51 protein-coding genes (2 of these 51 running past the window's edge) are annotated in these 57,671 nt (G+C 37.8%); 29 read left to right on the top strand and 22 right to left on the bottom strand.

All coding sequences use genetic code 11. The features are described from left to right. Positions 1-2,036, bottom strand: partial view of a methionine--tRNA ligase gene (metG, locus tag ACFE6N_RS02835; protein ID WP_378933643.1) — the 5' portion only. It extends 73 nt beyond the left edge of the window; only the first 2,036 of its 2,109 coding nucleotides appear in the window; its start codon is at positions 2,034-2,036; its stop codon lies off the left edge, out of view. Between the two features lie 40 nt (positions 2,037-2,076). On the opposite strand from metG, the gene ACFE6N_RS02830 reads away from it, so the two are divergent. Then, positions 2,077-2,976, top strand: a complete 900-nt coding sequence (locus ACFE6N_RS02830; RefSeq protein ID WP_378933640.1) for an LD-carboxypeptidase — start codon at positions 2,077-2,079, stop codon at positions 2,974-2,976. A gap of 1 nt (position 2,977) precedes the next feature. Next, positions 2,978-3,385, top strand: coding sequence for a DoxX family protein (locus ACFE6N_RS02825; protein ID WP_293745050.1), 408 nt, complete (start codon positions 2,978-2,980; stop codon positions 3,383-3,385). 163 nt (positions 3,386-3,548) lie between these two features. Here ACFE6N_RS02825 and ACFE6N_RS02820 read toward each other — a convergent pair whose 3' ends face one another. The 10 genes from ACFE6N_RS02820 to ACFE6N_RS02775 form a co-directional block, all read right to left on the bottom strand. Continuing rightward, the gene (locus tag ACFE6N_RS02820) at positions 3,549-4,208 is read right to left on the bottom strand and encodes a hypothetical protein (RefSeq protein WP_378933637.1); all 660 of its coding nucleotides are present in this window, start codon (positions 4,206-4,208) and stop codon (positions 3,549-3,551) included. Positions 4,209-4,258: 50 nt separating this feature from the next. After that, positions 4,259-5,857, bottom strand: coding sequence for a RagB/SusD family nutrient uptake outer membrane protein (locus ACFE6N_RS02815; RefSeq protein WP_378933634.1), 1,599 nt, complete (start codon positions 5,855-5,857; stop codon positions 4,259-4,261). Positions 5,858-5,881: 24 nt separating this feature from the next. Next, entirely contained in the window at positions 5,882-9,016 is a 3,135-nt protein-coding gene (locus tag ACFE6N_RS02810; RefSeq protein ID WP_378933632.1) for a SusC/RagA family TonB-linked outer membrane protein, read from the bottom strand. Between the two features lie 775 nt (positions 9,017-9,791). Then, complete coding sequence (locus tag ACFE6N_RS02805) at positions 9,792-10,451, bottom strand: hypothetical protein (protein WP_378933630.1); 660 nt, start codon at positions 10,449-10,451, stop codon at positions 9,792-9,794. Between the two features lie 83 nt (positions 10,452-10,534). Beyond that, a complete protein-coding gene (locus tag ACFE6N_RS02800; protein WP_378933627.1) occupies positions 10,535-11,569 on the bottom strand; it encodes a DUF1735 domain-containing protein in 1,035 nt (344 codons plus the stop codon). A gap of 23 nt (positions 11,570-11,592) precedes the next feature. Beyond that, positions 11,593-13,029 (bottom strand): SusD/RagB family nutrient-binding outer membrane lipoprotein, encoded by a 1,437-nt coding sequence (locus ACFE6N_RS02795; RefSeq protein WP_378933624.1) that lies wholly within the window; start codon positions 13,027-13,029, stop codon positions 11,593-11,595. A gap of 23 nt (positions 13,030-13,052) precedes the next feature. Next, complete coding sequence (locus tag ACFE6N_RS02790) at positions 13,053-16,322, bottom strand: SusC/RagA family TonB-linked outer membrane protein (RefSeq protein ID WP_378933621.1); 3,270 nt, start codon at positions 16,320-16,322, stop codon at positions 13,053-13,055. A gap of 806 nt (positions 16,323-17,128) precedes the next feature. Continuing rightward, entirely contained in the window at positions 17,129-18,601 is a 1,473-nt protein-coding gene (locus ACFE6N_RS02785) for a SusD/RagB family nutrient-binding outer membrane lipoprotein (protein ID WP_378933618.1), read from the bottom strand. A gap of 19 nt (positions 18,602-18,620) precedes the next feature. After that, positions 18,621-21,857 carry a SusC/RagA family TonB-linked outer membrane protein gene (locus ACFE6N_RS02780; RefSeq protein ID WP_378933616.1) on the bottom strand — a complete coding sequence of 1,079 codons (3,237 nt, stop codon included), beginning with the start codon at positions 21,855-21,857 and terminating at the stop codon, positions 18,621-18,623. Positions 21,858-22,334: 477 nt separating this feature from the next. After that, complete coding sequence (locus ACFE6N_RS02775) at positions 22,335-24,830, bottom strand: M14 family metallopeptidase (protein WP_378933614.1); 2,496 nt, start codon at positions 24,828-24,830, stop codon at positions 22,335-22,337. A gap of 83 nt (positions 24,831-24,913) precedes the next feature. Here ACFE6N_RS02775 and murF point away from each other — a divergent pair, with 83 nt between their 5' ends. Further along, positions 24,914-26,215 carry a UDP-N-acetylmuramoyl-tripeptide--D-alanyl-D-alanine ligase gene (gene murF, locus ACFE6N_RS02770; protein WP_378933612.1) on the top strand — a complete coding sequence of 434 codons (1,302 nt, stop codon included), beginning with the start codon at positions 24,914-24,916 and terminating at the stop codon, positions 26,213-26,215. A 1-nt stretch (position 26,216) separates the two neighbouring features. Here the strand turns inward: murF and ACFE6N_RS02765 are convergent, their stop codons facing one another. The 6 genes from ACFE6N_RS02765 to ACFE6N_RS02740 all read right to left on the bottom strand — a co-directional run bounded on the left by ACFE6N_RS02765 (position 26,217) and on the right by ACFE6N_RS02740 (position 31,614). Next, positions 26,217-26,690, bottom strand: coding sequence for a hypothetical protein (locus tag ACFE6N_RS02765; protein ID WP_378933609.1), 474 nt, complete (start codon positions 26,688-26,690; stop codon positions 26,217-26,219). Positions 26,691-26,702: 12 nt separating this feature from the next. Then, on the bottom strand, positions 26,703-27,200 hold the full coding sequence (locus ACFE6N_RS02760) for a gliding motility lipoprotein GldH (protein WP_378933607.1): 498 nt from the start codon (positions 27,198-27,200) through the stop codon (positions 26,703-26,705). Continuing rightward, complete coding sequence (locus tag ACFE6N_RS02755; protein ID WP_378933604.1) at positions 27,169-28,704, bottom strand: stage 0 sporulation family protein; 1,536 nt, start codon at positions 28,702-28,704, stop codon at positions 27,169-27,171. Before ACFE6N_RS02755 ends, ACFE6N_RS02760 begins: the two co-directional genes overlap by 32 nt. 1 nt (position 28,705) lies before the next feature. Then, positions 28,706-29,854: an ATP-binding protein gene (locus ACFE6N_RS02750; RefSeq protein WP_378933601.1), complete on the bottom strand. Its 1,149-nt coding sequence runs from the start codon at positions 29,852-29,854 to the stop codon at positions 28,706-28,708. An 856-nt stretch (positions 29,855-30,710) separates the two neighbouring features. Continuing rightward, positions 30,711-31,031, bottom strand: a complete 321-nt coding sequence (locus ACFE6N_RS02745; RefSeq protein WP_378933599.1) for a hypothetical protein — start codon at positions 31,029-31,031, stop codon at positions 30,711-30,713. A gap of 205 nt (positions 31,032-31,236) precedes the next feature. Next, positions 31,237-31,614, bottom strand: a complete 378-nt coding sequence (locus tag ACFE6N_RS02740) for a hypothetical protein (RefSeq protein ID WP_378933596.1) — start codon at positions 31,612-31,614, stop codon at positions 31,237-31,239. 84 nt (positions 31,615-31,698) lie between these two features. Between ACFE6N_RS02740 and ACFE6N_RS02735 the strand changes: the two genes are divergently transcribed. Next, the gene (locus ACFE6N_RS02735; protein ID WP_378933593.1) at positions 31,699-31,929 is read left to right on the top strand and encodes a helix-turn-helix domain-containing protein; all 231 of its coding nucleotides are present in this window, start codon (positions 31,699-31,701) and stop codon (positions 31,927-31,929) included. 4 nt (positions 31,930-31,933) lie between these two features. Continuing rightward, on the top strand, positions 31,934-32,209 hold the full coding sequence (locus ACFE6N_RS02730; protein WP_378933591.1) for a hypothetical protein: 276 nt from the start codon (positions 31,934-31,936) through the stop codon (positions 32,207-32,209). Here ACFE6N_RS02730 and ACFE6N_RS02725 read toward each other — a convergent pair. After that, on the bottom strand, positions 32,193-32,504 hold the full coding sequence (locus ACFE6N_RS02725) for a hypothetical protein (RefSeq protein ID WP_378933590.1): 312 nt from the start codon (positions 32,502-32,504) through the stop codon (positions 32,193-32,195). The genes ACFE6N_RS02730 and ACFE6N_RS02725 overlap by 17 nt on opposite strands. Positions 32,505-32,639: 135 nt before the next feature. Between ACFE6N_RS02725 and ACFE6N_RS02720 the strand changes: the two genes are divergently transcribed. The 11 genes from ACFE6N_RS02720 to ACFE6N_RS02670 all read left to right on the top strand — a co-directional run bounded on the left by ACFE6N_RS02720 (position 32,640) and on the right by ACFE6N_RS02670 (position 40,122). Continuing rightward, positions 32,640-33,575 (top strand): IS1595 family transposase, encoded by a 936-nt coding sequence (locus tag ACFE6N_RS02720; RefSeq protein WP_378933588.1) that lies wholly within the window; start codon positions 32,640-32,642, stop codon positions 33,573-33,575. Between the two features lie 449 nt (positions 33,576-34,024). After that, positions 34,025-34,177 (top strand): hypothetical protein, encoded by a 153-nt coding sequence (locus ACFE6N_RS02715; protein WP_378933586.1) that lies wholly within the window; start codon positions 34,025-34,027, stop codon positions 34,175-34,177. Positions 34,178-34,199: 22 nt separating this feature from the next. After that, the gene (locus ACFE6N_RS02710; protein WP_378933585.1) at positions 34,200-34,478 is read left to right on the top strand and encodes a hypothetical protein; all 279 of its coding nucleotides are present in this window, start codon (positions 34,200-34,202) and stop codon (positions 34,476-34,478) included. Between the two features lie 58 nt (positions 34,479-34,536). Beyond that, positions 34,537-35,019, top strand: coding sequence for a hypothetical protein (locus tag ACFE6N_RS02705; RefSeq protein WP_378933582.1), 483 nt, complete (start codon positions 34,537-34,539; stop codon positions 35,017-35,019). Positions 35,020-35,137: 118 nt separating this feature from the next. Further along, the gene (gene ruvX / locus ACFE6N_RS02700) at positions 35,138-35,554 is read left to right on the top strand and encodes a Holliday junction resolvase RuvX (RefSeq protein WP_090981257.1); all 417 of its coding nucleotides are present in this window, start codon (positions 35,138-35,140) and stop codon (positions 35,552-35,554) included. A gap of 6 nt (positions 35,555-35,560) precedes the next feature. Continuing rightward, the gene (locus ACFE6N_RS02695) at positions 35,561-36,199 is read left to right on the top strand and encodes an O-methyltransferase (protein WP_378933580.1); all 639 of its coding nucleotides are present in this window, start codon (positions 35,561-35,563) and stop codon (positions 36,197-36,199) included. 78 nt (positions 36,200-36,277) lie between these two features. Further along, positions 36,278-36,955, top strand: coding sequence for a glucosaminidase domain-containing protein (locus ACFE6N_RS02690; protein WP_378933578.1), 678 nt, complete (start codon positions 36,278-36,280; stop codon positions 36,953-36,955). Between the two features lie 83 nt (positions 36,956-37,038). Beyond that, on the top strand, positions 37,039-37,881 hold the full coding sequence (locus tag ACFE6N_RS02685; protein WP_378933576.1) for a glucosaminidase domain-containing protein: 843 nt from the start codon (positions 37,039-37,041) through the stop codon (positions 37,879-37,881). Between the two features lie 48 nt (positions 37,882-37,929). Then, the gene (locus tag ACFE6N_RS02680) at positions 37,930-38,682 is read left to right on the top strand and encodes a hypothetical protein (protein ID WP_378933574.1); all 753 of its coding nucleotides are present in this window, start codon (positions 37,930-37,932) and stop codon (positions 38,680-38,682) included. Then, on the top strand, positions 38,679-39,002 hold the full coding sequence (locus ACFE6N_RS02675; RefSeq protein ID WP_378933572.1) for a hypothetical protein: 324 nt from the start codon (positions 38,679-38,681) through the stop codon (positions 39,000-39,002). Before ACFE6N_RS02680 ends, ACFE6N_RS02675 begins: the two co-directional genes overlap by 4 nt. 94 nt (positions 39,003-39,096) lie before the next feature. Beyond that, positions 39,097-40,122, top strand: a complete 1,026-nt coding sequence (locus ACFE6N_RS02670; RefSeq protein WP_378933569.1) for a DUF3078 domain-containing protein — start codon at positions 39,097-39,099, stop codon at positions 40,120-40,122. Position 40,123: 1 nt separating this feature from the next. Here the strand turns inward: ACFE6N_RS02670 and ACFE6N_RS02665 are convergent, their stop codons facing one another. After that, complete coding sequence (locus ACFE6N_RS02665) at positions 40,124-40,855, bottom strand: hypothetical protein (protein ID WP_378933567.1); 732 nt, start codon at positions 40,853-40,855, stop codon at positions 40,124-40,126. 96 nt (positions 40,856-40,951) lie between these two features. Here ACFE6N_RS02665 and ACFE6N_RS02660 point away from each other — a divergent pair, with 96 nt between their 5' ends. The 9 genes from ACFE6N_RS02660 to ACFE6N_RS02620 all read left to right on the top strand — a co-directional run bounded on the left by ACFE6N_RS02660 (position 40,952) and on the right by ACFE6N_RS02620 (position 49,684). Further along, positions 40,952-41,941: a helix-turn-helix transcriptional regulator gene (locus ACFE6N_RS02660; protein ID WP_378933565.1), complete on the top strand. Its 990-nt coding sequence runs from the start codon at positions 40,952-40,954 to the stop codon at positions 41,939-41,941. Positions 41,942-42,167: 226 nt separating this feature from the next. Continuing rightward, positions 42,168-43,505: a signal recognition particle protein gene (gene ffh, locus ACFE6N_RS02655; protein ID WP_378933563.1), complete on the top strand. Its 1,338-nt coding sequence runs from the start codon at positions 42,168-42,170 to the stop codon at positions 43,503-43,505. 350 nt (positions 43,506-43,855) lie between these two features. Next, entirely contained in the window at positions 43,856-45,394 is a 1,539-nt protein-coding gene (locus tag ACFE6N_RS02650) for a YifB family Mg chelatase-like AAA ATPase (RefSeq protein ID WP_378933561.1), read from the top strand. 130 nt (positions 45,395-45,524) lie between these two features. Beyond that, positions 45,525-46,244, top strand: a complete 720-nt coding sequence (locus ACFE6N_RS02645; protein ID WP_378933559.1) for a hypothetical protein — start codon at positions 45,525-45,527, stop codon at positions 46,242-46,244. A 22-nt stretch (positions 46,245-46,266) separates the two neighbouring features. Then, positions 46,267-46,905, top strand: a complete 639-nt coding sequence (locus ACFE6N_RS02640; protein WP_378933556.1) for an XAC2610-related protein — start codon at positions 46,267-46,269, stop codon at positions 46,903-46,905. A gap of 54 nt (positions 46,906-46,959) precedes the next feature. Continuing rightward, positions 46,960-47,571, top strand: coding sequence for a vancomycin high temperature exclusion protein (locus ACFE6N_RS02635; RefSeq protein ID WP_378933553.1), 612 nt, complete (start codon positions 46,960-46,962; stop codon positions 47,569-47,571). A gap of 288 nt (positions 47,572-47,859) precedes the next feature. Further along, complete coding sequence (locus ACFE6N_RS02630) at positions 47,860-48,234, top strand: hypothetical protein (RefSeq protein ID WP_090981288.1); 375 nt, start codon at positions 47,860-47,862, stop codon at positions 48,232-48,234. Between the two features lie 114 nt (positions 48,235-48,348). Further along, entirely contained in the window at positions 48,349-48,918 is a 570-nt protein-coding gene (locus tag ACFE6N_RS02625; RefSeq protein WP_378933550.1) for a Crp/Fnr family transcriptional regulator, read from the top strand. Positions 48,919-49,003: 85 nt separating this feature from the next. Then, positions 49,004-49,684 carry a type 1 glutamine amidotransferase domain-containing protein gene (locus tag ACFE6N_RS02620; protein WP_378933547.1) on the top strand — a complete coding sequence of 227 codons (681 nt, stop codon included), beginning with the start codon at positions 49,004-49,006 and terminating at the stop codon, positions 49,682-49,684. Between the two features lie 53 nt (positions 49,685-49,737). Here the strand turns inward: ACFE6N_RS02620 and ACFE6N_RS02615 are convergent, their stop codons facing one another. Next, positions 49,738-49,992 (bottom strand): hypothetical protein, encoded by a 255-nt coding sequence (locus tag ACFE6N_RS02615; protein ID WP_378933544.1) that lies wholly within the window; start codon positions 49,990-49,992, stop codon positions 49,738-49,740. Positions 49,993-50,086: 94 nt separating this feature from the next. On the opposite strand from ACFE6N_RS02615, the gene ACFE6N_RS02610 reads away from it, so the two are divergent. Then, a complete protein-coding gene (locus ACFE6N_RS02610) occupies positions 50,087-50,437 on the top strand; it encodes a hypothetical protein (protein WP_145858208.1) in 351 nt (116 codons plus the stop codon). A gap of 192 nt (positions 50,438-50,629) precedes the next feature. Next, on the top strand, positions 50,630-52,012 hold the full coding sequence (locus ACFE6N_RS02605; RefSeq protein ID WP_378933541.1) for an MBL fold metallo-hydrolase RNA specificity domain-containing protein: 1,383 nt from the start codon (positions 50,630-50,632) through the stop codon (positions 52,010-52,012). Positions 52,013-52,376: 364 nt separating this feature from the next. On the opposite strand, the gene ACFE6N_RS02600 is transcribed toward ACFE6N_RS02605, so the two are convergent. Continuing rightward, positions 52,377-53,624, bottom strand: coding sequence for a glutamate-5-semialdehyde dehydrogenase (locus ACFE6N_RS02600; RefSeq protein ID WP_378933538.1), 1,248 nt, complete (start codon positions 53,622-53,624; stop codon positions 52,377-52,379). Positions 53,625-53,758: 134 nt separating this feature from the next. After that, positions 53,759-54,838, bottom strand: a complete 1,080-nt coding sequence (gene proB, locus ACFE6N_RS02595) for a glutamate 5-kinase (RefSeq protein ID WP_378933535.1) — start codon at positions 54,836-54,838, stop codon at positions 53,759-53,761. Between the two features lie 219 nt (positions 54,839-55,057). Between proB and ACFE6N_RS02590 the strand changes: the two genes are divergently transcribed. Both ACFE6N_RS02590 and ACFE6N_RS02585 read left to right on the top strand, forming a co-directional pair. Beyond that, complete coding sequence (locus ACFE6N_RS02590; protein ID WP_378933533.1) at positions 55,058-57,208, top strand: S9 family peptidase; 2,151 nt, start codon at positions 55,058-55,060, stop codon at positions 57,206-57,208. 142 nt (positions 57,209-57,350) lie between these two features. Then, positions 57,351-57,671, top strand: the 5' portion of a protein-coding gene (locus ACFE6N_RS02585) for a hypothetical protein (RefSeq protein WP_378933531.1). Its footprint extends 132 nt past the window's final position; the window shows 321 of its 453 coding nt (coding positions 1-321); it begins with the start codon at positions 57,351-57,353; its stop codon lies off the right edge, out of view.

The following is a 57,671-nucleotide window of genomic DNA, read 5'->3' as shown; positions in this document are numbered from 1 at the left end:
GCCATTAAAATCATACCCTGCGATAAAATACCTTTGATTTCTCTAGGCGCCAGGTTAACAATCATACTTACCTGTTTACCTACAATATCTTCAGGTTTATAATACTCGGCAATACCAGAAACCACTGTTCTTTCATCAATACCGGTATCTACCGTTAACTTTAACAGCTTTTTAGTTTTTTCCACTTTCTCAGCCGCTATAATAGTAGCCACCCGGATATCCATTGCCGAGAAATCGTCAAACTGGATATTTTCCTTTGCCGGAACAGCAACAACGTTATTAGCTGCATTACTGGCTTTGCTTTGATTCAGTTTTTCGATCTGGAAGTCGATTTCTGCATCTTCTATCTTTTCAAATAAGAGTACTGCTTCTCCAATATCGTGACCACGTTTTAACAAGTTAACCGTACCTGCATCATTCCAATCATGACCGCCATTTTTAAGCATCTTCATTAACTTTTCTGCGGTAAAAGGCATAAAAGGTTCTATAAGTATCTGAATATTGGCGGCTATTTGAAGTGCAATATGCAAGATTGTCCTTACGCGGTCTTCATCTGTTTTAATCAGCTTCCAGGGTTCGGTTTCGGCCAGGTATTTATTACCCAAACGCGCAACGTTCATTACCTCCGATAAAGCTTCTCTAAAACGGTAGTTTTCTATAGATGCAGCAATTTTAGCCGGATAACCCGCCAATTCATCAATAACGGCCCTATCTATTTCAGTAATTTCCATACAGGTTGGCACAGCACCGTCAAAGTATTTATGCGTAAGCACCACCACCCGGTTTACAAAATTACCCAGTATCGCTACCAGTTCGTTATTATTTCTGGCCTGAAAATCTTTCCAGGTAAAGTCATTGTCTTTAGTTTCAGGTGCGGTTGCCGTTAATACATAACGCAGTACATCTTGTTTCCCTTTAAACTCTCTTAAATATTCATTTAACCAAACAGCCCAGTTTTTGGACGTTGATATTTTTTGTCCTTCCAGGTTTAAGAACTCGTTTGCAGGCACATTATCAGCCAAAGTATATTCGCCATGGGCCATTAACATTGCGGGAAAAATAATGCAATGGAAAACGATATTATCTTTGCCGATAAAGTGAACTAACTTGGTTTCGTCACTTTTCCAGTATTCTTCCCAACCACATTTGTCGTTTTCGTAATTATTAATATAGTATTCTTCTGCTTTTGGGTTCCAAACATCAAGCTTAGCATAGTTGCATAACTCTTTGGTTGCAGAAATATATCCGATTGGCGCATCAAACCACACATAAAGTACCTTACCTTCGGCATCTCGGAGCGGAACACGCACCCCCCAATCCAAATCTCTGGTCATGGCCCTGGGTTGTAAACCTGCATTTAACCAGCTTTGGCATTGGCCGTACACATTTGGTCGCCATTCTTTATGACTTTCGATATACGTCCGTAAACGGTCTTCATATTTATCAAGTGGTAAAAACCAGTTTTTAGTTTCCTTTAAGATGGGTTTATCACCAGATAAGGTCGATTTTGGATTGATCAGGTCGGTAGCATTGAGTGTAGAACCGCAGTTTTCGCACTGATCGCCATACGCGTTTTCATTGCCACATTTAGGGCAGGTACCTGTTATGTACCGATCGGCCAAAAATTGTTTTGCAGTGGGATCGTAATATTGTTCGGTAATTTCTTCTGTAAATACACCTTTCTCGTAAAGGGTTTCGAAGAAATCAGCAGCAGTTTGGTGATGGGTAAGCGATGAAGTACGGTGATAGATATCAAAAGATACCCCAAACTCTTTAAAAGAATCGCCAATAATTTTATGGTACTTATCTACCACTTCCTGAGGCGTGATTCCCTCCCTTTTGGCTTTTAGCGTAATGGGCACACCATTTTCATCAGATCCACAAATGAATTTTACATCGCGTTTATTCGATCTTAAATAACGGGCATAAATATCTGCAGGGATGTAAACACCAGCCAGGTGCCCAATATGAACCGGTCCGTTTGTATACGGAAGCGCTGCAGTTACGGTATATCTTTTTATTTTACTATTATCCAAAACAATTTTTATTAATTTGGCAAAGATAAGTGTTTTGAAGATGATTAAGCAGCCACCATATTTAAAAAAAGGAGATAAGATTGCACTGGTATGTCCGGCAAAGAAATTACCCAAACCGATAGATCATGCCATAGCGCAATTGGAAAGCTGGGGCCTGGAGGTTGTTATTGGCGAAAGTGTATATGCGAGCCACCATCAATTTGCAGGGAATGATGCCTTAAGAGCGGAAGATATTCAGCGTTTTTTAGCTGATCCATCTATCAAAGCCATTATTTCAGGGCGTGGGGGCTATGGTACCATCCGGATTATTGACGACCTTGACTTTACTGAATTTAACAAAAACCCGAAATGGTTGGTGGGTTTCAGCGATATTACGGTTTTGCTATCTCATTTGATTGCACAATGCAATTGCCAATGTATACATGCCCAAATGCCCTATACATTTGATGAGTCTACTCCTGAGGCTCTAAGCTCTTTAAAAAAGGCTTTATTTGGCGAGAAACAGACCTATTCGTATCAAAGCTTATTTAAAAACAGGGCAGGGGAGGCAAGCGGAGTTTTAATCGGTGGCAATTTAAGCTTGCTTACGATGGTACAGGGCTCGGTTTCGGAAATGGATTTTACCGATAAAATTCTCTTTTTGGAAGATGTAGGTGAACAGGAATATGGCATAGATCGCATGTTGCGTATGCTGAAAAGAGCGGGAAAGTTAAAAAACTTAAAGGGATTGATTCTTGGTGCCTTTACTGAAATTGAAGAAGAAAAAATCCCTTTCGGGCAAACTGCTGATGACGTAGCCTGGGATTTGGTTAAAGAATATGGTTATCCGGTCTGCTTTAATTTCCCAACAGGGCATATTGACAATAACCTCAGTATGGTTTTAGGTGCTGAAGTGAACTTAAAAGTAGAGGTAAATAACGTTCAATTTAAATATTTATAAGATGGCAATTTTAGACAATTTAGGAAAATACCGCAATACAGGCTTATTGCTGCTTCGGATTGGTTTAGGTATCATGTTTATCATTCATGGTTTCCCCAAACTGGCAGGTGGCCCAGGTGGCTGGACCAGTTTAGGGGGAAGTATGAAAGTAATCGGCATAGATTTTATGCCCATATTTTGGGGTTTTATGGCTGCCGCAACTGAAACTTTTGGTGGATTCCTGTTGATTGTAGGATTATTTTTCCGACCGGCACTGATGTTGTTGATCATTACAATGATAATAGCCGCGCTGGTTCATTTTAGCGAAGGGGAAGGCTTACAAGGTGCCAGCCATGCCATTGAATTAGCTATTGTATTTATCGGGTTGATTTTTATCGGCCCCGGAAAATATAGCGTTGATAAAAAGTAGGAAGACATTTCTAAACTTAAACCCGTCACGATAAATTGGGTTTCAATAACTAAGTTTTTTTTCCTCATGAACATAAATCAAAACAGCAATTCTTACTCTGGATTTGCTGTTCTGATTTATGTCTTACTATTGATGGTCTACTCAAACCAATTTATTAAGCTTCTTAACGATTCAAAAATTGAAAAAATGAAATGACACCCGCCTCGTCTTTCAAGCTTTTATTCGCAGCCAGATAGGCATCAATTTCAGGCTTATAAGCAGCAAAAGTATTTTCTATTGCCTTTTTATTGATCTTAAGCTCCTTAAACTTTCCGTTTTCTGCATAATAATATTTTTTATTTTCATCAATAACCTTATTTACGTTAGCGGAATTGTACCCTTTGGCTTCCAGAACTGTTTTTTTGGTTTTCTTAAATAATTTGAATTTTCCGTCAACTAAAACTTCAAAATAACCCTTAGCCGAGGCTCCTGTTTCTTGAGTTAAATAGATAAATTTTCGGCTTATCCCTCCAGATTTAATAACAAAAGATGCCACTTTAGGGATAAATTCATAGCTAGCACCATTGGCTTGAAAAAGCAGGTTGTCTGTAACCTGGTCATACTTTAAAGAAAGGTTCTGTACCAATTTATTATCATTGGTAATTACTTCACCTGTCTTCCAATCCGGGAATAAGTAAGCACTACCCTCTACATTTTCATATCTTTTATCAGTGAGCACTCTCCCTTTTTCATCAGCCACAAATTGATATTGTGCACTCAGACTTTTTGCCGCGAAAAGCGAAAAAAATAAAATAGCGCTTACAATCTTAAAGTTTAATTTCATAACCATAAAAATAAAGGAGCCCTGTTAAAGGCTCCTGTTAACAATGTTATCTACCAAGTAGGGTTTTGCTGTGCCTTTAAAGTAGGATTATTGGTTGTTTCAGAAAGCGGAATAGGCCAAACAAATCTATAATCTGCATATGGGATTGCTGCCACTGATCTTGCACCTGCATATGGCGTAGATGAATTCCAGGAAGCAAATGTTGTATTGGCAAATGAGACTTTTGCAGGGATGCCGCCAGTAGCGAAAACCGGATCAGTAGCCAACCTGTGTATATCTCCCCAACGATGCCCTTCAGCCAGAAATTCGATCCTTCTTTCATCTAAAATAGCCTGTATTAAGCTATTCGGAGTTATAAAATTTGCAATAGTATATTGATCTGCTACTGTAGTTACCGCACGGTTGCGTACTGCATTCAGCAATGCTAAAGCCCTCAAATCAAGACTATTCGTTCTGGCTAATGCTTCTGCCAGGTTTAACAAAACTTCAGAATATCGAATAATGGGATTGGCATCGGTAAACGTAGCTGGATCGCGATATTTGTTAGAAAAATATGCTCTGCCATCGCTAGCCGCCAACAAACTCCTCCTTAGGTCATTTGGCTTCCAAAATGCTGCATTCCATACAATAGGGGAGATTGCGATCAAACCACGACCAGGAGTTTTGCTATACATCGTAGAAATAGAACCATTTGTTCCTGAGTTCCGGTTGGTATTATTTTCAATTGAAAATACAGACTCATTTGTACCATAATTCTGGGCAAATGGTGCATCTGGAGAACCAGCCAGTTCGTATGAGCCTATAGAACTTTTAAATGGTGCAGTTAAAGGCACAATTTTATTTCCCTCTTCGATTACTTTGGCCCAATTATTCATATGTAAGTACACCCTGGTTTTGAGCGCTATGGCAGCACCTCTCGTTGCATGGGTAATTTTTAAATTCGCGGATGAATAAGTTGGAGGAAGACTATTTTCTGAATAGGTCAGATCTTCGATAATTTTATCATAACACTCTTTAACCGTATTTCTACCTTGGCTGATATTTTGCGCCACCCTTTCAGGTGTATTTACCGGTGTTATACGATAAGGCACACCTGGATGGGTTGCATCCGATGTATGTCCATAAGGACGTGCATAATGAATCAATAATTCATGATGGGCCAGCGCTCTTAAAAAACGGGCCTCTCCCTCGTACTGTTTAGCCAAATCTGCTGAAATTACACCTTTAGCAAGAGCTCCCTGAACACCTTCAATTACGACATTTGCTCTATTAATTAATGCATAGAGTGTTTCCCACATGGCGGTACCATTTGGGGAGTTTGTAGCATTGGTTGTTTCATAGGTAATTAAATAAAAAGAGGGTACGGCAATTACATCTTCTCCTCTTGCATCTTGTTGTTCTGTATTCGCAGCACCAAATGGATAACCCCGGTTCGTGCCATCAGTATAAGCACCGGCTTGTGCCGCACTATATACACCATTAACCGCCTGAGCCACCCGATCTGCTGTCGTAAAGGCTGTTTCTTCAGCGAAACTATTATTGGGTACTAAATCTGTAAACTTTTTGCATGAGCTTACAGAAAGTGTAAGTCCAATTATCACAACAGCTACAATGCTACGGATATTTATTTCTTTAATTATACTTTTCATTTCCTTTGATTTTTTGATAAACGATTAGAAACCGAGGTTTAAGCCAAAAGTAAATGTCCTCAACTGAGGATTACCATTAAAATCTACACCCGCACCGGAAGTATTGGTTTCAGGATCAAGTCCTTTATAGCCTGTAATTACAAATAAATTTTGTGCAGAGGCATAAACCCTTACTTTTCTGATGCTTCCTTTTGATAAAATTGAACTTGGCAGCGAATAACCTAATGCTAAGTTGTCCATTCTTAAAAAGTCACCTTTTTCAACAAATCTTGATACTGCATTATTATCTAAGTTGATAAAGCCCCCCCTGGCAGCCCACAATCTAGGCATCTGCCCGTCACCAGGATTTTCCACACTCTGCCATCTGCCTAAAACTTCAACACTATTGTTTACAAAGTTATTGCTTAATAAATCCTGTCTGGTTCTATTCATAATATAGTTTCCGCCCTGGAATCTTAAGAACACATTCAAATCAAAATCGCCATAAGTAATGGTATTATTAAAGCCACCAAACCATTTTGGTAACGAATTACCCAAAATCACTTTATCATTTGCAGTTAAAGATGATCGGTTATCAGGATTAGTTGCACTAACAGGTTGTGCGGGATTAAAGAAATAATTAGGGTTGGCTGGGTCGTATTTATAATAAGTAGTATTACTAATTCTTCCTTGAACTAAGCTACCATCAGCTTTAACATATAAAGGATTACCATTTGCGGCATTTACACCAGCATACTGATAACCATACAATGTTCTGATTGATTCGCCAACGCGGGTTAAATTGTAATCACCTACGATATCATTTCCATCAACCAGCCCTTTAACCTTATTATTTTGAATTGAGAAATTCAATGTGGTATTCCATTTCACCTTGCCTGCCGGAAGTACGTCTGCATTTAAAGAGAATTCCCACCCTTTGTTCGTCATACTACCTACATTTCTACTGATTGAGTTTCCGGGAACACCCAATACAGGTGCTGTTGGAGCCGCTAAAATCAAATCTTTGGTATCTTGCTTCCAATAGCTAACCCCAAAATTAATACGATTGCTCAATACTCCAACATCTAAACCAACATCATATTTTTTCTGTGATTCCCATTTCAACAATGGATTTCCAGTATTATTAAAGCCGATCCCTCCCTGGTTTCCATAAAGAGCGGCACCGTAAGTACCAAAGTATGGGAAAGAACCAATATCAGTATTACCTACTTCAGCGAAAGACGCCTTAAGTCTTAGATCAGAAATGAAACTTAAACCTTCGGCATTTTTAAAGAATTCTTCCTGATTAATACGGTATTGAATACCAACCCCAGGAAAATACCCTACTCTATTTCCCATGGGTAATGAAGATAAGGCATCTCTACGTATCGATCCAGTGATATAATATTTATTTTTATAATTATAGTTTAACCTGCCTAAGTATGATTCAATACCGTTCAAAGTTAAACCACCCGATATTGTTGGTGTAATAAATGTTCCGGATGTAATATTCTGATTAAAGTAGATATTTAATAGATTCGACACATTTGCCTGGAAAAACGATGACCTTTGTTTTTGAAGCTCTGATACTAATGTCACATCTATATTATGCTCACCATTAATAGATTTGGTATATGATAAAATATTTTGCCAGTTCCATCTGAAAAACGGACTATAGGCTTGAGACATCGATCCATTACTACTGAAACCATCGCCATGACGAGGATCAGTATAAACGAAATCTTCGATATACGACCCATCTATACCAAGCTGGGTTTTAAATTTCAACCCATCCATAATCTTAGCCTCCAAATATGTAGATCCGATTAAACGAATAGTTTGAGATTGACGTACGTTATTATCCAATACAAATCGAATATTTGGGATGTTATCTGAAATAGGACTCAAGTTTGCTCCGGGTCCAAGCGATCTTCTATCGGTACTGATGTTATAGCCGGTGATATCTGTATCACTATAAACAGGAACGTTTGGAAGCATGCGTGTAGCGGCAAAAATATTTCCAGATAAGTTATTTGAACCGGCTAATGGACCTAAGTTCTTCTGATATGTAACACCAGACGTGATACCAAAGGTTAAGAAGTTTGTAATTTTCTGATCTAAATTGGCCCTAAAACTATATTTCCTTAACGAGTTTGACACAATTGCACCTTTTTGATCTGTAAAACCAAGAGACATAAAATATTTAGTTTTATCTGTACCTCCGGAAGCAGATACGGAATGACTTTGTTGTACCGATTGCTGGAAAACTGCATCTTGCCAATCTGTATCCACAAAGCCCCCTGAACCATCTGGAGTGGGTTTGGCCTGTGGGTTTTGTCCGGCATTGGTAAAGCGCTCATTGGCAATAGTGATAAATTCATCTGCATTTAGCAAGTCAAAACGGCTGGATATATTAGCTATAGCGGTCCAGCCATCGTAGTTAAACTGTGTTCCTGATTTCCCTCTTTTGGTAGTAATCAAAACAACACCATTTGCCGCTCTTGATCCATAGATAGCAGTTGCAGCACCATCCTTTAAAATTTCAATCGATTCAATATCGTTGGAATTGATATCTGCCAATGCGTTTACCGATGTGAATCCACCTACATCACCACTAATTACAGGTATTCCATCAACCACATATAAAGGTGATGCGCCTGAAGTAATAGAGTTGATACCGCGAATTCTTACTTGTGGTGCTTGCCCCAGCAAACCTGACGGCGTAATAACCTGAACACCGGTAGCCTTACCAGCCAATGCCCTGTCAAAAGAAGGTGCCGGAATATTTTGAAGTGATTCTCCGGTTACTTTGGCCACACTCCCAATTACATCCTTTCTAGAAGCTGTACCATACCCTACAACAACAACATCTGTTAGCGATTGCTCATCTGATGCTAAGCTTATATTTATTGAATTCCGACCACCAATGGCAATAGATTGACTTACGTAGCCTATAGAACTGAATTCAATTGTTGACGCGGATGACGCGACCCTGATGGCAAATTTACCGTCAGCACCAGTTGTGGTTCCACTTGATGTACCTTTGATTTTAACACTTACGCCAGGAAGCGGTAACCCATCTACCTTGCCCGTAACTGTCCCAGTGATTGTTCTTTCTTGCGCTATTGCCGAGGTGGCAATACAAAGCAATATGAACAAACTTTGCAGAAGTTTTTTCATAAAAAAGTTAAGTTTAGTTAATGATATTACAAGATATGATTTAGTATTTTGTAATGCAAATTTTACAATAAAAAAATAGTTATCTTTCCCTACATAAACTAATTAAATCTCGGATTAAGAAATACTGATAAATAATTAGTTGGTCAATTTAACTTGTACAACACAGGGATGTACATGCTGTATTTGAAATCCATGTATATGATAACCATCATATCGTGAATAGTCAACTAAGTCCGCTTAGTTGTTCAATTTCGATTTATTGCTCCGGCTGCAATAATAAAAATGTGAGCAAACTCTAGCATCCTAATCCTTAATAAAGTTAATTTAGTTTCCGTTTAATAACTAAATATAACACTTACGAGGACGTGGCGCAAATTTTACAAAAAAAATAAAAAAGGTTATTTTAACTAGTTGACGAAGTACTCGCTGAAAAAATCTATTTAACGCATAAAAAAACACATTTAAGATTTAAACACCTATAAAACAATGATATAAATAAACAAAAAAAATACAAATACATTAAAATCGGATTAGAGAAATACTCAGCTGAACTTAATTTTACGGTCGGAATTTAACACGGTTAAGAACACTAGATTTCCAGAATTATCAACAAAATATTGAATACTTGTATTTTTAAGGAAGAAGGTATATGCGGTTGTTGAGTACGTTTTTACAGAAAATTTTCAGCTTATAAAGGCTGTTTTACGAAGTGGAAAGTTAGCTCCGGCAGGTGATGGTTTCCCCAAATAGCAACTTTAATTGAACCAGTATCACGTTAAAGTGTATCGTAATAACTTAGTAGCTTAATTATGCCATCAGGCGACTTTATATTTAATTTGTTTTCTTTACAATACCTGGCTAGTTCTTCACTCTTACCCAGTGTAGCAAAAATCGATTTTTCAGTATACTTTACTTTAATTGGTTTATTATCGGCCTTAACGATGTAATATTGTGTATCATCAGCTATTTTTCGGGTTATTGTTGCCGTATTATATCCCTTGCTTTCAATTATAGTTTTGGTTGTTTTCTTTAGGAATTTAATCTTGCCCTCATAAATGACCTGGTAAAAGGTTTTGTCTGTAAATTTATCAACAGGGGCAAAACCATTTTTATATAGTTCTTTTAATGATGTTAATAAAAATTCTTTAGGTTGATCTTTAAATTCATACTCTTCGCCATCTTTACCTTTTAACACCAGTAAATCAGCCAGCAAATCATATTTCACTTCACTAGATGAGGGCGCTATACCTGCTCCGAATTGCACTACTGCTTTTTGCCAATCACTAAACAGGTATGGCGAACCTTCAAAATCGGCATCTGTCCTTTTTGCACGAATGGTTTGGTAATCGCCTCCCATATTTACATTTCTGTACACTTGGGCTTCAGCTGTAAGAAATCCTATTGTAGCAACTAATAAAAAAAAGATTTTTTTCATAACCTATTTGATCAAGTCATATCAAATTTAACATTTTCAATAAAAAAAACCCGCATAATGCGGGTTTTTTTTTAAAATTTTAATTATTGTCTTGCACGAAGATAAGTCCAAACTTCGTCCCAAGTTGTCCTAACAAATGGAGAGGTGGTTACTACACTTGGCTGAAGCATATTGTACTTAATAGTTATTGTTTTTGTTGCTGCGTCATAAGCATTAACCGCTCCTGATGGGTCCAGTCTACCTGAACGTGTGTTAGATGCTGGTTGTCCATAGGTATTGGTTACAGCCACAATCTTATCAGTTGTAGGATCAAATTCCACTGTCACAGCGAAACTTCCATATTGACTATAACTTGTACCTGAACGGATCGGAACGTAATTACCTCCAAAGAAATGGTTATCGTAAACAATGCATTTAGTTGGTGACAATGTTCTTAACTCATACTCCATCGGAGCCGTAACACCAACCGTATTATTTGCAGAAGTTAGGTATTCATTGATGTGGCCCAGGGTAGCATTTGTAACATCAACCATACTACCAGCTACACTATATACGCCATCCCATTTATTCTTAATGCTAATAAAAACCATTATTGTATCACTTGTTGCGGCTGTTTTTTTAATTCCGCCCCAGTCTGTTACGCGAAAAGCAAGCGCATATTTTTTACCCAAATCTGTCCATTTGGAGCCATCTATATTTAATTTGAAATTCTGAGAGAATACTCCTGAAGCGAAATTAACATTATAGCCAGTAGTTGTTTTAGCATAACCGCCATCACCTCCAAAAGTATAATAGGCTGCGGGTAATTCTTCAAATGTTTCTGCATGGTCTGTGTTATACTTTGTGATAATACCGACGTTTTGCTCTAATTTTATAGTCGCAGACTGCTGCAGATCAGCATTACTTGCAGCATCACGACGGATACTGAACATAGAAACTTTTTTAATATCTGAAAAAGGAGAAAAGAACAACTTTACCTCTCTACCTTCCAAAACTTTAAAATAGGTAGTGCCTGAATCTCCTGTTTCGGTTCCTTCAAATGCATCTTTCCTACAAGATACAGCTGTTATGGCGAACAATAACGCAATCCCAGCATATTTTAAAAAATGATTTTTCATTTTAATTAATTTAACGTTAACGATTATTGATCCCACCACATTCTGGCATCCTGGGTGTTACCACCAGATAAACGAGCAATTGCTGCATCGTTATTTGCTTTGTTGGTTGTTTGCTCTGTTGGAGAATAAGCTATTCTTCTTGGTATCTGTTTTGAAGAGTTTACAGCAGCAGCAGCTGGCGTAAGTGCAGGAAATCCTGTTTTTCTCCAAATGTTCCAGCCTTGTTGTCCATCAGGATAACTTGCCAGATAACGTTGTATAGATATATTTTTAACATTGTTAGCTGCTCCAACAGCCCCGATAGCGACATTAGCATTAGCAAAGTATGCAGCAGATGGTGTCCCAACACCCCATTGTTCGTATGATAAAGTTATACCCTGAGTATACAAATCAGATAAATTTTCAGTAGTCCAACCCAAATTAGCGGCTTCCGCTCTGATCAATGCAATTTGTGAAGCAGTTATGAAGAATACTGGACTAGCCTGATCACGCTTATCGCCCCTCAGAACACGTGCCCAGGTAGGATTATTATTTGTAAAACTTTCGGTTGATGATTTATCACCCCCATAAGGAATCCCTACATTTGAGGTTGCTACATTTCCTGATTGTTCACTAGCTCCTCCAAACGCAGCTTGTCTGGCATCGCCTAAACTAGCTGTTAAGTCGGTCATCGTTTTACTTTCTCCATAATCTTTACGGCCATTATAACCATCCCAAATCACATTTCTGAAATTTGGTGCAGCAGGTGTAAGTTGCATGTTCTGGGCATTAGAGGTAATTACACCTCCAGCGTCAGCTAAAGCTGCTTTAAATTGTGTAGCCGCATAATCACTTGCCCCAGGGTATTTTTTTGATAATTGAATGCTTATCACTAATCTCAAGGAATTTGCTACTCTTTTCCAGGCAGCAACATCACCATTGAACATAATATCGCCTGATATCGCAGAAGAATTAAAAGACGTTGCTGCGGTTGTTAATGTCGCTAACATCCCTTTGTAAATTGCTTCCTGTGTATCATAGGCTGGTGCATTTACAGTGATTCCTTTTAATGCCTGGCTATAAGGGATGTCTCCCCAACGATTGGTCAATTGAAAATATACGTATTGTTGAAGTATCTTGGCCACCTGGTTTTGATTGTTGCTTGTATTTACCAGTTGAATATTTTCCAAATCATATAGTATGCCGCTATAGGCTCCTGTAAATGCGCTCTGATCCAAGGCATACAACATCACATCAGGATATTGACTTTGCGAAAAGTACTGTGAATAATAACCTCCGGTAACATAAAAGGCATAACCGCTTAAACTTGCGATCGAGTTGGTTAACAGGGCATCAACCCTTGGATTTGTAGTTGCAGCGGGATTATCGTTCGCTACACCAAAATCCTCTATTTTTTTACATCCCACTGAGCTGGCCAATACCAAACCTATTAAGGATGCATATATAAATCTCTTTTTCATAATAATTTCTTTTGTTTTTTAGATTAGAATCCTACTCTTAAGTTAAAACCAAATCCTCTTGTACCTGGCAACTGAGCAGTTTCACCGCTTGTAGCAGATACTTCTGATGGATCGAAATCTTTTGTTTTAGAATAAATTAAAACAGGATTACGCGCAATTACCGAGAAAGTTGCATTTTGGATATATTTACTTATTCCTAGCTTCTTAACTGGGATATTGTATCCAACTGATACCTCGCGTAATTTGATGAATGTTAAATCATAGATATAATCATCAAATGTTCTAGAATTATATAAACCTTGATAGTAATCAATTGCACTTAAATAGTAGGTTTTTGGCTGACCAGTTGTAGCATCAACACCATCTACTCTAACACCGCCACCATCTGCCGGGTTATCACGTACAGAAACGCCTTTGTCATTTAAGGCAGCAGTTCGCGCTGTTAAGCCACTATACGAACCCCACATATTTGATAAGGAAACGAATTTTCCGCCAAATTGGTAATCAATATTAGCACTTACATTGAAATCTTTGAATATGGTAAATGAGTTTTGCAAACCACCAGTGTGTTTTGGAAGCACACTACCAAAAAATACGTTTGGATCGTTTACAAAATGACCATTAGCATCCAACAATGGAACTCCATCTGCATTTCTTTTCTTTCCATTTCCGAAAATCTGTCCCCATTGCTTACCTTCTTCATGTACCATATATGGCATAGTTGTACCCCAAACGGCATCAACTCCTGAAATTCGGGTAATACCATATTTTTTACTAACCTCTACTACCTTATTATCCAATAAGTTCGCATATGTTCCAGATATTGTCCACGCAAAATTTGGTGATACAAAAGGGCGACCGGTTAATTGGAATTCTAAACCTTTTTTGTTGATTTGACCGATATTGGTAAAGATTGAACTGAAACCAGATGCTGGATTGATTGATACAGATCTTGGAAAATTTTTCTCTGTTGCATCCCAATAAGTAGCAGCCAAGGTAATCCTATTGTTTATAAAGCCTAAATCAATACCAAACTCATAGTTGGATGATACTGCACCAGTGATGTCAGGATCAACAAGCGCGTCAGGAGTAGACATTAATAAGTTACCATTCCATTTTAATGCATTTACACCATATGCAAAACCAGGGTAAACATACGCACCAAAACGACCTGACTGATCAGATAGGGCCTGAGGAATCTCACCATAAGAAGCTCTTAATTTACCATTCGACAACCAACCAAAGCTTTCTTTAGGAAGTAAGTCACTGAACACAAATGAACCACCAATTGATTTAGACAATACGTTATTGTTTGTTTTTGGCAGAGTTGAGAACCAATCGTTACGAAGCGTTCCTTCTAAAAACAGGTAGTTTTTATAGCCTAAAGTTAATTTACCAAAAACAGCTCTGTATTTTTCTATATATCTTGTATTTCCAATTATAGGTTGATTAACAGAGTTTTGAACAGTAAATAAATCCGGAATCACTAAGCCATTATCTGTTTGCGCCGAATTATCTTTGTAATCCGCTCTGAAAATATCTGTACCCACAGTTGCATCAACAGTAAAATCCTGAATCTTTTTAGTGTATTGACCTAACAACTCATAGTTTTCCCTGTTTGAATAAGTATTAGCAGTATAATAATAACCACGAGCCTGTGGATCATTACCAGTGGTTTGCGTACCACTATCATTTAAACGTGTACTGTATTTGTCTTCAGTAAATGTTGTGTTTTGTTGTTTACGGTAAGTTCCTGTAAATTTCAAATCATCGTTAACCTTATAAGTTAAATATACGTTACCATATAGCCTATCTCTCTGGTTATTTTTATTCAATAAATCATAATAGGTGTAGAAATTATACCAATAGTTTCCTGCGTAGAAGGCTTTCGGATCTGCTGCGTTGAACGAAGTTGGGTCATTATGGTTCCAGCTACCGTAAATATTAGTTCCATTCAATCCTGGCACTGTTAATCCTCTCAACTCCTTCATAATGCCCATATCCAAATCTCTATGGAACCATTGGTTAAATGATCCTGTACTTTGACTTGAATAAGCATCATCAATATCACCCCCTAATGCGGTTTTAACGTAGTTAATATTTGCTCCGACTGTGAAGTGTTTGTTAAGATCATAATTTAAAACCAAGTTTAAGGTGTTTTTCTTCAAATTTGTATTAGGTACCAAACCTTGAGTATATTGGTTTCCATAAGTCATTTTAAAATTATACTTATCCCCAGCATTGGCGAAAGTCACCGAGTTATTTATGGCAATACCTGTGTTAAAATAATCACGTGCATTATTTGGCTGTGGTGTTAATGAAGCCGTTTTGTATGAATATTGAGTACCTGGATACCAAGCGTACCAAGGAATATATTCTTGACCTACCATTTTAGGACCCCAGCTTGAATCATCACTGTAATTATGATAATATTTACCGTCAAGGGCTTTCCACTCTATAGGATCTCCGGATTTCCAATTATATTGGATAAGATCAGCAGAGTTACCACCGGCATAAGTATTTTGATAATTCGGTAAAATATAGGCATTTTCAAATGTTGCGCCCAAATTAAGGGTGATACCGGCGCCCTCTGTTTTTTTACCTTTTTTTGTAGTAATCAAAATTGCACCGGCAGCAGCCTGTGAACCTAACAATGCCGCTGCTGCAGGACCTTGCAAAACAGAAATATCCTCGATATCATCTAAGTTCACGTCATCTGCATTAGGAAGAATTGTTCCATCAACAACATAAAGCGCACCACTGCCTGTACCAAAACCACCTGCACCACGCAATCTTACTTGAGTATTTCTACCCAAAGCCGCTGCGGATTGACTCCTTACCTGAACACCTGCAACTTTACCCGCTAAAGCATTGTTGATATTTGTTCCTCGTACAGTATTGAGCTTTTCACCGCTAATGGTTTGAATATTTGCTGTTGTAGCCCTAGCCGTCGTTTTTGTACCATAAGCACCTTGTACGACAACTTCTGTCAATTGATTGGCATCACTTTCTAACGTCACATTAACTACAGCTGAAGAACCTACGGTTACTTCTTTTTGTTTGTAGCCAACATAAGTAAATACTAGAACTGAACCATTGGGTGCTAATAAGGAAAATTTACCATTAGCAGCTGAAACAGTACCCGATTGAGTACCTTTAATTTTTACACTTACGCCAGGGATTGGAAGGTTATCCTCCTGTGCAGTAACTGTACCAGTAACTGTTCTTTCTTGGGCAAATGCTGAAAATGCGCATAGCACGAGAATGAACAAACTTTGTAGAAGTTTTTTCATAATTTGAAAATAGGTTAGTTAATGATTTAATTACTGCTAATGTATAGTTAGTTACGAATAACACCAAATATTTTTTAACATTTTTTAACAATTATCTTGCTTTTCTAAAAAAATTAGTCAATAAAGCAAAAAAATCGACTTAATCAAGATAAAAACTGACTTTTTAGTTGAAATTTGATCTAATTAAATCGATATAAATAGTTTTTAGTTAAACAATGCTGGAATAACATGATCAAGATAAATGGAACTGGTTTAAAACCAGTCTATTTTTTTCGCGGGGCGATCTTCGTAATTTTAGGTAAACAATGTCAATTTGCTTCTGAATTCAATTTTAATCAAAAGGATAGACACAATACAAGCGAGCAAAGAAGTTATAATTTGTCTAAACAAAAGAGACCTTGACGAAATAGATAATATTTCGCTCAAGTATAAGTTAATGGGTAGATAACTCAGCGATCAGGCCGAGATAGCTTTGCAATTCTAAAGCAGATTAAGCGACTTTGATAATATAGCAAATAGAAAAGGTTAGTTTGAAGCCAGGCCAACAACGCTTAACGTGATGACCAAATATGTTTTTCGATGGGTTAATAAATGATAAGAGAATTACACAGAACTCTGACTGATATTTTTTAGGGAAAGGGAGCCAATCAATACAATTTGCTTAAACCGAATTCACGTTGATTAAATTAAGATCTAAAAAAAATAGCAGTCAATTATTTGACTGCTATTTTATCTTTAGTGGTAATAAGATATAACCGAAACTAATACTAGTAAAAAACTGATGTCGATTATCTCAAACCACAATTTTATTTATCCCACCAAACTGGAACATAAATTAAAACGTTCCCTGGGAAGTTTAAGTTTGAAGTTGACTCTGCATTTGAATAAAGTAATCTTAATGGCGTTCTACCTGCACCAATATTTGAGCCAACAGAGGTGATAAGAAAATCAGGGTATCCTGTTCTTCTGTATTCTGACCAAGCTTCAAATCCTTGCGTTCCGCACATTGCATAATATTTCTGGGTGATAATTACTTTCACTAAAGCCTCAGACGTCGTGGCCGCATTTAGTGCAGCCTGACCATCTGGCGCGGTCGCAAAATATGCATCAGCATCGTTAGTTGTCAATCCTGTAGCAACAAAACTCGCTCTTACCCCAGCAGTTAATAAATTAGAAACCGTACCGTTTGCATAAGTTCTAGCTACTGCTTCTGCTTGTAAAAATGCCGATTCAGATGCAGAAATCAATTTTACAGGAGCGGTTGCAGAGCTACTGTTTGCAGCATTACCACCAGTTAAAGTAGATGGGATAGAAACAACCTTAGCGACACCAGACGCAGCAAAGCTCCCTTGTACTATAGAGTTCAAAGCTGTTTGTCCATCAACCAGATCATAAAACTTTGGCAACCTCTTGTCGGAGTTTCTCACAAATGCGTTTACTGCAGTAGAACTGGCTACCAAATTCTGAACTTTACCTAAGGCCAACATTTCATTATAAAGTGGGTTTTCATTACCACCAATACTAGAGTATTTAATTGCTGCATCTTTAGCTAAAAAAGTCGGATTAGTAGCATATAATGCCTTTATTCCCGCTTCTGCTTTTGCTGGATCAGCTTTAACAATTCTGAGATATGCTCTAAGCTTTAGCGTATTTGCAAATGCCTGCCAACTTGGAATATCTCCTTGAAAAATAATATCTTGCGCCCCTGGAGAGGTTGATGAGACCTTTAATAAAGCGATACCTTTATCGATATAATTGAAGATACTATCATATACAAGCGCCTGTGAATCATATTTTGGTGAACCATAAAGACTAGGATTTAAAGCCTGAGATAAAGGCACATCTCCAAAAGCATCAGTGGTAAGCTGGTAAGAATATGCTTTAAGAATGTAGGCCATACCTTTCATGTATTCCAAACTTGAACCTTTACTGTTGATAATCAGATTACAGTTAATTAATGCATTACGATATAATGTTAACCAAGGTCTGTCAAATGCCGTATTAGCTAAGTTATACTGATCAATTGTTTTATACTGTGAACTGTTTGGACTCTGTGTCCAGTACTGGCTCCACATACCTCCATAAACCTGGAAACTGTTACCAACAATCTGCCCGATTGCGGCCTCCACTGTTGGAAGCAATAATGATGGTTCCGCTGTGTCCGGGTTATTTGGATTTGCATTGATATCCAAAAATTTCTTACATCCTGATATACTCATAATGCTAATAACTAATATCAGCAAAAGCGTATATTTTGATTTTTGTATTTTCGTTTTCATATTGAACTACTTTAATTTGTTAAAATGTAACTTTAAGGTTGATACCATAATTACGAACCGAAGGCTGCGCAGTAAAGTCAAATCCTTGAGTATTTCCAGCCCCTGCTGAGTTAATTTCTGGGTCAGCAAACTGATTCTCACGGGCTGTCCACATGAATAAATTATTTCCATAAAGACCTACAGCGATAGAACTGAATGGTAAGCGTTGAAGCTGAGCCTTGTTAAATGTGTAAGAAAGACTAGCTGAACGTAATTTTACAAAAGACCCATCAACTATACTAAAGCCTGCAGGCAAACTACCACCATAATAATCTTGTTTAACGTAACCAACACTTGTATTTGGAACAAATGCGCCAGAAGCATCTTGATAAACAGAGTTAGGCCAGATTTCTCCAAATCTATTTCCGCCAGTTTCTGCCGAAGCGCCAACGAAAGCTAAAATTGATCTCGTCCTAGAGTAGAATTTCCCTCCTTGTTTAGCATCAAACAGAACATTTAAAGACAATTGTTTAAACCTAATATTAGTACCCCATGAAGCTTGATATTTAGGATTATAATTGCCCAGATACTCAGCCTTCGAAGTACTTAATGGCATGCCCGTTGTCTCGTCTACAACAGTCCTTCCCTGATCATCTTTTAATGTAGTAACGCCATAGAACTCGCCATATGGCCTACCTACTGCTGCGACGATTGACATTCCTGAGAAACCACCTACTACAAACTGATCAATACCAGGCATTAGTGAAACTACTTTATTTTTGTTCTTCGTAAATGATCCGTATAAACCCCACTCAAAATCAGTAGATTTTAGTACAGTTCCTCTTAAGCTTATCTCTACACCATTATTTTGGACTTCACCAGCGTTAACTACACTAAATCCATATCCTGTTGAGTTAGGAATTGGAATGGCCAAAATCTGATTTTTAGAATTGCTTTTGTAATAACTTGCATCTATCGTAATCCTATTATTTAACAATCCTAAATCTGCTCCAATTTCAAAAGCTGTAGTAATTTCAGGTTTAAGATTTACGTTACCTAAAGTTGAGCCTGGTGTTAAGGCGGCAACGTTACCAAAAGGGAACACTGTGCTTCCAAAATTGCCATTTATAGTCGTCTTTCCATAAGTAGATAACAACTGATAAGGATCGGTATCATTACCCACTTGAGCCCAGCTTGATCTTAATTTACCGTAGTTTAAAACATTGGATACTGGTGAGTCTTTAAGTAATTCGGTAAAAACGAAAGAGCCACTTACACTTGGATAAAAGAACGAATTATTGTTTTTAGGTAGTGTAGAAGACCAGTCATTTCTTGCTGTAGCTTCTAAAAACAATAAATTTTTATAAGATAAATTTAAGTCTGCATAAAGACCAATTAGTCTTCTCTTTGATAAATTATCAGTGATGATATTTACCGGACCATTACTATTTGACAAATTGTACCATCCTGGAACTACTAACCCCCCAGATGTGTTTGTAGCAGAGCTAAGTGAATTTGTTCCTCTTTGCCTGATATTATTACCTACCATTAACGATCCTTCAAAATCCTCGTTAAATTTATGTTTAGCAGTAACCATGAAATCATGAACCAATTCGGTAACATTATACTGATCTATTTGATACGAACCAACATTGGTCCTGGTATTATTCCCTGCATATTCCGCAGTTTGATCAATGTCAACAAAGCTATATTTTGGAGATATCGTTCTTCTTCTGTCTGAGTAAGTATCAATACCAACTCTTTCTTGGATATCTAACCATTTTAACGGTTTATAATTTATATTAAAGTTACCTGTAACTCTACTTACATCATTATAGTTTGCAAAATTTTCGAGTATCCAGTATGGATTTTGAGTATAAGTTCCATAATAACCGTAAGAGTTAGGGTGTGGAATACCTGCAGCATCGATATAACCATAACCGTAATATTTGTTATTTAGATCTCTTAATGCAGGTAAATCGATATCTCTCGGAGTTTGCAACACATTATTAAAAACAGAGGCAGCGCCTTGACCACCCCCAACTTGATTAGCGTCAATTCTATTATAATTGAAAGATATCCCAGCCGTAAGTTTGTCAGCTAAATCAGCTGTTCCGTTAAATCGAACCCCGTATTTATTATATTTATCTTTATTGGTTGGAAATACTCCGTCAGAACTAAGTGCATTAATTCCTAAATAGAATGTAGTGCTTTTTCCACCACCAGAAACGCTGAGACTATTATCTGTTGCAAAACCTGTATCAAAGAAATCCCGAACATTATTTGGAATAGCAGAGTAAGGTTTTGTTAATCTAACACCGTCAATTTGTTGTCCCCATCCTTGAACAACTCCAGTAAATGGGGCTCCCCAGCTTCCGTTTTCTTTCAGATCGGTTACAAAAGTTGCAGATTTTCCGTCCGGAGCAACAACATCGTAATAGCCTTGACCATACTCATTTTGAAAATCAGGCAGTTTAGCTACATTTGAAAAAGTATTGGAGCTAGTAAAAGTGATAGTTGCTTTTTCTTTTGATCCTTTTTTAGTTGTAATAATTAAAGCACCGTTGGATGCCCTAGACCCATAAAGTGCAGCGGCAGCAGGCCCTTTTAAAACTGTTACAGATTCAATATCATCAGCAGCTAAATCATTACCACGGTTACCAAAATCAACACTCGACAATACTGATGCCCCACCAATTACGCTTGAGTTGTCAATAGGAATTCCGTCAACCACTATAAGCGCCTGGTTAGATCCTGAAATAGATGAACCACCACGAAGTACAACTCTTGCAGAACTTCCTGGAGTATTCGAAGTAGAAGTAACGTTAACACCAGCAACTTTACCCGCCAGAGAACTAATTGCACTTGGGCTTCCACCAGAAGTTAGCTCAGTGTTGTTTAAAGTGGGAGCGGAATAACCTAAGCTTCTTTTTTCTCTTGAAATGGAGTTTGCGGTAACCACGACATCACTTAACACCTTCGAATCAGATACCAAAACTACATTAATTGAATTTGAAGTGCCAACAAGTTTAGTCGCTGCCAAATAACCGATAAAAGAGAAATCTAAGTTTTTCGAACCCGAGGGAACTTTAATTGAGTATTTACCATTAGCGTCTGTAACAGTTCCAATTTGTGTTCCTGTTACCCTTACGCTTACTCCGGGAATCGGCAGTTTATCATCTGAAGATGTTACCGTACCAGTAATTGTCCTATCTTGAGCTATTGCGGTAGATGCAAAAAACAAAAGTACGAACAAACTTTGTAAAAGTTTTTTCATGAAATTTAAGTTTGTAAATGATTAATTATTTGAATCGCTAAATATAATAGAGATAAGCAAGATTTTAACGAATTTTAACTAAATACACAGGTATAATGACTTAACATTGACAAAAAGCATGTATCATTAAAAATACAATAGCCATACAAAATCGAAAAAATCAATCGAATTTTAACCTAAAAAAACGTTATCTTACTAAAAATCAGCAAAAAAAAGAATAACACTACACCAACAAAGAATTGTTCCAGAATTATCAATCGTCTGAGTTATTATACACACAAATTTCATGTAATAAATAAAAGTTTTGTATAATTAAAATTCTTTTACTCTCGAGTTCTTCAAAAATTCACTGTCGTTTTGAACTTCATAATTTTTATAAAAGGTAATAAAGAGGTTGTTTTTTAATGTTTACTTGTAAGCTTAACACCTAAAAAAACGATCTAAATTAATGACAATTAGTTTAGATACAGGCTGATTTTAATACCCACAAAATATGATATTCGAAAACAAGGTCTTACCACTTTCCCAAAAGTTCCTAAAAAGTGGATCGTTAGCTAAATAAACAACCTGGCCCCGCCCGAAATCCTGCACTCCGATAAGCAGTCCGCTTTTAAGCTCTTCTCTTGCTTTTTTGCCTACAATACCGGCCATTAAACTTTTTTCGTTGATCAACCCCACATTCCATCCCTGAACAAATGGCTCATATATTTTGCGATCGGTTTTTAAGCTGTAATAAGTTTTGCCCAGACCATAAGAAAAAGGATGACTGGAATCAAGATTGATCTTATAAATTGCGCCGGGAATGGTCGTTTCAAAATCATCCTTATTCTTATCCTTAAAAAGAAGTTTGTTCGCTTCTGGTTTCTCATCTTTTTTGACAATAGCCTCTTTCTTTTTAATGTCAAACCCCTTCTTATCCAATACACTCTCGATGGCATCTTCCATTAAAATCAGTTTTCCGCCTTTATTTAACCAGGCAGTAAAACCGTCACCAATAAAAGCACTATAACTACCATCGGGCAAAATCAATGTATTTACCTTATTAATATCCAGGCTATTTAAATCTTTGGCATTAATAATAACAGGAGAAAGATTCAGATCATGTTCCAAAAAAAACCAGGCTTCGCCAAAGGCCAGAGAAGAAACTTCCGCCCCTGATGCAATCGCTATTTTAGGCTGTTTTAACAATGGATAAACGTTAGACCCAAAATCTTTACCTTTTTCTACAAAACCACTGCTTACGGCTTGAATGGGTTTATCCTGCATTTTAGCAATAAAGGCTATTTTATCTTTTATTCCCCTTATTGTTTTTTCATTTTCCGCTCTCAGTACAATCAATGTGCCCGCAGGATAATCTCTTCCGTTTACCGAGAATGGCTGATCGGCCTGCCTCACCTTTATATTTTCTTTTTGCAATGCCGTTAAAACCCGAACATCTTCGCAGGTTCCCCAGTTGAAAAGCCAGGCCAGGGGTTTCTCAACCTCAGTATTGATAATCGTTGGTTCTTCAATTGTCGGGAATTTTCCCTTTATACTCTCTTTACTGGCATAGCCCTTTAATCCGTACACATAGGGTAGGGCCCAGGCCGTAATATCATAAGTATTCGAATCAGTTACAACAGTTTGTGGTTCTAATAAAACATTAGCCAAAACTGCCCTTGGCTGCTGGATGTTTACAATTAAATCATTCCGGGAAACGCTAAAACTTTCTTCTTTTTGCGTATCATAATCGTAAGCTCTTCCGGTTTTATCGCCACCGAAGGCAAATTCGATCTTATTTCTTTTTAACAGTTCTGCCAGTTTTTTTAAGCGTGATAAACTGGTCGCTTTTATAATATAACTTTTATAAATACCCGGACTATTAGCTAATTCCTGCTGGAAATATTTTTTAAACTCTGCTAATAATTTCTGATGGTTTAAGGAAGTTACTTCAAGAGTAGACATTCCTGTGGTAAAATGGTGTGCAATACGGTCTTTCAGCGTTAGGGTATCACCATCATTGGTCACCACTGATAATCCGGCCCTAATGCCACCTTGCTCGTAAGTCATACCAATTGATCCATTGTACAAAGGATAGGTATCCCCGTAGGAGGGATAAAGCAGATCAAACCGTTCTTTGGTAAAATATTGCCAGCCTTCGGCATCAAAGTATTTGGCATTGTTTTTACCAACCACCACCTGGAAACTTTTTTGCCAGGGTGTGATGTCTTGATGAACCGGTTCTGCCGCAGGGGCAAAATAATAGGGCTCATTATAGCTTTGCTCATGAAAATCGACATGTACCTGCGGCATCCATTGATTATATAGAGCCAAACGCTGCTGACTTTCAATCTGGGTTTGCCATGCCCAGTCGCGGTTTAAATCGAAATAATAATGGTTTGGCCTGCCACCTGGCCAAGGCTCGATGTGTTCTCTTGATGAAGGGTCGGGATTAGGTGTTTTACCTACAACACTGTTAAAATAGTTTACGTATCGGTCTCTTCCATCAGGGTTCAAACAGGGATCGATTACCACAACAGTATTTTTCAACCACTCATTAGCAGGCTTGTTAATGCCCGAAACTAAAGTGTAAAGCATTTTCATGGCAGTTTCAGTAGAGTTCGCCTCATTGCCGTGTACATTATAGCTTAGCCAAAGTATGGCAGGCTGTTGGGTTAGATCGATCGCATTATTAGCGCCTGTTGCCAAAACTAAATTGTCGCTCCTTATTTGTTCCAATTTAGTTATATTTTCTGGTGAAGAAACCACTGCCACCATTAACGGTCTGCCCTCATTGGTTTTTCCGTATTCTATCAATTTCATGTTTTTGGCAGAAGCAGAAGCGGTTTGCCTAAAATAATCAGCGACTTTATAGTGAGGGGTAAAGTGCGAACCTAACTGGTATCCGAGAAATTCATCAGGAGATTGTATTTGTGCGTGCACAAATGAAACCACGCCAAGGGTGATTAAACAGATCGTTAAGAGTCTTTTCATAAGAAATAATTTTACCTAATGTACAAATTTTGTTTTTTGTTGTCGCAAAAGCTTAATTTTACATGATATTTTTTACCATAGGCATGATTACGACCGAAAAATTATACGAACACTACCAGAAAAACTCAACCATATCCACTGATACAAGAAATATTACACCCGGTTGTATCTTTTTTGCCTTGAAGGGAGATCATTTTAATGCCAATGAATTTGCCGCCCAGGCCATAGAAAAAGGGGCTGCATTTGCTGTAATTGATGAAGAAAAATATGCGCAAAGCGATAGGTTTTTATTGGTTGAGGATGTGCTAAGCTGTTTACAGGATCTGGCACGCCATCACCGCAAACAGCTTAGTATACCGGTTATCGGTTTAACGGGTAGTAATGGAAAAACAACGAGCAAAGAACTTATAAATGCGGTTTTATCTGAACGGTATAAGACTTTTGCCACTTTTGGTAACTTAAACAATCATATTGGTGTTCCGCTATCCATATTATCTATTACAGATGATGTGCAGATTGCGGTAATTGAAATGGGCGCAAACCACCAGAAAGAAATAGAATTACTATCTACTATAGCACAGCCCACCCATGGCATTATTACCAATGTAGGCATGGCACATTTAGATGGTTTTGGTGGCTTTGAAGGCGTAAAAAAAGGTAAGGCTGAACTTTATGCTTACCTTAAACAAACCAATGGTTATACTTTTATCAACAGAGACAATCCGCATTTGCTTGAAATGAGCATGACTGCGGGTTTAAACAAGCTCATTTATTATGGAACCGACAATGGAAATGCCATTAAAGGGGAATTAAAAAGCAGCGATCCTTTTATCGAAGTGAGCTGGACCAATCATGAGGTTTCATCATCGGTAAAAACCAATTTAACCGGCAGTTATAATTTCGAAAATATTCTGGCTGCAATCTGCATAGGCGATTTTTTCGACATGGCGCCTGAAGAAATAAATATTGGCTTATCAAATTATCAACCGAAAAATAACCGTTCGCAACTCAACAAAACGGAGAAAAATGCGGTGATCTGTGATTTTTATAACGCCAACCCAAGCAGTATGTCAGCGGCTTTGAAAAATCTATCGGTAATATCGGCAGATAAAAAGACTGCCATATTGGGAGATATGTTTGAATTAGGCCCTGAGTCCCCAAATCAGCATGGACTTATTGCAAAACAAGCCAATGAAAGTGGTTTAGATCAAATCATTTTCATCGGGAAGGACTTCTACGCATTTAAAGACAATTTTAAAGGTATATTCTTCGAAACGCCGGCCGAGGCTGACCGGTACTTACAAGAAAATTTGATTCAAAATCATTTAGTATTACTCAAAGGCTCGCGGGGAATGAAACTGGAAAACCTGTTAAAACACCTATAAATTACTTTGAAAACTGAATTTCATACCTTTCACCATTAATTTCTAAAAGTTCAGGCTTCATTTTATCTGGATAGGTGATCAGCAATATTCTTTTTAAACTTTTTTGAGGACCTAAAGTTGTTTTATTTTTTGCTGGTATTGATACAACTGTAGCCTGGTAAACAAAAGAGACCGGATATTTTACCTTATTTACAAGATCCGGTAATGAAACTTCTGAGAAGTCTATATCAATGGTTTCATTGGTTTTGTTAGTCACTTTCGTCTTTACGCTAACAAAGGTATAGCCTTTTTTGGCAACTATCCGGCTGTTTCCTGTAGCTTGCTGACTTGCAAAACTCATTCCATAAACTTCATATTCAATATTGTTTTTGTAGTTGAAGTTGTTTTTCGCCGGGCTGAGCTGATAGACAGTTACACATGATGAAAGCGTTAAGATTAAACCCAAAAAGAGTAATCTAAAGAGAGGTATTTTCACGAATGATTAATTTCAATTAGTTAAGGATTCACTTACAGTTAAACCAACATCACTCACTTCCAGGAGCGGATTATCGCGCATGTTCTGTTCAATCTCAATCTCAAACTTACCATTTCGTGGAAAATAATGGTTGGTCAACATGGGTAAGGTATAACTGAATACATTTCCTGAACCGCTACCCAACCATTCGCCATCATTTTTAGCCAGTTTATATTGATAACGTTTGGTTACCACCTTTTTACCATCTTTAAAATGGGCGAGGATAAAAATATTGGCATATTTATAATTAGCGGTATGCCTTAACTTAAAATAAATATTATACGCCTTGGTATTATCTTTAATATCAAACGTTGTAGAAACATGGTTTCGGTAAGTCCACCTGCGGTCGGCAATTTCTACATTGCTATCAACTACACTGTTTATGCAACCCACAGAAAGGGTAACCATCCATAAAAAGGCAAGTAAAATGATTTGCCTTTTATTCAGCAGCAGGTTTATTTTCTGAGCCATTATTATTGTTTCGGCGGTTATTGTTTTTCCTACGGTTATTTCTGCTTTTATTTTTGCCCTGCTCTGGCCTGGCACCATCTACGCCAACATTCCCCTCAGTTTTAACTACTGTTTTTGGGCCCTGTGGCTGCTTCTGTTTGTTATTTTGCGGTTTAGGCCCATTTACATGCTGTGGCTTCGGTACCGCCTGTTGAGGCTTTTGACCAGAATTTTGTTGCGACTTTCCTCCGTTAGTTTGTTGTTTTACACTTTTTTGCGCTTTTTGGGTAACCTGTTGAGGCTGCTGAGGCCCGTTATTAGCACCTGTGCTTTTTTCTCCGGCAGTAATTCTTTCTCTCTTATTCTGGTTATTACCGCGGTTATTTTTTTGGTTGTTCCTGTTCTGGTTGTTTTTACCACGAGAACGTTCATCAAGGCGGGTTAAACTATCCTGCCCTACAACATTTTCGTAATCAAATGATTTCTCTACTACAACAGGCGCAGCAATCTGAACGGCTTCTTCTTTTAAGTTCGGTGCTTTTTTACCCGCCTTATTCATCGCCATGATCTCTTTTACACGTGCAGCTTTAACCGGAATCCAGTTTTCATCGCCCTGATAACTGAACCACATGATTTTTTTAAAAATATCCGTTTTCTGGTGACGAGCAAAACCCGCCTCGGTATCCAGGTTTTCAATCCTATCAGGAATATCTTTCAACGCATCCAGATAGGTATCCAGCTCATAGTTTAAGCAGCATTTTAATTTACCGCATTGCCCGGCAAGTTTCAAGGTATTTAGTGATAAATTCTGATACCGTGCCGCAGCGGTAGAAACCGTTTTGAAATTGGTTAACCAGGTAGAGCAACATAACTCGCGACCGCATGAACCGATTCCACCTAAACGGCCGGCTTCCTGTCGCATCCCAATCTGGCGCATTTCAATGCGGATACGAAAACTTTCTGCCATTTTTTTGATCAGCTCGCGGAAATCCACACGTCCATCAGCAGTATAAAAGAAAGTGGCTTTCGTTTTATCGGCCTGATAATCCACATCGCTGATTTTCATCTGCAAACGGAGATCCAATGCCAGTTTTCTTGCCTTGTGCATGGTTTCCCATTCCATTCCTTTGGCGGCATTCCATTTCTCCACATCGGCTTCAGTAGCCTTACGGTATATTTTTTTGGTTACCTGATCAAGAGTCGTTTTGCGGCGTTTCATCTGGATCCGCACCAGCTCGCCGGTAAGCGAAACGTGTCCTACATCAAAGCCACCTGTTGGTCCTTCAACAGCAACAAGTTCTCCAATTTCAAGGTAAATATTATCGCTATTGAGGAAAAATTCTTTACGAGAGCCCTTAAATTTAATCTCTGTAACCTGAAAAGGTTTATAATTAGAAGGCATATCCAAATTAGACAGCCAATCGTGCACTTCCATTGTCTGGCAACCACCGGTGCCACATGAGCCATTACTTTTGCATCCATTAGGGGTGCAACCACCACCTGTTGAACAACTTCCACATCCCATATTAATTGTATATATATTGAGTCCCCGCAGGGAGCGTTTTAAACTTGATAATTTTTACCAATTGTAAAGATACATCTAAAAACAGAATTTTCGGGTTCGCGTTTCTTTCAATGTGGTAATGTGCCTTTTCCAATTCGCTGATAATGGCCTCTGCCATGGGCAAGGTAAGCACGTGTGTACTGAGTTTTTTGGCGGTTTCAAAGGTAAGCGGCGGTAATTTAACCAATTCTTCGGCACCACTTAAAATTAAACAGCACTCGCGTAAATAATTTACGCCATATTTTAAAAAATTCTTCTGGTTTTCTCTTCCCCACTTGGCCGCCTCATCGGTAAAATCGATCAAATCGGGTACCTTATTGCCAAAACCCATCCTTAACCAGCCCGTAAATGTACCTGAACTGTCGCTTTGTGTATCTGCTGCAAGCGCTTTTGCTTCAATTAAATTCCCGTCGGCTAAAAAAGAATAATCAATAGCCTGATGTTCCGTTAACCCGCTTGAATTTAACAGATACCCGGTCACCTCTTCCGAAGAAAGTTTTGGGATCTTTACAATCTGCGTTCTGGATAAAATAGTGGTTAAAATCTGGTCCTGACTTTGGGCGATTAAAATAAATAAGGTATTTGCCGGCGGTTCTTCAATTAATTTCAACAGGGCATTCCCGGCCTTATCCAGGTATTCGGGAAGCCACATAATTAAAACCTTGGTTTCGGCTTCGAAGGCTTTGTAACTTAGCTTTTTAATAATATCGTGGCATTCTGCGATATTAATATTGGCCTGTTTATTGGCTGCATCAAGTTTAGAACGCCAGATATCCATATCAAAATAAGGATCCTGCAGTAACATGCCCCGCCATTCTTCCAGCACATCCACAGCCGTTTTTACACTTGCTGAGGCGAAAAAAGGATAGGAGAAATGTAGATCGGGGTGAATTAAACGCTCGTACTTTCTGCAGCTCGAACATTCTCCGCAACTATCACGCTCGCCCTTGTTTAGGCAATTGATGTATTGCGCATAGGCAATAGCCAGGGGTACAGCTCCAGAACCGGCAGGCGACAAAAATAGCTGTGCATGGCTAATGCGGTTTTCCTTAACCGTTTGCACCAATTGTTGCTTTACCCTTTCCTGTCCGATGATTTCTTTAAACTGCATTTGGTGCAAAATAAGAAATAGATATGAGATTCACACACAAGTGACCATGTTCTTACGTTCAGCGTACATATTTTGGCAGGTAGCAGTCCCTTAAGTTTTCAAGATTTAAGTGCTTGCCCGCCCATCATACAGCGATAGCGAAGTTTCATTATTATTTTTTTGGAAATGACTGGTTCTGTTTCAATGGCAAATGCAGTCCTGCTATCCCTTCAAGTCCTCGCTTCGCTCCGGGCTTTTCGTTCTATCAGGTTTATTTAACAAAATCAGTAATGCTTCGGAAACATCAAATAGCGCACTACTCAACTTTAACCAACCGCACTGGCCTGCATCAACTAAACCTGATGGGAGCGGCAGCCCCGAAGCATGAGGGCTAAAGCATACAGCAGGACAGCACCTACCCAAGTACCACAGGTTTTGCTTTCCAAAAAACAGAACGAATCAATTTTTCAGTCAACAACAAACACGTTACCAGGACATTACCGCTTAGATTTACTGAGGTAACTATACCCACTTGGGACAAGACCATTAATTGATTATTCTTAACTCAAATGTAAATCAAAATACAAATAATTCAAGGCTTTCTACCAATAAAAAAAGGGTATTTATATCAAACCTATTATTTCTTAGTTTTTATCTGGTGTTCTATTACTCCTTTCTATTTTTTTTATTTATTCTACTATTTATAATAAAGATAAAAGTTATGGGATTAAAGTGGACAACAATTTTATGGTACAGAATCTTAATTGGGTATTATAGATTAAGATTTATGATTAATAAAAATTATAGCAAACCTATAGATGAGGATTATCAACTACCTGATGATTTTCCAGATTGGCATGACTGGCGCAATTTTAAATTATAAACTTTTGACAAATTCATCAAACTCCTGTGATAATTTATTATCTGGGTTTCCAACAATAAAACTTCTGTTTCCATTTGTTGAAACCAAACATAGATTATAATAGATTTGCGCACCAACACCTATTCTAAATTTAAGGTTTAAATTATCTAATAGTGAAAAAGGATAGTCAAATATAATAGTTGAAGATACTGGCATGTGGAAATTTTCACAGTCATTTTCTAAAAGTGTCTTAACAATTAATCTTCGAAAATAATTTGGGTCTTTTTTATATTTGTCGCTGTCGACAGCATCATAAGTTAGGCAGTAAGTTCTCATAATTCTATAGTTTTATTTTTTATCTTTTTTATGTTGAGGCTTTATAACCAATATTTTCAAATTTACAATATAACCTGATATAAAGTTTACCACTGGCAGAGAAATATCCTTATATTAAAATCGAAATAATTCAAGGTTTTCTACCAATAAAAAAAGGGTATTCGAATCGAATACCCTTGCCCTCGGTAAAACCGAAACGGGCTAATTATAGTTTAGAATATGCTGAAATATCATTATTAATTGCCTGTTCATCGTATATCGTTAGCCCTTCCCCAGATAAGCCTTTCATACCATTCCTTTTAACACCATAATACATTCTGCCATAATTTAATGCTTCATCAAAACTCTTATTCTTTAGAGCCAATAAATATCTTTCTATACAAAGTTTTTTAGCGTGTGACCTAGCGATAATAAATAAGCTAAGTCCTATTCCAATTGCCAATAAAAATATAAATCCAACTATCGGGTCTTTGTCGGTATTATCTTTCCAAAAATAAATTGACCCTAGAATTAAAATGATTGGTGATGCAATTTTGAGAACTGATAGTTGAATTTTTGCGAATTTTAAATCGTCTTCCAGCATAATTTTTAGTTTAAATGGGTTAACAATTCAAATATACGACATGTCGTTCATGTTCCAAAATTTTTGAGAATTAGATTTGTTTTGATGGCAACTAAGAATCCTAGGAACGAGAAAGTGATAAAGATATTTGGAGGAAACGTGCGAAAGTACCGTAATCTAAAGGGTTTAACTATGGTTGAACTTGCAGGATTATGTGATGTTGAATTAGGGACAATTAGTACCGTAGAAAGAGGAATAGTTAATTGTACGATTAGTACAGCTCATGCTATCTCAAACGCATTGGATATAACAATTGATAAACTTTTAGAAGAATAATATAATGGTTGTAGTAGCAGACGAAGCATTCTCTGTGGATAGAGAAATAAGAAACATTCTCAATGATGGAAAAGCAAGGAAAAGTTATTTTGTTTTTGTTACTGATACTGCTAAACCTAGATTAAAAAAAACAGATAGAATAGTACACAAAGTTCAAACAGCTGAATTTTTCATTAAAACATTGAGGAATAAGTTACTAGAATTAGAAATGCAAGATATGGGGATTAACCCTAAAGCTAAAAAAGTATTAAGTTTCCTTTATATTATAGATAGAGGTTAGGTATCTCATTATGCCAATCTAATCTTTGTGTTCTTCCGATAGTAAACCATATTTTATTTTTTTCTCTTATAGATTCATTACACTTTTCAGTTAATATCCTTAATTTATCTTTCATTGAGATTATTGTATCCATAAGTAACTCTCTTTCAGAAGATATATCGTACTGCCTAGCATGTAAAGCATAAAGTAAGTCTATTTTGTCATCATCAATCGGTCTAGTTAACCTATTTTTATTTTCGATGCCATTACCTTCATGCCATTTATTTTCGTAAACCCATTCTTTTTTTCTTTCCATATTCATAAATATCTCTTTACTTATTTTATAAAATAATATTTAAAAAATTGTATCCCTAGTTTACTATTTGCCTAAGAACTATAAAATAGTTCTCAAAAAATTAGGCATTATATGGGACATGTCGTATATTTGTACATGAACAAATTCAACTCTCTTATTCAATTATTCGACTATTTCAAAGACGATGAAACTTGTGAAAAGTATTTAGGTCTAAAACGTTGGGGTGGTACTATTACATGCCCACATTGTGGTAGTGCTAAGAAAGCTTATGTAACCAATAGAGGCTACAAATGTTCAGATAAAGACTGCCACAAAAAATTTACCGTTAAAACAAAAACTATATATGAGAATACAAAGATTGGATTAAGGTTATGGTTTGGTGCTTTGTATCTTGTAACGGCTCATAAGAAAGGAATTAGTTCACTACAACTATCGAGAGATTTAAATGTAAGCCAAAAAACTGCTTGGTTTATGTTACACCGCATTAGAGAAATGCTAAATGACCAAGACCCTACTTTAATGAAAGGAACAGTTGAAGTTGATGAAACTTATGTAGGTGGTAAAAATAAGAATAGGCATGCAAATAAAAAGATAGATTCAACACAAGGTCGAAGTGCGAAAGATAAAACGCCAGTAGTTGGTATGATTGAACGCAATGGTAAAGTTAAAACCTTTGTGGTTCAAGATACCAACTCTGATACATTACATAATATCGTTAAAAGCAACATTGATGCTAATGTTACACTTATTACAGATGCTTATCGGTCTTACAATGGTTTGGGTACTGTATGTAACCATATCACAGTTAAACACACTGAAAACAATTATAAAACAGAAGGTGATAAGCATACCAATAATATTGAGGGGTTTTGGAGTTTATTCAAGCGTGGGCTTGTGGGTACATACCATTATATGTCTCCAAAGCATCTTCAAAGATATATGGATGAAACCAGTTATCGTTACAACACAAGAAAAATAGCTGATTCAAACAGATTTGAAATGGCAATTCTAAAATGTGATACACCTAGAATTACATATAGAAAACTAACAAAAAAAGAAGAATTGAATTAATATTGAAAATATTAATTATATTGGGTTAAACTTAAATTTAACCCTCATGCAAAAAGTAATTACAATCACGACTCACACAAACATCATTGACAGACAAGAAAAATTTACTGAAAAGGAATATCCTAAGTTGAATGAATATTTGTCAGAAGGATACAAAGTAGTTAGTATCACTACAGCAATACCCAACTCTACATCTAGTTATATGTATTCCTTGACTTTTATTCTGGAAAAGTAAATTACCTATACAGTTCAACGTAGGAATAGATAGGCAGTACATTTAATAGAAAAACAGTTACTGCCTTTCTTTCTAGAACTCCAACCTCGCTTACACAAATGGTCGTTTTCTTTGTAATTAAACCAAATTTTAGAATCTCTTTTTTCATACTTATAAATACCTACCTAATTGATTTTTTTCAATTAAGCCTTATCTTTACATTAAAGCAGAAAAGATGAAAGAGAATAAAGATAAATCGGTTAAGGATAAAACATCTAAACCAAGAGCAGATAAATATAAGGAAAAAGTATCATTTGCTGGTACGTTTGATGATTTATTGAACCTTACGGTTCAACCTAAGAAAGAAAATTCAAATACTAAGAAATAATTTTAAACACAAATTAACACTCATGGCAAAAATCAAATTAATTGGAAATGGCTTTATTGAAGTTGATGGTAAATCTTACAACGTTAAAGCATATAAAAATGTTGAAAGATATTCATTTGGTCATAATGAAGACCCAGATGGTAAATCAGCATTTGGTATAACTTTCACACCTATTTCCCCTAGTGAGGAAAATGTCAGAAACGGAGTAAACGGTAGCTTTTTTATAAAAACATATACTGCTGACCAAAAAGAAAACTTTGAGAAGGATTATGAAATAATAGCTTCTGCTTTAAAAGATTAAATCTAAAAATGTTATAATTGCGAAGCCCCAGTTAAGGGGCTTTTTTATTTATTGAAAAATGAAATTAGAGGATTGGTTAACGGTTGCTCATTTACACAGAGGGCAATTAATAAGTGAGTTTACTGTACTAGAAATTGCTATAGAATATTATTTAGCTGAACATTTTGTTCTTGATGGTGCTATGCAGAACTCATTTCGCTCAATTGTTCTTAACAGAATGACTTTTGAAAGTAAAAGAAGTTCATTTAAAACCATTTTGGAACAGAAAGAAATCGCTAGTGGATTTATAAAAACTAAAAGTAATACTTATCCGCATAGCAAACTTATTGATGAAATAAGGAGATTGAATGACGAAAGAAATTATTTTGCACATTATACATTGGTAGCTAATGTTGGTTTTGACGAAAATCACTACGTTATCGGCTTAGCAGAATTTAGAGATAGTACAAAATACAAATGGTACACCATTGATGAATTTAATACGTTAATGATGCGTATTAGAAAAGCTACTAATGACGTTCTCAAACTTAAAAATCAATAATAAGGGCTTGTCCCAAGTGGGTATAGTTACCTTTACTGATTATTTCAAAAACCTTACCTTTGGCTTTTATTTTTAAATGGTAGTAAACGCTTTGCGCCAAACACCCAACGCTTAACATATGGCAAGGATCCTCGCATTTGATTACGGAACAAAACGCATCGGCATTGCCGTAACCGATCCATTGCAGATCATTGCAACAGGCCTGGACACGGTACATCCTAAAGATGTGATTGAATATATTAAAAAATACATGCTTAACGAGCAGGTTGAGGCCTTTGTACTGGGCGATCCCAAACAAATGGATGGTTCGCCGTCTGATTCTGCTCAACATGTGAAAGGTTTTGCTACGCTGCTGAAAAAATCATTTCCCGACATCCCAAGGTATTGGGTTGATGAACGTTTTACTTCAAAAATGGCGCAGCAGGCCATTATGCAGAGCGGGCTAAAAAAAACCGACAGAAGAGACAAAGACCGGGTAGATACCATTGCCGCAACCATTATTTTACAATATTTTATGGAAAGTAACCGTTTATAACCAAAAATGAGCCTAATAAACAACGATTTACAGGATTTACTAATTGCCTATTGCGAACCTGAAAGCGAATTGCTTCAACACATAGACCGCGAAACCAACCTTAAAGTGTTAATGCCCCGTATGCTTTCCGGCCACTACCAGGGCCGGGTATTGAGCATGCTTAGTAAAATGGTTTCCCCTAAAAGGATCCTGGAAATCGGCACTTTTACCGGTTACGCAACTTTATGCCTCGCAGAGGGATTAACTAAAGACGGCCTAATGTATACGCTGGATATTAATGAAGAACTGGAAGACATGGTTCGCCATAACTTTGCCAAATCAGCCTATAATGATCAGATTCATTACATCCTCGGCGATGCTACCAATACGATTGCAGGTTTAGATGAAGTTTTCGACATTGTTTTCATCGATGCAGATAAAAAAAACAACGGTACATATTATGATCTCATTTTTGAGCGTGTTCGCCCAGGCGGGCTGATCATTGTTGATAATGTATTATGGAGTGGAAAAGTACTTCAGGAGAAACAGGATAAAGACACCAGAAATATTACTAGTTTTAACGATAAGATAGCTGCAGATGAACGTGTTGAGAAATTAATTCTACCGGTGCGGGATGGTTTGTTTGTGATCAGGAAGAAAGCTTAATATATTGTGGTTAATCGGTTAATTGTTTTAATCGGTTAATCGTATAGTTAACCAATTAAATAATTTGTACAGTTAACCATGACTAAAAAAATCTTTACTTTCTGCCTGTTCCTTTTAACAGGAATTATCGCGAAAGCACAGAATACTGAAGACTATATTGCAGCACATGTAGCGTGTGCACAAGGTTTAATGCATGATCATAAAATTCCGGCCAGTGTTATTTTAGCTGTTGCCATTCACGAATCTGCCGCCGGAAACAGTAAAATCGCACAGCACCTCAATAACCATTTCGGTGTAAAAGGACCAAATAACAACGCGGAAATCCGTTCCTCATATCGTGATTATTTAAATGCCGACGAATCTTACAGCCATTTTGTAGAAATTATGGAAACGCGGGAGCCTTTTAACAATCTTTTTGGGAAGTATGATCAGTATGATTATAAAGGTTGGACTTATGGCATCCGCCGCTGTGGCTACGCCCATAGCAGAAGCTGGGCCAGTCAGGTAATAGGCTTAATTAAAAAATACGAACTTTATCAATATGATGAGCGGCCGGAGGGCTATGTAGAACCTGTTTATGCAGCTCCTGTACACCGCCGGGCAAAAAATAAAAGAAAAACAAAGTTATATACGGTTAAATCTGGCGATAATCTAAGTATTATCGCCAAAAAGAAAGGCACAACCGTTAAATCCCTTATGCAAAAAAACGGCATTAGAAAGGCAAATTTAAAGCCGGGACAGCGAATTAAGTTTTGAGTTGGGAACTGAGTTCACAATTAACCAGTTTTCAGTCCACATTTCATCAATTAAACCATTAACCGATTAAACATCACCATATAATGCGTTCATATCATCATTACCTTTTAATCGCAGCAATCCTTGTTTTTTTTAGTTCCTGCGGTACCAGAAAATTTTCTAAAAACAATAAAAAGATTGAAAAAGAAGCGAACAAAGCAAACAACAACAATTATAAGAGTTACAACACCTTAAGTTATATTGATGAATTTAAAGGTGTGGCTATAGAAGAAATGAACTCCGCCGGTATTCCGGCAAGTATTACTCTTGCACAGGGAATCCTGGAATCGGGTAGTGGAAACAGCGACTTAGCCAAGTATGCCAACAACCATTTCGGCATTAAATGTACTTCAGATTGGAAGGGAAAGAACTATTTCCGTGATGACGACCAGAAAAACGATTGTTTTAGGGTATACAAAGATGCCCGCGAATCGTTTAGAGACCATTCGGAGTTTTTAAAACGTAAACGCTATAGTTTTCTTTTTCAGTTGGACAAAAACGATTACAAGAGCTGGGCACAGGGATTGAAAACAGCGGGTTATGCAACCAATCCAAGATATCCCGATCTGCTCATCAACACCATCGAAAAATACCAGCTTTACCAATACGATCAACCGGAAAGCGAAAAGCAAAAAATTGCAAGAGAGGATCGTGTCTTTTCAGAAATCAATCAAAATATCCCAAAGGAAAAGGTTAAGTTTACCCCCGTAGAAACGCCACCTGCCGGTGCTAAACCGATCCTTGCCGACGGCACTTATACCGTTGTTAAAGGTGATACCCTTTACAACATAGCCAAACGCTTTAATTTAACCGTTGATGAATTAAAAATGCTGAACGAAATGACCACCGAAACCATTAAAATAGGCCAAACATTGAAGGTTAAATAATGTTAAGTAAAAAAATAGCCAGCAAGATATTTGTAGTTTTATAGCTGAATGAAATTTTTTATTCCTTTTATACTTGTTTTTGGCTTCTCTACGTGGCTTTACGCACAAAATAAACCTGTGCAGGGTATTGTTATTGATAAGGAAACCAAGCAACGTTTAGCGAAGGTTTATATTTATAATGTCCGTACGGGTGATGGTTTATACAACAATACAAAAGGCGAATTTAACACGTTTGCTCTTCCTGGTGATACCTTGGTTGCAGCTTTATCAGGTTATGGCGTAGATACGATTGTTTTCAAAGGGCAAACTGCTGCATATTTTCAACTCAGATCGCTCGGTATCAGATTACGTGATGTAGTTATTCAACAAAAAAGATTGACCCCGCAGCAGCAATATGAAAAAAATGTTCAGGAATACCGCTACCAAACCTTGAAAGGGAGTAGTAAAGATTTATTGAATTTAGGCAACGGCGGTGTTGGCTTAGGTATCGATGCCATTTATAACCTGTTAAGCAGGCAGGGGAGAAATGCCCGTCATTTGCAAAAAGTCCTGGAAAAAGATTATCGTGAAGACCTGATCGATTATCGCTTCAACGCCAATCTGGTTAGTCAGGTACTTGGCATAAAAGACGCTGAACTGACTGATTTTATGCAGCAATACCGCCCAACCTATCAATTTGTATTGGATGCTACAGATTATGCTTTTAATCTTTTCATCAGAAACGCCTATAAAAGCTACAGGTTAAACCCTAAGGCCTTACAATTACCTGCATTACCCAAAATAACGATTGATAAGTTGTGAACGCACCAGTCCTGATTGTTAAAAAACTACCCGCAGCAGGCATGGCCATCTTTCCATTTATTCTGCTAAAATCGGCAGCGTTTAAAAACGATCAGGAAATTATCAACCACGAGAAAATCCACTTGCGTCAACAGTTGGAATTACTTGTATTCCCTTTTTATATCTTATATTTGCTTAACTATCTGATCAACCTGATCAGATACAAAAAACACAATCTGGCCTATCGGAATATTGTTTTTGAAAAGGAAGCTTACACTCACGAAACTGATTTAAATTACCTTAAAAATGGTAACTGGTATGGCTGGATCAAGATAAGGTGAAACTATTTTCTCTACTTTTACCTGAATAGCTGTTCTGGTAATCATTTTGTTAAATGCTTTTTATCTCTAAAATTTTTCGTTTTCTTTGTAGGTAATGAAGAACTGTTTAGCTGCCATCATCCTGATTCTAAGTTTCTGCTCTACCCAATTACATGCACAGGAAATTGATACTATTCCAATCAATACTAAAGACCTGAACATTAAATTGAAACGCAGTCCACTGCCAAGCAGACAGGGCCCGTTAAACTTTGAACCTGTAAAAATTAAGCCTTTGGTGGTAAACGCCAAGATTAATTATTGGAAAACAAGAACCAATATCGGCATCAACATTAACCAGGCGCAGTTCAGTAATAACTGGAAGGGTGGGGGTACCAATTCGGTAGCCGTTGGCGGTTTGGTTAACTGGAAGGCAGAATACAATAAAGATAGTTATAGTTATGTAAGCGAGCTGGTTTTGCAATATGGCAAAATCAAAAATAAAGATCAGCTGCAAAAGAAAACCAACGACCGTATTTTTTGGGATAATAAAGCGTCTTTTCAATTATCGAAAAGTTGGTTCTTCTTTGGATCGTTAAGTTTTGAATCCCAGTTTGATAATGGTTATTCTTATAGTATGGTAAATGGTCAGGAAACCGCCAAGCTGATTTCAAAATTTATGGGTCCTGGTTATATCACAGAATCTATAGGTTTTGAGTATAAGCCTGTAAAATATTTTTCTACTCGTATAGGTACCGGTACGGCACGCCAAACTTTTGTTTTGGATGAAACACTTTTTCCTACGCCTCCTGCTAATGCCGATCTATCAAAAATTACTGTTTTTGGGGTACAGTATGGCAAAAAAGTACGTAATGAGCTGGCTTTTCAGATTGTAAGTGCAATTGATAAAGATATTTTTACCAATACCAATCTTAAAGCACGTTATCAGATGTTCATTCCATATCAGGATTTTAAGATGAGTAATATAGATCACCGCTTAGATGTTGCCTTAACAGCAAAAATAAATCGCTTTATGAACACAAGTTTAACTGGCGTACTCCTGTTTGATCAGGATACAGGTACAAACAAAATACAGGCTAACCAGACTTTAGCGCTTGGTTTTGGCTTTACCTTTCCAAGATAGGTTACCCACCACCAACTTTACCCATTTCCCAATAGGGCATTGTTATAATCTGCCTGAAGCTTACGCCCCTTTGTTTTAGGTACCGTTTAAACTGCTGTACTGATTTTGCCCTGCCTGTTAAATAGAACGTAGCATTTTGCCACATTTCCCAACAAAGCGGGTGCATATTTTCCATCCAGCTGATGGCATTTTTCGCCGGGGCATTCAGGTCAGAGGGTACGGTATCAATCAATAATTTAAGGTGTTTCACAGAATTCAGGTTTTCTTCCTGAAGTTCCAGAATGCCAAAATACTCTACATCTTCATCAATTACCTTTTTACCTAACGATTCATACAAACCAAGGCTGGTTTCGTCGCCAAAAAAGAAATGCTGATTAGATGATTCATTGTATTTTACCTTTGCCCGGTCTACAATTAATTTTAAACGGTCTCCTTTTCGGATATTTACGGCCAGATGATTCCCTGGTCCCTGCCTGTTTAAATAAAAGATCACTTCGCAGGTTTCTTTCGTTTTATCAAAGGCAGACAGTGTATAATGACGGTATTCGTTTGCGTTAACCCTAAACAGCACTTCCATTCCCGGAATAAATTCAGCTTCGAAAAAACCACCTTTAAAGGTAACACACTTTAAGTTGCTGCTTAACATTTTAGTTTCTACAACCTCTACCTGATATATTTTATTGCTGATCACTTCTTCCATTGTATCGGCCAGCCAGGATGGTAATTTTGTCATCGTATCTTTTTGTTTAGTAACTTTGAACAAAAGTAATGGTCTGATTAAGGCCCCTTTTTATATCAAAAGGATTAAAGTTTATATTAAAGGGATTTTATGGCCTTAAAGATTTACGATAGCGACAATAAGCATTATACTGTAGGAAGCATGTTTGACAATGCCGGACTTCAACCGGCGCTGGTAACTGAGCGGCGCGACAAATACAGTTTTCCATTTGGTGATGCAGAGATTGTGCAGATTGCTTTTTCGGGCATTTATATTGTTTATGGCGATATGCTGGTAAAGCAGAGCCGTTTGCGCATTAAAGCTTTCGACGAACCTGATATGGTGGAACTTCATTTTGCACTCGCTGGCGGGGGCATCATGGAAAATTACCTCACCAACAAACGCCTGAATATCAAAGGAAACCAGCATAATATTATCTATAGCCCCGACTTTGATGGGACGGCAGAATTCAAGACCAACGAACCGCATAAATTTTTTGAAGTAAATTTTGAAAGAAACCGCTTTATCGATTTAACCAGTGAGAGCAGCAACCTTTTAAAGAATTTTGCTGAAAACATTATGAACAACCGTCCGGTAGAAATTTCATCAGAAAACCTCCCCATCAGCCTGGCTATGCACAGTTGTATAAAAGATATTATGAATTGTCAGTTTACAGGCGGATTAAAGTTATTGTTTCTTCAATCTAAATGCCTGGAACTGCTTGCGCTACAGGCTCAGGCTTTTGAAGAAGCAGCTAAGAAAACCGTAAATTCTGCTATTAAATCAGCTTATGATAAAGAACGGATCTATTATGCCCGCGAATATTTGCTGGCCAATGCCAATCATCCACCGTCTTTAACTGAACTGGCCAAAACCGCAGGTATAAATGAATTTAAACTGAAACACGGCTTTAAAGAAGTGTTTAAAAATACTGTTTTTGGTTATTTGAGCGATTATAAATTAATGCGTGCTAAAGAACTGCTGGCCGATAGCAGCAAAGACATCAAAAATATCTCCGACGAACTGGGTTATTCTTCAGTACAGCATTTCAGCAGCGCTTTTAGCAAGAAATTTGGGATAAGTCCGGCAAAAGCAAGGTAAGTCTAATTAAGAAATCTTCAATCTGCTTCGCCTTTCCATAGAATCACTATAAATAGATTAAAGCCATTGACCGAAATCAGCCCCAATAAAACAAACTGCTCATTTTCAAAAAAAGATTTTTGACTTTGAGGTGCAGCGATTTACAAGCAAAATTTGATACATTTGCCTTTTATTAAAAACAAGTAGCTTTTTGCCCTCTGGCATAAGGCTTTTAGCTTAAAAAAAGATGTTTGATAATTTACAGGACAAGCTAGACAGAGCATTTAAAGTATTAAAGGGGCAGGGCAGTATTACGGAAATCAACGTGGCAGAAACCATGAAAGAAATCCGCAAAGCATTGCTGGATGCTGATGTTAACTATAAAACAGCAAAAGCCTTTACTGATGAGGTGAGGCAGAAAGCTCTGGGGCAAAACGTACTTACCGCGGTTTCTCCGGGTCAATTGCTTACCAAGATAATGAACGATGAACTTGCGGCCTTAATGGGTGGCGAAGTTACAGAGTTGAATACAAAAGCAAATCCTACCATCATTCTAATTGCAGGTTTAAACGGTGCAGGTAAAACTACTTTTGCCGGTAAACTGGCCCTACACCTGAAAGGTAAGGGCAAAAAACCTTTATTGGTGGCAGGCGATATGTACCGCCCGGCGGCCGTAGACCAATTAGAGGTTTTAGGAACTTCTGTTGGAGTGTCTGTTTATGCGAACCGCGCCTCAAATGATCCTGTTGGCATTGCTTTAGAAGGTATTGCACACGGTAAACAAAATGGGAATAACGTCATCATTATTGATACGGCTGGTCGTTTAGCGATCGACGAGTCGTTAATGAACGAAATATCTGAAGTTAAAGCCAAAACTCAACCACACGAGATTTTATTTGTTGTGGATTCGATGACCGGTCAGGATGCAGTAAACACGGCCAAAGTATTCAACGACCGTTTAGATTTTACTGGCGTTGTGTTAACCAAATTGGATGGTGATACCCGCGGTGGTGCAGCCCTTTCCATTAAATCGGTGGTAAACAAACCGATTAAATTTATTGGTACTGGCGAGAAGATGGAAGCCCTGGATGTTTTTTATCCGGATCGTATGGCATCGCGTATTTTGGGTATGGGTGATGTGGTTTCACTGGTTGAACGTGCTCAGATGCAGTTCGATGAGAAAGAAGCTGCAGAATTGCAGAAGAAAATACGTAAGAACAAATTCGATTTCAATGATTTCTACAACCAGATTCAGCAGATCAAGAAAATGGGTAACATGAAAGATCTGATGGGCATGATACCAGGTGTAGGTAAAATGATGAAAAATGTAGATATCCAGGATGATGCATTCAAATCAATTGAAGCCATCATCAATTCAATGACACCATTTGAGAAAGAAAACCCGGATAGTATTCAGCAAAGTCGTCGTTTACGTATTGCAAAAGGTTCAGGAAGCAAGGTTGAAGAGGTAACCAAACTCATTAAGCAATTTGAAGACATGCGTAAAATGATGAAGCAGTTTTCTAATCCTGCAGCCGCAGCAGCCATGATGAAAGGCATGCCTAAAATGCCATTTGGCAGATAGATTAAAAGGTTTGGGGTAAAGGGTTTAGGGCGTAAGGCTAGTAGTTGCGTCATGCTGAACTTGTTTCAGCGTCCTTTAAAATCATACAGATCCTGATCAGCAATGGTCGGGATTTATTGTTTTATCGGTTTTGGAAATGAATGTTGGTATTCTATAGGGGGTTTCAGCCCTGCTTTCCCTGCTGCCGATAGAAGGAATCGGCATTCGTACAATCAGGTTTATTTAACAATGGCTGGTAAAAAACGATCCGCCAATAGATACAAAAGCTTGATCTTTTTTTAAATAATCTGTATATTAGAATCAATATTCATCCCGAATAATTTACATAAGACTTTATTTGAACTAACTAAATGCTTGTAAAAACATACGGGAGTGCTGTTTATGGCGTAAATGCACTAACCATAACCATCGAAGTGAATATTAGCGCAGGCACCAAATACTATATGGTGGGCTTGCCAGATAATGCGGTAAAAGAGAGTTTGCAAAGGGTGGCCAGTGCCATCAATGTTTCAGGTTTCCGCATGCCTAAACAGAAAATAGTGGTAAACCTGGCACCAGCCGATATAAAAAAAGAAGGCTCATCTTACGATTTGCCAATTGCCATCGGCATTTTAGCGGCATCAGGGCAAATCCCAGCCGAAGAACTGGAAGACTACTTTATAATGGGCGAACTGTCTTTGGATGGAAGTATCCAGCCCATAAGAGGTGCCCTTCCAATTGCCATCCAAGCGCAGCAAGACGGCTTTAAAGGCTTTATCTTACCAAAACAAAACGTTCGTGAAGCAGCCATTGTAAACGATTTAATTGCATATGGTGTGGAAAACCTGGCACAGGTGGTAGCTTTCTTTAACAAAAGCGAAGTACTTGAACAGGTTAAAGTAAATACCAGAGAAGAATTCTTAAAAAACATCAACAATTACGAACACGATTTTGCAGATGTTAAAGGTCAGGAAAATATTAAAAGAGCGTTAGAAATCGCAGCTGCAGGTGGTCATAATGTTATTTTAATTGGTCCGCCAGGAGCAGGCAAAACTATGCTGGCCAAGCGCCTGCCCACTATATTGCCCCCGTTAAATTTAAATGAGGCTTTAGAAACCACAAAAATTCACTCTGTAGCCGGAAAACTCGCTGCGAGCGACGCGTTAATGACAAGCCGTCCGTATCGTTCTCCGCACCATACCATTAGCGATGTTGCGTTGGTAGGCGGCGGAATGAATCCACAGCCCGGAGAAATATCGCTGGCCCACAATGGTGTTCTGTTCTTAGATGAATTGCCAGAATTTAAACGAACCGTTTTAGAAGTCATGCGCCAACCTCTGGAAGACCGTAAAGTAGCTATTTCCAGGGCAAGGTTTTCAGTAGAATATCCGGCCAGCTTTATGTTGGTGGCTTCTATGAATCCCTGTCCTTGTGGCTTTTACAATCACCCGGAGAAAGATTGTGTGTGTGCACCCGGTGTAGTTCAAAAATACCTGAGTAAAATATCAGGACCACTCCTAGACCGCATTGACCTGCATGTGGAAGTAACGCCTGTTGATTTTACAGAACTTGCCTCCTCACACGAAACAGAAAAAAGCAATCACATCAGGACACGAGTCATTAAAGCAAGGGAAATCCAGGATCTACGTTTTGCGGATAGAGAAGACCTGCATTGCAATGCCCAGATGAGTCCTAAAATGGTGCGCAAAGTATGCCGGATCAGCGAAGCCGGAACCCATTTATTAAAGACAGCAATGGAAAGGTTAGGGTTATCGGCCCGTGCCTACGACCGGATTTTAAAGGTTGCGCGAACCATTGCCGATTTAGCCGATAGTGAAAATATAGAGCTCGAACACTTGGCCGAATCAATCAATTACAGAAGTTTGGATAGAGATGGCTGGGCGGGATAACGCTTTACACAAAAAAGCGTTTTAATTTGCTCGTTATCTTGATAAAGATTAAGTTTATCGATCAAGCCAATGCCATATATATGAAAAATTTACCTTCTTATTTTCTGGCCCATTGGTAATTTTATGCTATATGAGAAATATTACAGGTCTATTGCTATTATTAATTTCTGCTCAGTTATTTGCCCAAAGTAACAATCCTCTAATTCCTAAAACAGGCATTAATACCAATGCATTTGTCCCAAAAGGATGGAAAATAATTTATCGTGCCAAAGGTGATTTAAATAAAGATCATTTACCTGATGAAGCCATCATTATCCAGAATACGAATCCAGAAAATATCATCAAAAACGAGGGGATGGGCATTGATAAACTGAATTTGAACCCCCGTATGCTTTTGGTGCTTTTTAAAACATCCGGCAACTACAGCTTACAATCCCAAAACATCATTTTTATCCCAACTGAAAATAATGAAGAGAATACCTGCCTCGCCGATCCTTTAGAAGAAACGGGTGCCATCAACATCAAAAACGGTACACTCACTTTAAGTTATCAATATTGGCTAAGCTGTGGCTCCTACTGGGTAAATAATGCTGATTATACATTCAGGTTTCAGAATCAAAAGATGGAACTTATCGGCTTTGATGCGGAGAGTTATAGCCGGTCTTCAGGAGAACAAACCACTACCAGCGTTAATTTCTCTACCAGGAAAAAAAGTGAAACTTCTGGCGGCAATATGTTTAGCGACAAAACCAACAAACCAAAAACAGTATGGAAGAAATTTAATTGGGGCAGATTGCTTACACTTGATGAAATGACGGAAGAACTTGCTCAAAAACTTGCAGAAATATAAATCTTTTTTTGAGATGTTTAACGTGAAGAAGGTATTTTTTGTATGTTTTATATTTATTTCGAGTCATTCGTTTGCACAAAAAATATTCCATCAGACTGATGTAAAAGGCACATGGCAATATGTTTACCCTTTTAAAGATAAGCGTTACGTAATGGCTATACAATATCTGATCGTTGATGGAGAATCCTCAGAAGAGCCGTCCAATGCCATCATTTATTTCGGTAAAATCGGTAAAAAAGCCGACAAAATTTTCTGGAAAGAAAATCTTGCCCTACGCCAGATCAGTAACAATATCACTTACGAAGACTATAACAACGACGGGATAAAAGATCTGTTAATTTTTGAAGATACAGGTGGAAGGGGAGGAAATTCTTTTTACAATCTTTACCTTGTTAATCCTAAAAACCATACCTTAACCAAGGTCGGAGATTTCAACAAAATTGTTAACCCTAACTACAACAAAAAATACAAAGTGATTGTGAGTTATGGTTTGACAGGTACTAATTATTATCAGTTGTATAAACTGAATAAAAAGCACATACCATATAAAATTGGCAAACCCTTTGACGATACTGAAGATTTAGATCTGGATAAAAAGATTGCCACAATTTTAAAGAATAATAATAATCCAAGACAGCAGATCAAAAAGATAGGCAATTAGTACATCTAAATGAACATTAAAAACATAATAAAACTCCTGTTATATGCCATTATTTTGAGCGTTATCATAGTATTGGGTATTAATTTGTTAGTCAAACATCAAACTGATCCATCAATTTACTTCAACGTGCAAAACGTACCAAAAACCAGGGTAGCCATTATTTTCGGCGCAGGAATAAACAACAACAAGCCCGGTAAATATTTAAAAGACAGGCTTGATGCTGGCATAAAACTCTATAACAATCAAAAAATTGATAAAATTTTGCTTTCAGGAGATAACGGTACTGATGCGCACGATGAACTTACGGTAATGAAACTTTACTGTTATGAACATGGTGTTGATACCAGTAAAATTTATCTCGACTATGCAGGTTTTGATAGCTACTCTACGCTTTACAGATCAAAATTTATTTTCAAAATAGATACCGCCATTCTGGTATCGCAAAAATATCATTTGAATAGGTGTGTGAATATCGGCAACAAGCTAGGAATAAAATCTTATGGCTTTGCTGCAGATCAAGGAACATATCAAGGCTTCAAATACGCTTCATTCAGAGAATATTTGGCTATAGTAAAATCTGCTATTGATCTGATTATTGACAGAAAGCCCCGTTTTTTAGGTGAGCCGGTTAATATTAATGGCCCATCAAACTATACTAAACAATAGTATAAAGTAAACTTATTTATCAGCGCCTAAATTGAAAATTTCTTTTAAACCAAACAGTTCCGGTACTTAAACAAATCAGCATATTTTTTAAAAGGCATCATCAAACAGCCCGATCAAAAGATCAAACTCATTCATAAGACCCTAAAAAACAACAACTTATTAATAAAATTTAATTAAACCTGCTTGCTGATTACTCATCTCATTTACCAATCACATTTTTGTTTGGCATAGTCATTGTCATAGCACTGTTACAATTATTACCTATTTAAAATTAAAAAAGTGAAAGAGATGAAAAAGACAGTTCAAATTTTCAGCATGCTTCTAATAGCATTAACCGTAATGGTATCATGTAAAAAAGACACCGATCCGGCAGATCGCGATTTCTTTGTAGGCACGTACAAAGGATCAGTTTCTTACCGTAGTGGCGAAAATACAATTACCAGCAGCGACGGAAAAGTGACCGTGAGCAAAGTTGGTGAAACCTATAATTTTTACTTTGGCAACAACATTCCGGATATTACTGGAGTAAAATTCGAAAAGAAAGGCGACAACAGCTACGTGAGTATCGGTTCTGGCTTAACGGGTATTAGCATTGACGCCAGTAATCTAACCATCAGGGTAGCTAAAGACAGTCAATTCTGGACTGCTGATTGTACCAGATAATAAAGAATAATTTAAATTAAGGCCCGATCTAGAAAAATCGGGCCTTATTTTTTGCTCCTACTTTTATTCTGAAGTCAAAAAAAAGTTCATGCTTAATTTAGCTAAATTTACAGCATGAGTTTTGAATTAAAAACACACCTCGAAGAAATCATTTCCCTTACCGATCAGGAATTTGAACATATTGTTTCCCATTTCAAACCTAAAACGCTTAAGAAACATCAGTATCTCATCCAGGAAGACGAATTTGTCAATCACATTTATTTTGTAGTTAAAGGTTTATTAAAAGCCACTTTTACAGACGCCAATGGTAAAGAATATATTATCCAGTTTGCGATGGAAAACTGGTGGCTTTCTGATTTCAGGGCTTTTTATGGCCAGGTTAAATCAATTACCAACATCAGCTGCCTGGAAAATTCCGAATTACTCTCCATCACCAAAGAAAACCTGGATCTGTTATGCCGCGAAAGCCATAAAATGGAACATTTTTTCAGGGTAAAAAACAGTTTAGGATACGTAGCATTACAGCAAAGAATTCTATCCCTTTTAACCACAAGCCCAAAAGAGCGCTTTGAACAACTTGCTCACCAGTATCCGCAATTGATGCAAAGGGTTTCTAAAACAATAATAGCGGCATACTTAGGCATATCAAGAGAAACCTTAAGCAGGCTTTCTGCAAAAACGTGATTTCGCGCACAATAAATCTGTGATTGAAGTCCTTTGCTACCAAACCCAACAGCTTTAACTTTGTAATACACTTAACACAAAACATATGAATAAGAAAGTTTTATTCGTGCTTACAAGCCACGACGAATTAGGAAATACAGGTTTAAAAACAGGTTTTTGGTCAGAAGAATTTGCAGCGCCATATTATGCCTTAGCCGATAAAGGCATTGATATTGTATTGGCCTCTCCAAAAGGTGGTCAGCCACCAATCGACCCTAAAAGTGAAGACCCTTCTTTTCAAACCGAAACAACGAAAAGAATGGACAATGACACGGTTCTCTTAGACAAATTGAAGAGTACCACTCCATTGGCTGATATCAAAATGGATGATTATGATGCCGTTTTTTATCCTGGTGGCCACGGACCGCTGTGGGATTTGGCAGAAAGTAAAACTTCACAACAGCTCATTACCGAATTCTATTCTGCCGGCAAACCTGTTGCTTTTGTATGTCATGCTCCCGGAGTGCTTAAGGATGTAAAGGTAAATGGCGAATACCTGGTAAAAGGAAAAAATGTAACCGGGTTTACCAATAGCGAAGAAGAAGCTGTACAATTAACAAACGTAGTGCCTTTCCTGGTAGAGGATATGTTAATAAAAAATGGTGGAAATTATAGTAAGATAGCCGACTGGAGCCCTTATGCTGTAGTTGATGACTTATTGATTACCGGCCAAAACCCTGCCTCATCAGAAAAAGTTGCAGAAGAATTATTAAAGCTTCTTGCCTAAATTTAAACCCTCAACAGAGATTGGTTTTTCCCGTCTCTGTTGAGGATTCCTTATTATAACCCGTCTTCTTCCTCGTCTTCAGGTTCAGGTACATAATTTTCAATGGCCTGCCCAATTGCATTAACCTCTTCGTCTTCCTCAAAAATTGGAAGTTCGGTTTTATAGTCCATTTTTAACCAGATAGATGAGGTGTCCTTTTGGATCTGTATGTATTCTTTTCCCTCTTTAAAAATGGTATAAGAATCATTTCCTTCCGGAAAAACGGAATAATTAGTTGGCCCTATTTCTATATCAAAAGGTTCTTGCATAGCGGATATTTTCTTACAAAGATAAAAATCTTTTTGTTGAGGTAACTTAGCCATACGCCAGACTTTACTATCTTTACCCTAATAAATGTTAACTATGGATTTTTCAAAAGCAGATAACAAAGTTGCCCGAAAATTATTCGAAGTCGCTTTACAACGGGAACTAAAAAAGGAAATGCAGCTATTTTCCGAAATTTTAGACCAATGGAAAACACAACAGCCTGAAGACAACAGAGACGATTACTATAAAATTTTTACTGCTGTAAAAGATTTCGACAAGCACATCGCCAGAAGGTACGATGGACTTAGAAATTCATGGTTTTTAGGCACTATAACTGCGCTGCTTGTAGAAAAAATCATCACGGCAGATGATTTGGAAGATTTTTCAGAAGAGGCAAAAAGTGAAATATCAAGGAGCCTCAAATTCAGAGAAGTTAATCAATTATAAATAATTTCAAATCCGGGAAAGGCAGAGCGCTTTGATTCTACGGTGTACAGAAATTATGGTTAATTTAGTATGCACAGTGGCTTTCCTCCGCAACCTCTGTGCTAATGAAATTAAAAAATTACGCATGATTGTTTAAAAATCTCATCATTTGTACTACTTTACGGCTAAAGATTTTACGCGATAGATAAGAAGATGAAGTTAACGTTTTGGGGAGCAGCGCAACAGGTAACCGGTAGTATGCACCTGCTCGAAATCGGGCATTATAAAATACTGATAGATTGTGGATTAGATTACGAGAAAGAAACATATCAGGAAGAAAACCAACAATTCCCCTTTGATCCGGCCATTATAAACCTGGTAATTCTAACCCATGCCCATATCGATCACTCTGGTAATTTACCAACATTAGTTAGAATGGGATTTGAGGGCCAGGTGCTTTGTACACCACCAACTGCCGATCTTACTTCGATACTATTGTTCGATTCTGTCGAACTTTTTTTAAGAAAGGCCGGCCGGAAACCGCGTACAAAACGTGGCAATTTTAGCGGACCAAAACCGCTGTACCTGCACAAACATGTGATGGATACCATCGATCGTTTTGTAACCATTGCTTTTAACAAACCTTTCAAAATTAACGGCGATATCACTTTAACCTTTGTGCCGGTTGGTCATTTATTGGGTGCTGCCGCAGCTGTTTTAACCATAAATGATGAGGGAATAGAAAAGAAAATCGCTTTTACGGGTGATATCGGCAGAGAGAACTATCCGGTATTGGTTAATCCGGAGCCTTTGCCAGAGGTAGATTATGTTGTAAGTGAAGCGACTTATGGAGGTAGAATACATACCAAAGATCAAACACTGGAGGAACGCCTGGTTAAGGAAATTACGGAAGCCTGCATCAAAAGTCCTGGCAGGCTGATTATTCCGGCGTTTAGTATTGGGCGTACACAATCGCTGGTATTTGCCCTGAACCAGATATTTACTAAAAAACTGTTGCCGCCCATTCAAATCTTTGTAGATAGCCCAATGGCCATCCAGGCTACCGAGGTTTATCGTAAACACCACAACCTGGTGAACCAGGAGGCAAAAGATTTTTACCAAACTATGGGTGATGAGTTTGAGTTTGAACACTTGGCTTACGTTCAAACCATGAAGGAAAGTAAAGATGTTTCTAATTATTTCGATCCCTGCATCATTATTTCCTCAGCAGGCATGCTGGAAGGTGGAAGGATCCAGGACCATCTTTATTACAACATTCAGAACTATTATTGCACCATTCTATTTATTGGTTATTGCGCAAAAGGAACGCTTGGCTATAAGCTATTAAGCGGAGCGCCCATCGTACGTATTAAAGACCGAGAAATGATGGTTTATGCCACTATCCGCCAAACAGATCTACTCAGTGGCCACGGCGATCATAACGACTTAATTAAAACAATTAAACAAACTGGCCAACCCAAAAAGGTATTCCTGGTTCATGGTGAAGATAAAAGCTTGCAAAGCCTATCATTAGCATTACAGGAAGAAGGTTTTAATGTAGAGGTGCCGGAAAGAGGAGAGGCATTTGAACTTTAATACTATGTTGTCATTTTGATGGATAATTTATTTTATAAAAAATTAATATGATTGACAGTAGCATCTAATTGAAATAGACCTCACCGAGGATCGTCATTGCGAAAAGGCTTTTTCAGCTGACCAAGCAATCTTTATAGCAAGGATCATTAGCATGAAAGATTGCTTCGTCGTTCCTCCTCGCAATGACGAATTTTTAGGGATGAAGTTTGTCAATGGTAGCACAGCGAAAAATTCCTGAATAAGTTGCACTACCGATTATGAAAAATTCATTGGCAGTTTTCCATAGTTTGCAGATTCTTCGCTATGCTCAGAATGACAATATTGCTATGGATTTCGAACATCATCATCCCTCTTACACCTTCCATCATTTCCTAATTTGTCCATTACCCTGAACTACCCATTTGTAACTGGTTAATTCTTCCAAACCCATTGGTCCCCGTGCATGAAGTTTCTGTGTGCTGATCCCAATTTCGGCGCCAAGGCCAAATTGAGCTCCATCGGTAAAACCTGTAGAGGCATTGGCATATACTGCTGCGGCATCTACTTCAGTCAAAAATTGAGCAATATTAGCGGCATCTTCAGAAATGATGGCTTCACTGTGCTTAGAGCTGTAATCGGCAATGTGGTTCAATGCTTCTGCTAAATCCTTTACCACTTTAACCGCCAGCTTTAACGATAAAAATTCCGTTCCAAAATGTTCAGGCATAGCCTTATTCAATAGATTTGACGGATAAGAATACTTTAATGCTTCATAGCTTTTTTCATCTGCAAATAATTTCACATTTCCATCTGCCAGCGGAGATAAAAGTGCGGGTACATCATTTAACCTGTTTTCGTTAACAAGCACACAGTCTAATGAGTTACAAACGCTTACCCTCCTCGTTTTAGCATTAAAAATAATCGCTTGACCTTTCTCCAAATCACCTGTTTCGTCAAAATAGGTATGCACTATTCCTGCTCCGGTTTCAATAACAGGGATTTTGCTGTTTTCCCGGACATAATTAATTAACGATTGACTTCCTCTTGGAATCAGAACATCAACAAAGCCTCTTGCATTCAATAGCGCTTCGGTTGCAGCCCTTTCTGCCGGCAACAAGGTTAACACATCACGATTGATTTTATGGTTATCCAACACCTCGTGTATTACCTTTGCTATGGCCAGATTAGAAAACTCAGCGTCACTGCCGCCTTTTAATACAGCAACATTTCCGGTTTTAAAACAAAGCGAAAATACATCAGCAGTGACGTTGGGACGAGCCTCATAAATTACCCCAACCACGCCCAAAGGCACACTCACTTTTTGTATATGAAGCTGATTGTCCAATATTTTATCAGATAGTACTTTCCCCAACGGACTTTTTAAACCTGCTACATTTTTAAGGTCAGTTGAAATATCAGCAATACGTGCTGCACTTAATTTTAGCCTGTCATATTTAGGGTCTTCGACGGCCATTTTGGCTAAATCCTTAGCGTTTTCAGTAAGAATTTCGTCTGCATTGGCTATTAAAGCCTCTGCAAGATCCTCTAAAACAGCATCTGTTTTTTCTTTCCCCAGGCTAATTAAGGTACGACTTGCCTGTTTTGCCTTTTCGAAGTATTGTTTGTAATCCATGTTATTAATTATTAACCGCAAAGAGCGCTAAGTTTTTCGCAGAGAACGCTAAAGTTATTTGCATATTTACAACCTTGTTTACCCTCCTCTTTGTGCCTTCGCGTATCTCTTTGCGTCCTTTGCGGTAAAGCCCTTTAAATAGCCGAATAAAAATAATCGTAATGCACCAAAGCTTTTTGTTTCTTTTGTCCTATTCTCTCTCTCGCCTTGTCAGATCCATATTCTGCAATCCCCAATCCGATCAGATTATGCTGTTCATCAATAATTTTAATAATATCGCCTTTTAAAAAGTCTGTCTGTATTTCAATAATTCCTACGGGCAATAAACTGGTTGCTTTCCCTGATGTCAATACCGTTTTTGCTCCATCATTTAATTTCACTACACCAGTTGCGGAAGTTTCAGAATGGGCAATCCATTTTTTCTTACCTGATTTGCTTTTTTCCGGGACAAAGCGCGTGTGGACCAACTCATGGTTTAATAGCGAAGTCAGTACCTCATCTTTTGTTCCATTGGCAATATGAACCGTTATGCCCAATTTAGCCACTTTTTGCGCCATGGTCGATTTGGTGATCATGCCACCACGGCCAAACTGCGATTTACCTGTTTGAATAAAAGAAGCCAGGTTAGCAACCGAACCGTTAATCTCCTCAATAACAGCTGAGCCTTCTAGTTTCGGATCGCCATTATAAATGCCATTTACATTCGATAAAATAATCAACGCATCGGCATTTAACATGGAGGCGATTAAGCCGGCAAGTTCATCGTTATCGGTAAACATCAGTTCAGTAACCGAAACCACATCGTTTTCGTTCACCACAGGGATTACCTCGTTCTGAAGCAAAATCTGTAAGCAGTTTTTCATGTTTAAATAATGTGCCCGGTCGCGAAAATCTTCCTTCGTAACCAAAACCTGCGCACATTGTATGTTATGCGCGGCAAAGAAACTGGAGTAGGTATTAATCAGTTTAACCTGACCAATGGCCGCCAATAGTTGCCGGGTAGTTACGGCATCCTGTTTTTCGGATACTTTAATTAAACTCCTGCCTGATGCTACTGCACCCGAAGATACCAAAATTACTTCAATACCCTGCTTTTTAATGTCAGCCAATTGATTTACGAGGTGCTTAATCCTGGCTTCATCAGGCAAACCATTTTCCTGCGTAATTACATTCGAACCAACTTTAACAACTATCTTTTTGTATCCTAATTTCATTATAATTTCAACCGTTTGGATATGGCAATTTACCATCAATTTTTATAATTCAGATGATTATCTATAGGCTTGATCGATTTTTACGAAAATGATAATCGGGTTTAGCGCTAAGCGTTTGGGGCTGATTAACCGAATAACCAGTTAGCCACTAATAAACTAATGACTATTGAACTAATAAACTATTTCATTAAATTGCAATTGATCCTAAATCAAACCGCTATGAAACGTATCTTACCCGGCCTGATATTGCTTAGTGCAATTATGGCCTGTAATCACCCTCAAAAGAAAGAAATGAAAGCAATAAAGTGGCCTGATGCCAAAGCTCCGGTAGCAGAAATTATTCCGCACAAAAGAGTTATACATGGCGATACCGTGGTAGATAACTACTATTGGATGATCGATTATTTTAAAAAAGGTCCGGACAGTACCAAAGTTGTGAATTACCTGAAAGCAGAAAACGCTTACCTGGATACCATGATGAAAAGTACCGAAAAGTTTCAGTCCGATCTGTTTAAGGAAATGAAAGGCCGGATTAAAGAAAAAGATGAATCGGTGCCGGTTTTCAGAAATGGCTACTATTACTATTCGCGTACAGAAGACGGGCAGCAATATTTTAAGTATTGCCGCAAAAAGGGAAGTTTATCGGCTACAGAAGAAATTTTGCTGGATGTAGATCAACTGGCAAAAGGCCATTCCTATTACAGCGCTACCGGGTTTAGTGTGAGTCCTGATAATAAACTTTTAGCTTTTGGAGTCGATCAGGTTTCGCGCAGGCAGTATACCATTAACATTAAAAATTTAGAAACCGGAGAACTTTTAAAAGATGCCATTACCAATACGGAAGGTGGGGTGGCCTGGGCCAATGATAATAAAACGTTCTTTTATACTTCTAAAAACCCGGTTACACTGTTGAGTGAAAAAATTAAAAAACATGTACTGGGTACAGATGCCAAAACGGATGCTGTGGTTTACGACGAGAAAGACAACACGAACTATATTGGGGTAGGTAAATCGAAAAATGGCAGATATATCTTCATTGCTTCACAGGGAACATTAACTGCCGAATATAAAATGATTGACGCCGACCATCCGGAAAGCCCCTTTAAAGTTTTTGCAGCCCGATCAAAAGATGTGCTGTATGATGTGATGCCCGTCGATGATAAGTTTCTGATCTTAACCAACTGGAAGGCTAAAAATTTCCGTTTAATGGAATGTCCGCTGGATAAAACCGAAAAGGAAAACTGGAAAGAAGTGATTCCGCACCGCGCAGATGTTTTATTGGAAAGCGTTGAAGAATTTAAAGATTTTACTGTTTTATCTGAACGTAAAAATGGGTTAACTGAGTTACGTGTACTCAAAAAAGACAAAAGTGATTATTACATCAAATTTGATGAACCTGTGTATGATGCCGGCGTTGGTGCAAATCCAGAGTACAACAGCACTACTTTGCGTTATAACTATACTTCATTAACCACTCCAAGCTCGGTTTACGATTATAACCTTATCGGGAAGGATCAGAAACTGATGAAGCAACAGGAGGTTTTAGGGGGCTATAATCCAAAAGATTATATTACTGAACGTGTTTTCGCAACCGCTAAAGACGGCACCAAAGTGCCAATTGCACTGGTATATAAAAAAGGCTTCGAAAAGAATGGTGAATCGCCATTGTTGCTTTATGGTTATGGTTCTTATGGCTCAAACTCGGATGTTTATTTCTCTTCACCTCGTTTAAGTTTGCTAAATAGAGGCTTTGTGTTTGCCATTGCCAATATCCGGGGCGGACAGGAAATGGGCCGCCAATGGTATGAAGATGGAAAGCTGATGAAGAAGAAAAACACCTTTACTGATTTTATTGCAGCAGGGGAGTATCTGATTGATCAAAAATACACCTCAAAAGGCCATTTATACGGTCATGGTGGAAGTGCCGGCGGCTTATTAATGGGTGCTGTAGCCAACATGGCCCCAAATTTATGGAACGGCCTTATTGCTGATGTTCCTTTTGTAGATGTGGTTAATACCATGCTGGATGAAAGCATTCCGCTAACAACAAACGAATTTGATGAGTGGGGCAACCCGAAACAAAAAGCAGCTTACGATTACATGAAAAGCTATTCTCCTTATGAAAATATTGAAAAGAAAGCTTACCCAAATATGTTGGTGACTACCGGCTTGCACGATAGCCAGGTACAGTATTTTGAGCCAGCAAAATGGGTGGCCAAATTAAGGGCCACCAAAACCGACAAGAATGTGTTGCTGCTTAAAACCAACATGGAGTTTGGCCACGGTGGAGCATCAGGCCGTTTTGATTATTTAAAAGATGTGGCATTACGCTGGGCATTTTTGTTCTCTCTGGAAGGGATAACGAAATAATTTTCCATAAATCCGTCATTTCGAGCGGAGTGCAACGCAGTCGGGAAATCTAATTAAGCAGATCTCTCTCCCGAACGTTCGGGACTGCGCTTCAGTCGAGATGACGGAACTTTTTCAATAATAATACCAATACTAACCCAAAATGAACAGCAAACTAAAAACACTCCAAACCGTCCATCTTGCACTATGCTCGGGTGTATTATTTTTTGCATTGGTAACGGTATTTCTAAACCGCGAGCTTATGTTTTTTGATGCCAATCCTAAAACAACTGCCCCCTTTAACCCGATATTTCCGGTTATGGGACTAATCACCCTCTCTGCAAGCATATTTTTTTATAGAAATTTAATCGCTAAAATTGATAAAACGGCTGCTGATGATATCAAAATCAACCTGTACCAAAGTGCATTTATCATTAGTTCAGCATTACTGGAAGGTGGGGCGCTTTTCAATATTGTTGGTTTC

It is taken from the genome of Pedobacter sp. BG31, from assembly GCF_042464845.1.
Taxonomy (GTDB): domain Bacteria; phylum Bacteroidota; class Bacteroidia; order Sphingobacteriales; family Sphingobacteriaceae; genus Pedobacter; species Pedobacter suwonensis.
Note: the sequence above shows the minus strand (reverse complement) of the source record. Positions and strands in the feature narration are given on the sequence as shown.

Bases quoted from the DNA above. Each gene is read 5' to 3' on its own strand.
- ACFE6N_RS02745 (WP_378933599.1), bottom strand. From the start codon at position 31,031: ATGAGAACTTACTGCCTAACTTATGATGCTGTCGACAGCGACAAATAT.
- ACFE6N_RS02790 (WP_378933621.1), bottom strand. From the start codon at position 16,322: ATGAAAAAACTTCTACAAAGTTTGTTCATTCTCGTGCTATGCGCATTT.
- ACFE6N_RS02605 (WP_378933541.1), top strand. From the start codon at position 50,630: ATGAAGTTAACGTTTTGGGGAGCAGCGCAACAGGTAACCGGTAGTATG.
- ruvX (WP_090981257.1), top strand. From the start codon at position 35,138: ATGGCAAGGATCCTCGCATTTGATTACGGAACAAAACGCATCGGCATT.
- ACFE6N_RS02820 (WP_378933637.1), bottom strand. From the start codon at position 4,208: ATGAAATTAAACTTTAAGATTGTAAGCGCTATTTTATTTTTTTCGCTT.
- ACFE6N_RS02740 (WP_378933596.1), bottom strand. From the start codon at position 31,614: ATGCTGGAAGACGATTTAAAATTCGCAAAAATTCAACTATCAGTTCTC.
- murF (WP_378933612.1), top strand. From the start codon at position 24,914: ATGATTACGACCGAAAAATTATACGAACACTACCAGAAAAACTCAACC.
- ACFE6N_RS02690 (WP_378933578.1), top strand. From the start codon at position 36,278: ATGACTAAAAAAATCTTTACTTTCTGCCTGTTCCTTTTAACAGGAATT.
- ACFE6N_RS02620 (WP_378933547.1), top strand. From the start codon at position 49,004: ATGAATAAGAAAGTTTTATTCGTGCTTACAAGCCACGACGAATTAGGA.
- ACFE6N_RS02600 (WP_378933538.1), bottom strand. From the start codon at position 53,624: ATGGATTACAAACAATACTTCGAAAAGGCAAAACAGGCAAGTCGTACC.
- ACFE6N_RS02650 (WP_378933561.1), top strand. From the start codon at position 43,856: ATGCTTGTAAAAACATACGGGAGTGCTGTTTATGGCGTAAATGCACTA.
- ACFE6N_RS02705 (WP_378933582.1), top strand. From the start codon at position 34,537: ATGAAATTAGAGGATTGGTTAACGGTTGCTCATTTACACAGAGGGCAA.
- ACFE6N_RS02795 (WP_378933624.1), bottom strand. From the start codon at position 13,029: ATGAAAAAGAGATTTATATATGCATCCTTAATAGGTTTGGTATTGGCC.
- ACFE6N_RS02615 (WP_378933544.1), bottom strand. From the start codon at position 49,992: ATGCAAGAACCTTTTGATATAGAAATAGGGCCAACTAATTATTCCGTT.
- ACFE6N_RS02645 (WP_378933559.1), top strand. From the start codon at position 45,525: ATGAGAAATATTACAGGTCTATTGCTATTATTAATTTCTGCTCAGTTA.
- ACFE6N_RS02755 (WP_378933604.1), bottom strand. From the start codon at position 28,704: ATGGGATGTGGAAGTTGTTCAACAGGTGGTGGTTGCACCCCTAATGGA.
- ACFE6N_RS02780 (WP_378933616.1), bottom strand. From the start codon at position 21,857: ATGAAAAAACTTTTACAAAGTTTGTTCGTACTTTTGTTTTTTGCATCT.
- ACFE6N_RS02715 (WP_378933586.1), top strand. From the start codon at position 34,025: ATGAAAGAGAATAAAGATAAATCGGTTAAGGATAAAACATCTAAACCA.
- ACFE6N_RS02775 (WP_378933614.1), bottom strand. From the start codon at position 24,830: ATGAAAAGACTCTTAACGATCTGTTTAATCACCCTTGGCGTGGTTTCA.
- ACFE6N_RS02590 (WP_378933533.1), top strand. From the start codon at position 55,058: ATGAAACGTATCTTACCCGGCCTGATATTGCTTAGTGCAATTATGGCC.
- ACFE6N_RS02665 (WP_378933567.1), bottom strand. From the start codon at position 40,855: ATGACAAAATTACCATCCTGGCTGGCCGATACAATGGAAGAAGTGATC.
- ACFE6N_RS02710 (WP_378933585.1), top strand. From the start codon at position 34,200: ATGGCAAAAATCAAATTAATTGGAAATGGCTTTATTGAAGTTGATGGT.
- ACFE6N_RS02830 (WP_378933640.1), top strand. From the start codon at position 2,077: ATGATTAAGCAGCCACCATATTTAAAAAAAGGAGATAAGATTGCACTG.
- ACFE6N_RS02625 (WP_378933550.1), top strand. From the start codon at position 48,349: ATGAGTTTTGAATTAAAAACACACCTCGAAGAAATCATTTCCCTTACC.
- ACFE6N_RS02730 (WP_378933591.1), top strand. From the start codon at position 31,934: ATGGTTGTAGTAGCAGACGAAGCATTCTCTGTGGATAGAGAAATAAGA.
- ACFE6N_RS02680 (WP_378933574.1), top strand. From the start codon at position 37,930: ATGAAATTTTTTATTCCTTTTATACTTGTTTTTGGCTTCTCTACGTGG.
- ACFE6N_RS02725 (WP_378933590.1), bottom strand. From the start codon at position 32,504: ATGGAAAGAAAAAAAGAATGGGTTTACGAAAATAAATGGCATGAAGGT.
- ACFE6N_RS02720 (WP_378933588.1), top strand. From the start codon at position 32,640: ATGAACAAATTCAACTCTCTTATTCAATTATTCGACTATTTCAAAGAC.
- ACFE6N_RS02810 (WP_378933632.1), bottom strand. From the start codon at position 9,016: ATGAAAAAACTTCTGCAAAGTTTGTTCATATTGCTTTGTATTGCCACC.
- ACFE6N_RS02825 (WP_293745050.1), top strand. From the start codon at position 2,978: ATGGCAATTTTAGACAATTTAGGAAAATACCGCAATACAGGCTTATTG.
- ACFE6N_RS02695 (WP_378933580.1), top strand. From the start codon at position 35,561: ATGAGCCTAATAAACAACGATTTACAGGATTTACTAATTGCCTATTGC.
- ACFE6N_RS02670 (WP_378933569.1), top strand. From the start codon at position 39,097: ATGAAGAACTGTTTAGCTGCCATCATCCTGATTCTAAGTTTCTGCTCT.
- ACFE6N_RS02815 (WP_378933634.1), bottom strand. From the start codon at position 5,857: ATGAAAAGTATAATTAAAGAAATAAATATCCGTAGCATTGTAGCTGTT.
- ACFE6N_RS02800 (WP_378933627.1), bottom strand. From the start codon at position 11,569: ATGAAAAATCATTTTTTAAAATATGCTGGGATTGCGTTATTGTTCGCC.
- ACFE6N_RS02805 (WP_378933630.1), bottom strand. From the start codon at position 10,451: ATGAAAAAAATCTTTTTTTTATTAGTTGCTACAATAGGATTTCTTACA.
- ACFE6N_RS02685 (WP_378933576.1), top strand. From the start codon at position 37,039: ATGCGTTCATATCATCATTACCTTTTAATCGCAGCAATCCTTGTTTTT.
- ACFE6N_RS02785 (WP_378933618.1), bottom strand. From the start codon at position 18,601: ATGAAAACGAAAATACAAAAATCAAAATATACGCTTTTGCTGATATTA.
- ffh (WP_378933563.1), top strand. From the start codon at position 42,168: ATGTTTGATAATTTACAGGACAAGCTAGACAGAGCATTTAAAGTATTA.
- ACFE6N_RS02660 (WP_378933565.1), top strand. From the start codon at position 40,952: ATGGCCTTAAAGATTTACGATAGCGACAATAAGCATTATACTGTAGGA.
- ACFE6N_RS02735 (WP_378933593.1), top strand. From the start codon at position 31,699: ATGGCAACTAAGAATCCTAGGAACGAGAAAGTGATAAAGATATTTGGA.
- proB (WP_378933535.1), bottom strand. From the start codon at position 54,838: ATGAAATTAGGATACAAAAAGATAGTTGTTAAAGTTGGTTCGAATGTA.
- ACFE6N_RS02760 (WP_378933607.1), bottom strand. From the start codon at position 27,200: ATGGCTCAGAAAATAAACCTGCTGCTGAATAAAAGGCAAATCATTTTA.
- ACFE6N_RS02610 (WP_145858208.1), top strand. From the start codon at position 50,087: ATGGATTTTTCAAAAGCAGATAACAAAGTTGCCCGAAAATTATTCGAA.
- ACFE6N_RS02630 (WP_090981288.1), top strand. From the start codon at position 47,860: ATGAAAAAGACAGTTCAAATTTTCAGCATGCTTCTAATAGCATTAACC.
- ACFE6N_RS02750 (WP_378933601.1), bottom strand. From the start codon at position 29,854: ATGCAGTTTAAAGAAATCATCGGACAGGAAAGGGTAAAGCAACAATTG.